The sequence below is a fragment of the Brachybacterium muris genome, from assembly GCF_016907455.1.
Lineage (GTDB): Bacteria > Actinomycetota > Actinomycetes > Actinomycetales > Dermabacteraceae > Brachybacterium > Brachybacterium muris.
Genome location: NZ_JAFBCB010000001.1, coordinates 57,672 through 115,342 on the forward strand (window position 1 = coordinate 57,672; position 57,671 = coordinate 115,342).

42 protein-coding genes and 6 pseudogenes (2 of these 48 cut by a window edge) are annotated in these 57,671 nt (G+C 70.6%); 36 read left to right on the top strand and 12 right to left on the bottom strand.

Annotation, left to right across the window (positions count from 1 at the left end; genetic code table 11):
- Positions 1 to 252 carry the 5' portion of a glycosyltransferase family 2 protein gene (locus JOD52_RS00280; RefSeq protein WP_204408413.1) on the bottom strand. The gene continues 726 nt to the left of window position 1, outside the view, so 252 of the gene's 978 nt are visible here — the first part of the coding sequence; its start codon is at positions 250 to 252; its stop codon lies off the left edge, out of view.
- Between the two features lie 353 nt (positions 253 to 605).
- Here JOD52_RS00280 and JOD52_RS00285 point away from each other — a divergent pair, with 353 nt between their 5' ends.
- The 3 genes from JOD52_RS00285 (at position 606) to JOD52_RS00295 (ending at position 3,209) form a co-directional block, all read left to right on the top strand.
- Positions 606 to 845 (top strand): hypothetical protein, encoded by a 240-nt coding sequence (locus JOD52_RS00285; RefSeq protein ID WP_204408414.1) that lies wholly within the window; start codon positions 606 to 608, stop codon positions 843 to 845.
- 265 nt (positions 846 to 1,110) lie between these two features.
- Positions 1,111 to 2,595 (top strand): sugar transferase, encoded by a 1,485-nt coding sequence (locus tag JOD52_RS00290; protein ID WP_204408415.1) that lies wholly within the window; start codon positions 1,111 to 1,113, stop codon positions 2,593 to 2,595.
- 2 nt (positions 2,596 to 2,597) lie between these two features.
- Entirely contained in the window at positions 2,598 to 3,209 is a 612-nt protein-coding gene (locus JOD52_RS00295; RefSeq protein WP_204408416.1) for a VanZ family protein, read from the top strand.
- On the opposite strand, the gene JOD52_RS00300 is transcribed toward JOD52_RS00295, so the two are convergent.
- On the bottom strand, positions 3,109 to 3,858 hold the full coding sequence (locus JOD52_RS00300) for a nucleotidyltransferase family protein (RefSeq protein ID WP_204408417.1): 750 nt from the start codon (positions 3,856 to 3,858) through the stop codon (positions 3,109 to 3,111). The genes JOD52_RS00295 and JOD52_RS00300 overlap by 101 nt on opposite strands.
- Before the next feature lie 204 nt (positions 3,859 to 4,062).
- On the opposite strand from JOD52_RS00300, the gene manA reads away from it, so the two are divergent.
- From manA to JOD52_RS00315, 3 genes are read left to right on the top strand one after another with little or no spacing between them, the layout of a single operon-like run.
- Positions 4,063 to 5,277 (top strand): mannose-6-phosphate isomerase, class I, encoded by a 1,215-nt coding sequence (gene manA, locus JOD52_RS00305; protein WP_204408418.1) that lies wholly within the window; start codon positions 4,063 to 4,065, stop codon positions 5,275 to 5,277.
- The gene (locus JOD52_RS00310; RefSeq protein ID WP_204408419.1) at positions 5,274 to 5,561 is read left to right on the top strand and encodes a PqqD family peptide modification chaperone; all 288 of its coding nucleotides are present in this window, start codon (positions 5,274 to 5,276) and stop codon (positions 5,559 to 5,561) included. The genes manA and JOD52_RS00310 overlap by 4 nt, the downstream gene beginning before the upstream one ends.
- Positions 5,558 to 6,703, top strand: coding sequence for a hypothetical protein (locus JOD52_RS00315; protein ID WP_204408420.1), 1,146 nt, complete (start codon positions 5,558 to 5,560; stop codon positions 6,701 to 6,703). Before JOD52_RS00310 ends, JOD52_RS00315 begins: the two co-directional genes overlap by 4 nt.
- Before the next feature lie 240 nt (positions 6,704 to 6,943).
- Here JOD52_RS00315 and JOD52_RS00320 read toward each other — a convergent pair whose 3' ends face one another.
- Positions 6,944 to 7,981: a MauE/DoxX family redox-associated membrane protein gene (locus JOD52_RS00320; RefSeq protein WP_204408421.1), complete on the bottom strand. Its 1,038-nt coding sequence runs from the start codon at positions 7,979 to 7,981 to the stop codon at positions 6,944 to 6,946.
- 137 nt (positions 7,982 to 8,118) lie between these two features.
- Between JOD52_RS00320 and JOD52_RS00325 the strand changes: the two genes are divergently transcribed.
- From JOD52_RS00325 to JOD52_RS00380, 11 genes and pseudogenes are all read left to right on the top strand, one after another.
- Positions 8,119 to 9,552, top strand: coding sequence for an aldehyde dehydrogenase family protein (locus tag JOD52_RS00325; RefSeq protein ID WP_204408422.1), 1,434 nt, complete (start codon positions 8,119 to 8,121; stop codon positions 9,550 to 9,552).
- Between the two features lie 683 nt (positions 9,553 to 10,235).
- Positions 10,236 to 10,736, top strand: a pseudogene (locus JOD52_RS16860) (transposase); the annotation flags it as partial.
- Between the two features lie 91 nt (positions 10,737 to 10,827).
- On the top strand, positions 10,828 to 11,247 hold the full coding sequence (locus JOD52_RS00340; protein WP_204408425.1) for a hypothetical protein: 420 nt from the start codon (positions 10,828 to 10,830) through the stop codon (positions 11,245 to 11,247).
- A gap of 263 nt (positions 11,248 to 11,510) precedes the next feature.
- Positions 11,511 to 11,888 (top strand): annotated as a pseudogene (locus tag JOD52_RS00345) (transposase); the annotation flags it as partial.
- A gap of 145 nt (positions 11,889 to 12,033) precedes the next feature.
- Positions 12,034 to 12,675, top strand: coding sequence for an ATP-grasp domain-containing protein (locus tag JOD52_RS00350; RefSeq protein ID WP_239551967.1), 642 nt, complete (start codon positions 12,034 to 12,036; stop codon positions 12,673 to 12,675).
- Between the two features lie 1,593 nt (positions 12,676 to 14,268).
- A complete protein-coding gene (locus tag JOD52_RS17660) occupies positions 14,269 to 15,327 on the top strand; it encodes a nucleoside-diphosphate sugar epimerase/dehydratase (protein WP_204408427.1) in 1,059 nt (352 codons plus the stop codon).
- A gap of 10 nt (positions 15,328 to 15,337) precedes the next feature.
- A pseudogene (locus JOD52_RS16870) lies at positions 15,338 to 16,124 on the top strand (transposase family protein); the annotation flags it as partial.
- Between the two features lie 141 nt (positions 16,125 to 16,265).
- Positions 16,266 to 16,623, top strand: a pseudogene (locus JOD52_RS00365) (helix-turn-helix domain-containing protein); the annotation flags it as partial.
- A gap of 161 nt (positions 16,624 to 16,784) precedes the next feature.
- A complete protein-coding gene (gene istA, locus JOD52_RS00370) occupies positions 16,785 to 18,347 on the top strand; it encodes an IS21 family transposase (RefSeq protein WP_204408388.1) in 1,563 nt (520 codons plus the stop codon).
- Entirely contained in the window at positions 18,344 to 19,090 is a 747-nt protein-coding gene (locus JOD52_RS00375) for an ATP-binding protein (protein WP_338124028.1), read from the top strand. Before istA ends, JOD52_RS00375 begins: the two co-directional genes overlap by 4 nt.
- 114 nt (positions 19,091 to 19,204) lie before the next feature.
- A pseudogene (locus JOD52_RS00380) lies at positions 19,205 to 19,594 on the top strand (DDE-type integrase/transposase/recombinase); the annotation flags it as partial.
- Positions 19,595 to 19,624: 30 nt separating this feature from the next.
- Here the strand turns inward: JOD52_RS00380 and JOD52_RS00385 are convergent.
- Positions 19,625 to 20,856 (bottom strand): IS3 family transposase gene (locus JOD52_RS00385; protein ID WP_376983355.1). Its coding sequence is split into 2 segments (ribosomal slippage): positions 19,625 to 20,574 and positions 20,574 to 20,856, totalling 1,233 coding nucleotides; the frame shifts between segments, so codons are not numbered across the junction.
- An 84-nt stretch (positions 20,857 to 20,940) separates the two neighbouring features.
- Between JOD52_RS00385 and JOD52_RS00390 the strand changes: the two are divergent.
- Positions 20,941 to 21,186 (top strand): annotated as a pseudogene (locus JOD52_RS00390) (integrase core domain-containing protein); the annotation flags it as partial.
- 124 nt (positions 21,187 to 21,310) lie between these two features.
- On the opposite strand, the gene JOD52_RS00395 reads toward JOD52_RS00390, so the two are convergent.
- Complete coding sequence (locus tag JOD52_RS00395) at positions 21,311 to 21,880, bottom strand: arsenate reductase/protein-tyrosine-phosphatase family protein (protein ID WP_204408429.1); 570 nt, start codon at positions 21,878 to 21,880, stop codon at positions 21,311 to 21,313.
- A 191-nt stretch (positions 21,881 to 22,071) separates the two neighbouring features.
- On the opposite strand from JOD52_RS00395, the gene JOD52_RS00400 reads away from it, so the two are divergent.
- The 3 genes from JOD52_RS00400 to JOD52_RS00410 all read left to right on the top strand — a co-directional run bounded on the left by JOD52_RS00400 (position 22,072) and on the right by JOD52_RS00410 (position 26,447).
- A complete protein-coding gene (locus JOD52_RS00400; protein ID WP_239551971.1) occupies positions 22,072 to 23,427 on the top strand; it encodes an MFS transporter in 1,356 nt (451 codons plus the stop codon).
- 461 nt (positions 23,428 to 23,888) lie between these two features.
- Positions 23,889 to 25,058 carry a hypothetical protein gene (locus tag JOD52_RS00405; protein ID WP_204408430.1) on the top strand — a complete coding sequence of 390 codons (1,170 nt, stop codon included), beginning with the start codon at positions 23,889 to 23,891 and terminating at the stop codon, positions 25,056 to 25,058.
- Positions 25,059 to 25,328: 270 nt separating this feature from the next.
- Positions 25,329 to 26,447: a transglycosylase family protein gene (locus tag JOD52_RS00410; protein ID WP_204408431.1), complete on the top strand. Its 1,119-nt coding sequence runs from the start codon at positions 25,329 to 25,331 to the stop codon at positions 26,445 to 26,447.
- Between the two features lie 129 nt (positions 26,448 to 26,576).
- Here JOD52_RS00410 and JOD52_RS00415 read toward each other — a convergent pair whose 3' ends face one another.
- Complete coding sequence (locus JOD52_RS00415) at positions 26,577 to 27,116, bottom strand: TetR/AcrR family transcriptional regulator (protein ID WP_204408432.1); 540 nt, start codon at positions 27,114 to 27,116, stop codon at positions 26,577 to 26,579.
- A gap of 221 nt (positions 27,117 to 27,337) precedes the next feature.
- On the opposite strand from JOD52_RS00415, the gene JOD52_RS00420 reads away from it, so the two are divergent.
- From JOD52_RS00420 to JOD52_RS00445, 6 genes are all read left to right on the top strand, one after another.
- Complete coding sequence (locus JOD52_RS00420; protein ID WP_204408433.1) at positions 27,338 to 28,861, top strand: MFS transporter; 1,524 nt, start codon at positions 27,338 to 27,340, stop codon at positions 28,859 to 28,861.
- A 448-nt stretch (positions 28,862 to 29,309) separates the two neighbouring features.
- Entirely contained in the window at positions 29,310 to 30,197 is an 888-nt protein-coding gene (locus tag JOD52_RS00425; RefSeq protein ID WP_204408434.1) for a hypothetical protein, read from the top strand.
- A 335-nt stretch (positions 30,198 to 30,532) separates the two neighbouring features.
- Complete coding sequence (locus tag JOD52_RS00430; protein WP_017824849.1) at positions 30,533 to 31,648, top strand: methylenetetrahydrofolate reductase; 1,116 nt, start codon at positions 30,533 to 30,535, stop codon at positions 31,646 to 31,648.
- Positions 31,645 to 34,086 (top strand): 5-methyltetrahydropteroyltriglutamate--homocysteine S-methyltransferase, encoded by a 2,442-nt coding sequence (gene metE / locus JOD52_RS00435; RefSeq protein ID WP_239551664.1) that lies wholly within the window; start codon positions 31,645 to 31,647, stop codon positions 34,084 to 34,086. Before JOD52_RS00430 ends, metE begins: the two co-directional genes overlap by 4 nt.
- A gap of 233 nt (positions 34,087 to 34,319) precedes the next feature.
- A complete protein-coding gene (locus JOD52_RS00440) occupies positions 34,320 to 35,957 on the top strand; it encodes a hypothetical protein (RefSeq protein WP_204408435.1) in 1,638 nt (545 codons plus the stop codon).
- A 198-nt stretch (positions 35,958 to 36,155) separates the two neighbouring features.
- A complete protein-coding gene (locus JOD52_RS00445) occupies positions 36,156 to 37,406 on the top strand; it encodes an ATP-binding protein (RefSeq protein WP_204408436.1) in 1,251 nt (416 codons plus the stop codon).
- Positions 37,407 to 37,432: 26 nt separating this feature from the next.
- Here the strand turns inward: JOD52_RS00445 and JOD52_RS00450 are convergent, their stop codons facing one another.
- The 4 genes from JOD52_RS00450 to JOD52_RS00465 form a co-directional block, all read right to left on the bottom strand.
- The gene (locus JOD52_RS00450) at positions 37,433 to 39,070 is read right to left on the bottom strand and encodes an MDR family MFS transporter (RefSeq protein ID WP_204408437.1); all 1,638 of its coding nucleotides are present in this window, start codon (positions 39,068 to 39,070) and stop codon (positions 37,433 to 37,435) included.
- A gap of 621 nt (positions 39,071 to 39,691) precedes the next feature.
- Positions 39,692 to 40,618 carry a hypothetical protein gene (locus tag JOD52_RS00455; RefSeq protein WP_239551666.1) on the bottom strand — a complete coding sequence of 309 codons (927 nt, stop codon included), beginning with the start codon at positions 40,616 to 40,618 and terminating at the stop codon, positions 39,692 to 39,694.
- Positions 40,600 to 41,118 (bottom strand): hypothetical protein, encoded by a 519-nt coding sequence (locus JOD52_RS00460; RefSeq protein ID WP_239551668.1) that lies wholly within the window; start codon positions 41,116 to 41,118, stop codon positions 40,600 to 40,602. The genes JOD52_RS00455 and JOD52_RS00460 overlap by 19 nt, the downstream gene beginning before the upstream one ends.
- A 183-nt stretch (positions 41,119 to 41,301) precedes the next feature.
- Complete coding sequence (locus tag JOD52_RS00465) at positions 41,302 to 42,687, bottom strand: MATE family efflux transporter (protein WP_239551670.1); 1,386 nt, start codon at positions 42,685 to 42,687, stop codon at positions 41,302 to 41,304.
- A 317-nt stretch (positions 42,688 to 43,004) separates the two neighbouring features.
- Between JOD52_RS00465 and JOD52_RS00470 the strand changes: the two genes are divergently transcribed.
- From JOD52_RS00470 to JOD52_RS00495, 6 genes are all read left to right on the top strand, one after another.
- Entirely contained in the window at positions 43,005 to 44,390 is a 1,386-nt protein-coding gene (locus JOD52_RS00470; RefSeq protein ID WP_204408439.1) for a hypothetical protein, read from the top strand.
- 211 nt (positions 44,391 to 44,601) lie between these two features.
- A complete protein-coding gene (locus tag JOD52_RS00475) occupies positions 44,602 to 48,072 on the top strand; it encodes an efflux RND transporter permease subunit (protein WP_204408440.1) in 3,471 nt (1,156 codons plus the stop codon).
- Between the two features lie 244 nt (positions 48,073 to 48,316).
- Positions 48,317 to 50,026: a sensor histidine kinase gene (locus tag JOD52_RS00480; RefSeq protein WP_204408441.1), complete on the top strand. Its 1,710-nt coding sequence runs from the start codon at positions 48,317 to 48,319 to the stop codon at positions 50,024 to 50,026.
- Positions 50,023 to 50,718, top strand: coding sequence for a response regulator transcription factor (locus tag JOD52_RS00485; protein WP_204408442.1), 696 nt, complete (start codon positions 50,023 to 50,025; stop codon positions 50,716 to 50,718). The genes JOD52_RS00480 and JOD52_RS00485 overlap by 4 nt, the downstream gene beginning before the upstream one ends.
- 185 nt (positions 50,719 to 50,903) lie before the next feature.
- A complete protein-coding gene (locus tag JOD52_RS00490; protein WP_204408443.1) occupies positions 50,904 to 51,680 on the top strand; it encodes a hypothetical protein in 777 nt (258 codons plus the stop codon).
- A gap of 191 nt (positions 51,681 to 51,871) precedes the next feature.
- On the top strand, positions 51,872 to 53,686 hold the full coding sequence (locus tag JOD52_RS00495) for a hypothetical protein (protein ID WP_259841834.1): 1,815 nt from the start codon (positions 51,872 to 51,874) through the stop codon (positions 53,684 to 53,686).
- Positions 53,687 to 53,707: 21 nt separating this feature from the next.
- Here JOD52_RS00495 and JOD52_RS00500 read toward each other — a convergent pair whose 3' ends face one another.
- On the bottom strand, positions 53,708 to 55,186 hold the full coding sequence (locus JOD52_RS00500; RefSeq protein ID WP_204408444.1) for a pyridoxal phosphate-dependent decarboxylase family protein: 1,479 nt from the start codon (positions 55,184 to 55,186) through the stop codon (positions 53,708 to 53,710).
- A 155-nt stretch (positions 55,187 to 55,341) separates the two neighbouring features.
- Here JOD52_RS00500 and JOD52_RS00505 point away from each other — a divergent pair, with 155 nt between their 5' ends.
- Both JOD52_RS00505 and JOD52_RS00510 read left to right on the top strand, forming a co-directional pair.
- Complete coding sequence (locus JOD52_RS00505; protein WP_204408445.1) at positions 55,342 to 55,746, top strand: GNAT family N-acetyltransferase; 405 nt, start codon at positions 55,342 to 55,344, stop codon at positions 55,744 to 55,746.
- Positions 55,743 to 56,252 carry a mycothiol transferase gene (locus tag JOD52_RS00510; RefSeq protein WP_204408446.1) on the top strand — a complete coding sequence of 170 codons (510 nt, stop codon included), beginning with the start codon at positions 55,743 to 55,745 and terminating at the stop codon, positions 56,250 to 56,252. The genes JOD52_RS00505 and JOD52_RS00510 overlap by 4 nt, the downstream gene beginning before the upstream one ends.
- 111 nt (positions 56,253 to 56,363) lie before the next feature.
- Here JOD52_RS00510 and JOD52_RS00515 read toward each other — a convergent pair whose 3' ends face one another.
- Positions 56,364 to 56,897, bottom strand: a complete 534-nt coding sequence (locus JOD52_RS00515) for a MarR family winged helix-turn-helix transcriptional regulator (RefSeq protein WP_017824824.1) — start codon at positions 56,895 to 56,897, stop codon at positions 56,364 to 56,366.
- Positions 56,898 to 57,080: 183 nt separating this feature from the next.
- Between JOD52_RS00515 and JOD52_RS00520 the strand changes: the two genes are divergently transcribed.
- A protein-coding gene (locus JOD52_RS00520; RefSeq protein ID WP_204408447.1) for an MMPL family transporter crosses the window boundary here: on the top strand, positions 57,081 to 57,671 show its 5' end (the start). It continues 2,148 nt past the right edge of the window; 591 of the gene's 2,739 nt are visible here — the first part of the coding sequence; its start codon is at positions 57,081 to 57,083; its stop codon lies beyond the right edge, outside the window.

Sequence of the window (57,671 nt, forward strand, 5' to 3'; positions counted from 1 at the left end):
ATGGGCGATCCCCACGTTCCGTGCATAGGAGGAGCCCTGGTGCTCGTGTGCGGGGACGATCCTCAGCTCAAACGCGGTGGAGTGCAGGAAATCCGCAGCGGCCTCACCGAGTCGTTGCGCCGGGTCGTTGTCTACGAGGATCACCTCGAACGGCGGTGCGTCGACCTGATCCGAGAGCGATGCCAGCTGGAGCGCGATGGTCGACTGCGCCTGGAAGCACGGGATGACCACGCTGACCGATGGACCGGCCATGTCCCCTCCTTGCTCCTCATCCGGGCCCGCGCTCGGTGCGCGTGCGACGAGTCGAACGATAGCGGCAAATCGCCGGCCCGGGCCTAAAGTCTCGTCGGTCCCTGTTGGCCTCTCATCCCGGGATCTTCGTCTCCGCCACGGCACGACCTGGGCGGAGTCCGACCTGAACTGGGGGACGGGGGAGGGGCGACCGCGGCCACCTGGATTGCCATCCACGCCGTCAACGGCGGGGGCAGCTCCACCCCGACTATCGGTCCGGGGAAGTCGGCGAAGACCGTTCTTACACGGGCAGCATCTCGGGGAGTTCGAAGTACAACTCGCCCCTGTCCGTGAAGGGACCCACCGCCTTCAGCATGCCGACCGTCACCAGCAACAGCAAGGGGCAGGTCGTGGTCACGATGAGCTACACATTCGCCACGAATCTCGCGATCACCGCCGGCGCCGCGAAGCCGCACGCGCAGATCATCTCTCCGCACACCTTCGGACGGTCCAAGCCCGGCCTACTGGACTTCCAGATCGCCGTCGATATCACCGGCACGCTCGCGCCGAGTATTACGGCGCAGCCGGTCCAGCTCTCTTGCGCCCTCACGTAGCGGACCTACCTTTCGCTCTCGGGTGCTTGGCCGGCCGGGTGGCCCAGCGTCTCTGATCACAATTTCCGAACAACTGTACTCATCCGTGGTCACCCGCCATTAAAGTCGCAAGCAAGCGTCGCTTCGCCCGTTTTCTCCCTTGCGCGCGTGGTGGCGGGGCGTCGGGCCGAACGGTCCGGCGAAGGGTGTGAGACGGTGGCCGTGGTCGCCGATGAGCCGTGGAAGGCTGTTGAACGCTGTTCCCGGGGACCTGGGAGTGGGGACTATGACCGAGCTGGACGCCGAGCGGACCGCTGCGGCACACCGTCGAGCCGCGACGAGGACCCAGCGCACGTCGGAGGCACGCCTGCGCCTGCTGACGCTCCCGGCCATGATCCTCGCGGACGTGCTCGCGCTCACCCTGGCAGTGGGCATCGCGTTCGCCGTCCGCCAGGTCGTCCTGCCGCCGGCCGGCGATCTTCGCGAGAACGTCGCCAGCGCCTCCCTGATCATGGCGCTGGGCTGGCTGGCCGCGATCGCGGTGCTCGGCGGGTACGACCGGCGCCAGCTCACCTCCGGCCCCCAGCTCTACCGCAACGTGCTCCACGCCTCCGGCGCTGCCTTCGGCGTCATCGGCGCGCTCGTCTACCTGCTGGATCTCGAGCTCTCCCGCGCCTTCTTCCTCGCGTTCTTCGCGGCGGGTCCGCCGCTGCTGCTGCTGAATCGGTTGCTGATGCGGCGGGGCCTGGCCACCGCCCGCGTGCGCGGCCGCTTCCGCCAGTCGGTGATCGCCGTGGGCACCCTCGACCACGTCGGCGGGATCGCCGCGACCCTGCACCGGGAACGGTGGCTCGGCTACGACATCGTGGGCGCCGTGACCCCGGGAGGCATCGCCGACTCCTCCCGGCTTGGGATCCCCGTGCTCGGCGCGGAGCGTGACCTGCTGGCGATCGCGGAGTCCGCCGCCCCGGACATGCTCCTGTTCACCGCCGGGTCCACCTCTAGCGCCGAGGAGTTCCGCCGCACCGCCTGGAAGCTCGAGCACGAGAGGATCGGCGTCATCGTGGTGCCGGCCCTCACCGAGATCTCCGCTGACCGCGTCACGATGCGCCCCGTCGCGGGCCTGCCGCTGGTGTACATGGACCTGCCGCGCGCCCGCCAGGCCCTGCGCTGGACCAAGCGCCTGTTCGACGTGATCGTCGCCGCGGTGCTGCTCGCGCTGATCTCCCCGCTGCTGGCCGTGATCGCGCTGCGCATCCGCGCCCATGACGGAGGCCCGGTGATCTTCCGTCAGCAGCGCGTGGGCCGCGACGGGAAGCACTTCGAGTTCCTGAAGTTCCGCACGATGGTCACCGACGCGGAGGCCGTGAAGGTCGAGATGGTCGAGCGCGCCGTCCAGGACCGCGGCAACACGGTCATGTTCAAGATGAGGAACGATCCGCGCATCACCGCGCCCGGCCGCTTCCTGCGCCGCTTCTCCCTCGACGAGCTGCCGCAGCTGTGGAACGTGCTGCGCGGCGACATGAGCCTCGTCGGCCCCCGCCCCGCCCTGCCCGGCGAGGTGGAGCGCTACGACGACGACGCCCGTCGGCGCCTGCACGTGCGCCCCGGCATCACGGGCCTGTGGCAGGTCTCCGGCCGCGGCGACCTCTCCTGGGAGGACACGGTGCGGCTGGACACCTACTACGTCGACAACTGGTCCTTCACCCAGGACATCCAGATCCTCGTCCGCACGGTCAAGGCCGTGCTCGCCTCCTCGGGCGCCTACTGACGATGGCCCGGCCCGCCCCGGAGGCGGGGGCCGCGCAGCGCACCGGCCCTGCCCTGCCCCGCCCCCTCCGCCTCCTCGCCGCGCTCGTGCTGCTGCTCTACCCGCTCGCGGCGGGCGCGCTGCTGCTCGCCTCGGACGGCTGGGCCGTGAACCGTCTGAACGTCCGGATCTGGTACGCCGTCACCGGCGCCGTGGGCCTGCGTGAGCAGATCACCCCGGAGATGTTCGCGGCGCTGGCGAACGTGGCGCTGTTCGTGCCGTTCTTCGCGGCGCTCGCCGTGCTGGTGCCCACCTGGTGGTGGGTGGCGGCCGGCGCGGGACTCTCGATCGCGGTGGAGATCTACCAGGGCGAGACCGGCACGCGGGAGCAGGACCTGGCCGACATCCTCGCCAACACCGCAGGCGCCGCGCTCGGCGTGGGCCTGGGGCTGCTCGTGCGACAGCTCGCCGGGAGCCGCGCACGGAACCGCCACAGGGAGCGGCCGGCCGACGCGTCGGCCCGTCGGCCGGGACTCAGCGACGCAGGAAGCGCCCCCAGCGCGCCCACCACTCCCGGCGCACCTCCCGCCGAGACGGGGCATGGCCGAGGCGGAGGCCCAGATGATCGCGATTGACCTGCAGCGCCTCGACCAGCAGACGCGCTGTCGCCAGCGGTCCGTCGGCGTCCTGCAGCCGTGCCCGCCATACCTCCCGCGGGGCGGCGCCATCGTGCACCGCCTGCCACACCCGCGCCCCGGGCAGGCCCTCCACGGTCTCCGGACGACCGGTCGCGAGCGCGAGCGGCACCTGGGCGCCGAGCTCAGCGGCGAGGCGCTCGATCCGCGCCCGCTCCGCCCCGTCCACCTCGGTCCAGGCCACGCGCACGTCGTGACGGGAGCGACCGCTCGCATCGCGGGCGGCGTGCACCAGCAGCACCAGCCGCTGCGCAGTGAGATCCGGGACCGCGCACGCAGCGCCGCCGAGGTCCACGCTCTCCCGGTGCGCCCACAGCTGCTCGAAGCTCGCCGCCGCATCCCGGTCCAGGCCCGGGAAAGCGCGGTGCAGATCGGCCGTTCCCCACACGCGGTGGTGGAACGTCGCCGCATGCGCGAACACGCTGCCGTGCTCGAAGGTGGTCACCTGCCCCCACCCGTCGGCCTCGAGCGCAGCCACCAGCGGCGCGACCTGCGCCGGGTCCACCAGCACGTCGCAGTCCGAGGAGCCGGCGCGGCCCTCGGCCAGCAGCGGATGCAGCGCCTCGCCCTTGAGATGCAGGATCCTCACACCCGCACCTCGGGCAATATGGTCGAGGCAGCCATGGGCCATGCGCAGACGCACCGGGACCGGCACCTGCACGGGGGATGTCATGGGGCAAGTGTAGGAGCCGCCGGCCCCTGTCCACGGGACCGGCAGCAACGCCCACGGGCGGAAGGAAGCTCGGCATGAGCGCAGTGGGACGCAGCAACGGGAAGGGAAGGGGGAGTGGACGTGTGGGAGCTCGATAGCCGCATCCACCACTACGACTGGGGATCGACCACCGCGATCCCCGAGTTCCTGGGCCGACCCGCCGACGGCTCCCCCTGGGCCGAGGCCTGGTACGGGGCGCACCCGCTGGCACCCTCCACCCTCACCACCGGACAGGACGCCGGCGCCGGGCTCGACGCCGCGATCGCCACAGACCCGCGCCGCATGCTCGGCGACGGCGTGGAGCGCGCCTTCGGCGCCCGCCTGCCCTATCTGCTGAAGGTCATCGCGCCGGACAAGCCGCTGTCCCTGCAGGTCCACCCCGATCGCGAGCACGCCCAGGAATCCTTCGCCGCGGAGACCGCGGCCGGGCTCCCGCTCGAGTCGCCGCTGCGCAACTACCGCGACGACAACCACAAGCCCGAGATGCTGATCGCGCTGACCCGCTTCACCGCGCTGTGCGGGTTCCGCACCCCGCGCCGCGCCGCCGCGCTCCTGGAGGGGCTGGGCACCGATCTCACCGACCGCCTCCATGCGCTCCTCACTCGCAGCCCCACCGCCCACGGCATGCGCGCCGCGTTCCGCACCCTGGTCTCCTCCGCGATGCGCCCCAGCCCCGAGGCTGTCCAGCAGGTCGTCGAGGCCTGCCGGGCTCGTGCCGACTCCGGCCACTCGCCCTCCCTGCGTATCGACCAGACCGTCGCGTTGCTCGCGGAGCACCACCCGGGCGACCCCGGCGTGGTCGCCGCGCTGTTGCTGAACCCCGTCACCCTCCGCCCGGGCGAGGCGATGTTCGTGCCCGCCGGCACTCTGCACGCCTACCTGCACGGCGTGGGCCTGGAGATCATGGCCGCCAGCGACAACGTGCTGCGCGCCGGGCTGACCCCCAAGAAGGTCGACGCCGACGAGATGCTGCAGTGCGTGAGCGTGCAGGCCGCGCCGCCGCTGCGCGTCGCGCCGGAGCGGCAGAACGCGACGTCGGTCGCCTACTACGCGCCCGTCGACGACTTCGAGCTGTCGCTGACCACGCTCACCGATCCGCCCGGCACCTTCCGCACCCGTCACCGCGTCCCCGGCGGCGGGCCCCGCACCCTCCTCGGCCTCGAGGGGGAGGTGCTGCTCCAGAGCGACCTGGGCCGCCACGTGCTCACCGCCGGCAAGGCCCTGTTCGTGCCCGCCGCCGCCGGGCAGCTCCACGCCGGCGGCTCCGGCCGCTTCGTCCAGGCGAGCGTCCCGTGACCCGCTACCGGCTGCGCCCCCTGGTCAGCGACTGGGACGGGGAGGACCTGTGGGTGGGGGCGCTGCCCCACGGCCCGATCACCCGCATCCAGGGCGTGGGCGCCCTCGTGCTCGAGCTGCTCGCCGAGACGCCGGACCGCGCGGCGAGTCCCGCCGAGCTCGCCGACCGGCTGCGGCAGGAGGTCGAGGACGTGCCCGAGGACGCCGAGCAGATCATCACCAGCTTCCTCGCCGAGCTCGATACGGGCGGGATCCTTGAGACGATCGAGGAGGATGCCGCGTGACCGCCGCGCCCACCACCATCGCCGCGATCCGGCTTGAGGTCGCCGGCCACAGCGTGCTGCTCACCTTCGGGCCCGGCCTGGAGACCGTGGCCGAGGAGATCGACACCCTGTGGTCCCACCTGCTTTCGGCCGACGACGACGGTGCGACGCCGCAGATCCGCCTCGACTACGCGCTCGCCGGCGGCGACCTCCCCGCCGGGACCGTCCCGCTGCCCGCGCGGCCCGAGGCGAGCTACACCATCTCCGGCCACCTCACCCGCGAGGTGATCCGCCGGCTGATCGGCACCCGCCTGCTGCTCCACGCCGGCGCCGTTGCCCACCCCGAGCTCGGCACCCTCGTGCTCGTCGGCGCGTCCGGGGCCGGGAAGTCCACCGCCTCCTCCATGCTGGGACGGGGCGGCGCCTACCTCACCGACGAGCTGACGATCATCACCCCCGGCAGCTTCACGCTCACCCCGTATCCCAAGCCCGTCTCCAAGCACGACCCGGAGCTCGGCGCGAAGCGGGATCTCGGCTTGCCGGACCTGGGGCTCCGCCCCGCCCATGAGGCGGCCGCCCCGGCGCCGGCGATGGTGCTGCTGCTCGAGCGGATCCGGGACGAGGACGAGCCGGAAGAGGGGTCCTCGGTGACGCGGGTGCCGCTGTCCGAGGCATTGACCCGGATCGTGCCGCAGACCTCCTCGCTGTGGGCGCTGCCCGGAGGTCTCGCCACGCTCGCCGAACTGCTGAACTCCGTGGGCGGCGCTCTGGAGGTGCGCTACCGGGAGGCCGCCGAGCTCGAGGAGCTGCTGCGCCGCCTGCCGCGGGCCGAGCACGTCGAGACGGTCGAGATCGAGCCGCGGCCCGGAGACGCGGCCGCCGGGGGGAACACGGCACCGGCGCCTGGCAGGATCGCCGTCGCACCGTTCCGCCAGGCGCTCGCCATGGAGTCCGGGCTGTTCGTGCTCGGCGAGCACGGCGCGATCCACCTGCCGGGCCTCGCAGGGCTGGTTTGGGACCTGCTCGCTGACGCGGGCCCCCTCACTTTCGACCAGCTGGAGCAGCTGGTGGTCGAGGAGATCGGAGAGCACCCCGAGAGCACGGCCCTTGTCCGAGGCACGGTCTCGGATCTCGTGGCCCACGGCTGGGCCCGCCAGGGCTGATCAGGGGGCGAGGAAGTGACCTCGCCCTCCCGTGTCCGCCCCGCCAAGGCCGGACACTCCTCCTTCACCCGCCGCGCCCCCGTGGACCGATGTCACCGCTCTGCATGTCAGTGCGGCGAACGAACTCAGTGCCCTCGACCTGTTCCTCGGGCGAGGCCCCGGCGACCATACTCGGAGCAGGGCGTGGCGTTCGGTCGCTGGAGGCTCTGAGCTTCCGGATCGCACCTTCCCTGTTCGCACTCAACCGTCGGACGACAGTTCCCCGCCTGCCTGTGCCTCCGCCAGCTGTTCCCGAATCTCCTGCACGAACTCGATCACGGCGCTGCCGCCGTTGACGGGGCCGCCGGCGAGCTGGCCGTCGGCCCCCAGCAGCACCGCGCTCGGCGCACCCGTGCCGCCGAGCGCGGTGCGGGCGGTGAACTGCAGGTCGTGCAGCGCGTGGTCGGTGATCCGGTCCGTGGTCCGCTTCCGCAGCTGCTCCAGCGGGCGGGAGAAAACGAACCGCACCTGCAGCGTCTGTTCCAGCTCGCCGATCCACTCCTCAGCGTGGTCCAGCACTCGCTCGCACGGCCCGCAGCCCTCGGTGACGAACACCAGCAGAGCCGCGCGCTGCGCGGTGAGCTGGGTGAGGGTGATCAGGCGGCCGTCGGGCTGCTGCAGCACCGCCGCCGGGATCGGGGAACGCTCGTAGTCCAGCAGCTCGTCCTCTTCTAGAACCGGCTCCGCAGAGGCGGAAGCGGCTGGGGCGTCGGCATCGGGCGCGGCGACGCGTCCCCCGATCGTGGCGGCGGTAAGCACGATCGCGATCAGCAGCGCCATCCCGAGCCCGATCAATCCCATCGGTTCCTGCACCAGGAGAGTGGTCATCGCACCGGTCGCGGCCGCGACCACCGCCAGCACGCCCAGCGCGCTGAGGATCACGTTCCGCACCAGTGTGGCGCGGGAAACGGTGGGGGAGGCGAGGGTGCCGAAGCAGGAGCACTGCACCTGCTCCTCGAAGGTCAGCGCCCGCGCGATGATCACCAGATAGGCGAACATCAGCAACGTCACGACACCCGCGATCAGCATCTGCAGCGGCGGCACCGGGATCCACAGCGCCAGCGCGAGCACGATCTCCATCACCGGAAGCACCCAGGCGACCGAAGCGTGCAACGTCGGCAGCGGGAGGCGCAGCGAGCGCATCGCATCCTGGGTCGCTTCGCGCGCACCGAGCTTCGCGAGCCCGGAGATCAGCAGGGTGATCGACAGCAGGATCGGTGCCGACAGCAGCACAGCCATTCGGGGAGCCTCCTTTCATCGGCCCGGCCTTCGGGACGGCGTCGCCTCCATTGTCCGGCATGGGCGCCCGACTGAACGGGGACGGGCCAGCGGTTCGCCCACGGCGCATCCGAGTCCGTCGGCCCTACCCTGGAGCCATGTCCACCGATGCGCACCAGGCCGCTCCCTCCGCCCTCGACGCCGTCCGACGGGGCGAGATCCTCGCCGACGTCGCCGCGCTGCGGGACTCCTTCGACGCCGGCACTACCCGGTCGGTCGAGGCGCGGATCGCGCAGCTTGACGCCCTCGCCCGCGGCCTCCGCGCCGAGCGTCCCCGCCTGCTGGAGGCCCTCGAGCTGGACCTTGGCAAGTCCCGCACCGAGTCGCTGATCACCGAGCTCGGTGTTGTCGCCCAGGAGATCGCGCATGTGCGCAAGAACCTCCGTGGGTGGCTGCGACCGGAGCGCTTCGGACCCGGCCTGCTGCTCGCGCCCTCCAGCGGACAGATCCGCCGCGAGCCTCTCGGGACCACGCTGATCATCTCCCCGTGGAACTACCCCGTGAACCTCGCGCTCGCCCCGCTGATCGGCGCGATCGCCGGCGGGAACACCGCGATCCTCAAGCCCAGCGAGGTCGCCCCCGCCACCTCCGCCGCGCTCGCGCACCTCGTCCGCGCCCACCTCGACCCGGCCTGGGTGAGGGTCGTCGAGGGCGCGGTCGAGGAGACCGCGCTCCTGATCGAGCAGCGCTTCGACCTGATCTTCTACACCGGAAACGGCGCTGTGGGGCGGATCGTCGCCCGCGCAGCGGCCGAGCACCTCACCCCCACCGTGCTTGAGCTCGGCGGGAAGTCGCCGGTGTTCGTCGACGCGGGCACCGACCTCGCGGCCACTGCTCGTCGCATCGTGTGGGGGAAGTTCACCAATGCCGGGCAGACCTGCGTCGCCCCCGACTACCTCATGGCCGAGCGCTCCACCCTCGACGCCCTCGTGCCCCATCTGAAGGACGCGGTCGCCTCGATGTACGGTCGCACTCCTCAACGCAGTCGCGACTACGGCCGGATGGTCAACCAGAAGCACTTCGACCGCGTGTTCGCCCTGATCGACGACGACAAGGCCGTGCTCGGCGGCACCGCTGGCGCCGACCGCGCCAATCGCTACCTCCCGCCAACGATCCTCGACGGCGTGGACTGGGACGATCCGGTGATGGGGGAGGAGATCTTCGGCCCCGTGCTCCCGCTGCTCGAAGTCTCCGGGCCCGACAAGGCGATCGCCCGCATCAACAGTGGCGAGAAACCGTTGACCGCCTACGTATTCAGCCCTCGCCCCGACGTCGAGGAGCGGTTCATCGCCGAGACCTCTTCCGGTTCCCTCGCTCTCAGCCACACCCTCGCCCACCTCGGCTCCCAGACCATGCCCTTCGGCGGGGTGGGGGAGTCCGGCATGGGGAAGTACCACGGCCGTGCGAGCCTCGAGGTGTTCACCCACGCCAAGCCTGTCGTGAAGAAGCCGCTGCGCCCCGACACGCTTCGGCTGGTCACCCCGCCGTACCGCGGGGCGAAGCGGGCTCTGCTCGGACAGTTGTTCCGTTGACTCACTGCGGGAACGCGCAAATCGACCTAATCCGGACGTAGCGCGCCGTGCGGTGTGACACAACGACTGAACAGGGCCGCGTGACCGTTGCGCCGGTTTAGGTTGAATCGTACCTTCGCTACCGTTTAGTACGTCCCATTTCCGAGCCGGGTGTGGGTCGAGTCCGCACGCCGTGCCCGTGAGGAGCCATCAACACCAGGAGGGCGCCAATGACCGGCTCCGATCCCATCCCATCCGTCGGCACCTGCTGCGGGGCGCGGCCTGGGTTGCCCCTGCGGCCGCTGTGGCTGTTGCAGCGCCCGCGGTCGCTGCCTCGCCAACGCCTCTCTTGGGAGGCATCCTCGCCGTGTCGTCCATCACGGGCAGTGGCCCCTCGGGTCGTACGCAGACCATCACCATCAACGGCAGCGCTGCTTACCCGACGGCGGGCATCTGGATGGAGAATGTCCCGGCCACCCCGAATCCCACCGCGGCACGCTCCACGCTCTACCTCCCCGCTGCGGCATATGCGGGCCTCAAGTGGGGGCAGGTCGGAACTGACCAGACGTGGACGATCCCGGCGTCGTACAGCACCGCGCGCCCCATCAACGGTTACACCGCATATACCACCACCTACTTGAATCGGCCCAGGTTTGATGCCGCTGCTGTTTGAGTCGGGAAGGATGGACAGGTAGCCGTGGAAGATCGATTCCCAGCTGCGCGTGAGGTGTGTGCGGCTTGTCAGGGAACACCAGCAGGAGTACCCCACTCTGACCGCCGCAGTCACTGCGGTCGCTCGGCAAGTAGGCGTCTCGCGGGAGTCAGCACGGCGCTGGCTCGCGCAGGCCGAGGTCGACGACGGAACCCGCCCCGGGATCACGAGCGAGGAGTCCGCCGAGGTCAAGCGCCTGAAGGCTGAGAACAAGCGGTTGCGCGAGGACAACGAGATTCTTCGCCGGGCTTCAATTTTCTTCGCGGGGGAGCTCGTCCCGCGCAAGCGGGGGGTGCCCCCACCCCGCAACCGCTGATCCTGGCGTTCATCGAACGAGATGAGAGCCGAGGGCTACGCAGTCGAGCCGATCCTTCGCGTCCTGAGCCAGCAGGGCCTTGCGATCGCTGCACGGACCTACCGGGCCTGGAAGCGCCCGGCCCGCATCGCTGAGCGCACCGTCGCAGACGCCCTGGTCGAGGACAAAACCCGCGAGTAGAGTCCGAAGTGCTCCACTACGAGGCCCTCACCCCAGAGCCCGAACCCGCAAAGTAGCGGCAGAGAACCCGGGCCGATTCACCATCCGCGTGGCGCTCCTGGGGGTGACTATTCAGGGAACGCTCGCCGAAGTGGTGGACGGATCTGCCGTGGCGATCGAGGTCTTCCGGCTGGGCTGGCAGCCGGTGACGCCGGCAAACGATGTCCTCTCGACTCTCGTCGGTGGAATCGTCGGCGTCGTCGAGGGTGCGGTGGACCTAGCATTCAGTCGTGACGGTGTTCTCGACACGGCTCTCGACGGGGTGAACCAGCTCCTCGACGTGCTCTTCAGTGCTTTCGGTGACGGCGGTGTACTCGCGTTGACGGTGAATGCACAGAACGAAGCCGCCGAGTCGAGCTTCGTGCCGCCAGCGGAGTACACCGCGATCGAGCGCGGTAGATTCGACATCGCCGCTCTGCACGTCGCCCTGCTGGACGGTGGTTCCCCGTCGGGTCTGCTGAATCTCTAGGTTGCTCGCGGCTCCGTCGGTAAGAACACGCCGCGTTGACTCCCCCGGCGTGACCCTCGATTTCGGGGGTTACGCGTGGGGTGGCGTTTCCCGCGCGTTTCCGGCGCCCGCCTCCGCCGGCTGCTCGCAGATCTCCTGCACGAACTCGATCACCGCTCTGCCGTCGTTGACGGGGCCGCCGGCGAGCTGGCCGTCGGCCCCCAGTAGCACCGCACTCGGCGCGCTCGTACCGCCGAGCGCGGTGCGGGCGGTGAACTGCAGGTCGTGCAGCGCGTGCCCTGATCACGGTCGTCGCGGACTGCTATCTCGCAGGTGTCTCCACGCGTCGCATGGACAAGCTCGTCAAACCCCTGGGCATCAACAGTCTCTCGAAGTCGCAGGTCAGCAGGATGGCAGCAGATCTGGACGAGCACGTCGAGCAGTTCCGCCACCGGCCGCTGGACGAGGCCGGGCCCTGCACCTTCGTCTCCGCCGACGCGCTGACCATGAAGGCCCGTGAAGGTGGCCGCGTGATCAACGCTGTCGTCCTCCTAGCCACCGGCGCCAATGGCGACGGGCACCGCGAAGTGCTCGGCATGCGGGTCGCGACCAGCGAGACCGGAGCTGCGTGGAATGGCTTCTTCGTCGACCTTGTCGAACGACTACGAGCTCATGCACCTCCATGTCGCCACCGACCTCGCCGATCGGATGCGCGAGCGCGGCATCCTCGTGCCCGGTGTCGACCGCGCCTGGCAGCTCGGCTGCGCCGACAAGCTCCGCATGGCCCAGCTGCTCGAGGGCATCGGGATGCCCACCCCGCGCACCGTCACCGGCGACGACGAGGCCGGCATCGCCGAGATCCCCGCCGCCTCCGAGAGCCTCGTGGTCAAGCACCGCCTCGGCAGCGGCTCCTCCGGGCTCGCGCTGGTCCCGGCCGACGGGGTCCGCGCCGCGATCGACGCAGCGATCGACTCCGCCCCCGCCCCGGCCGACGGCTCAGCCCCCAGCGGCCAGGATGTCGTGGTCCAGCCCTGTCTGCCCGGGCTCGAGCACGGCGTGGACATCGTGGGTGATCTGCGCGAGCCCGGCGAGCTGCGGGCCGTGCTCGCCCGCCGCAAGGTGCGCATGCGCGCCGGCGAGACCGACAAGGCCGCCTCCGTGGATCCCGCACCCTTCGTCGCCAACGCCGAGAAGATCGCCCGCGCGCAGCTCACCGGACTCATCGACACGGACATGTTCCTCGCCGAGGGCGGCGAGCCCTCCGTCATCGACATCAACCCCCGCTTCGGCGGCGGCTACCCCTTCGTGCACCTCGCCGGGGCCGACGTCCCCCGCTACTACCTCGCCCGTGCGCTCGGCCTCGAGATCGACGAGGACTGGCGGGAGTACGCCCCCGGCGTCATCTCCGCCAAGCACGAGAGCGTGCGCGTGACCTCGACGGAGGCTTGACCCTGTCACCTGCGGTCCTCTTGCGGCTGGATAGGGGCGGAGCCTGCGATCGGGGCCTCCTGGCCGGACTCGACGGCGCCTATACTTGATCAAGACCACCGAGCCCGTGAGCCTCGGAACTCGCAGCCAGAAAGGCACCAGGCATCGATGACCACACCACACCAGCCCATTTCCCGACGGAGACTGGCCCGCACGGCGGCATGGGCGGTGCCGGCCGCAGCCGTGGCAGTCTCCGCCCCCGCTGTCGCCGCCTCGCCCTTCCAATGCCCGTCGCGGACGTTCACGGCCACGAGCCCCCGCTCCGGGTCGGATCCGACCACCGGGACCTGGACGGTCCCCGCCGGGGTGACGCGGATCTGTGTGACCGTGGTCGGCGGCGGGGGTGGAGGCGCCGCCAACGGCAGTACTGGAGGCGCCGGGACCCGTATCACCGGTGACCTGGCGGTGACACCGGGCACGGTCCTGTCCTGGACGGTCGGCGCAGGAGGGGTGCGACCGACGACCACGGGCGTTCGCGTGCCCCCGAACGCAACCGGCGGTGGAGGATATGGCAAGGGCGGCGACGTGATCTTCAGTGCGGTGTCCGCCGGGGAGGCGACCAACAACAACGTGAGTGGATCAGGGGGTGGGTCCTCGGCCATCGTGATCGGCACGGAGGTGCTGGTCGTGGCAGGGGGCGGCGGTGGCGGTGGGGGCTCGGCGCTGACCTCGTCCGGGTACCCGCAGTTCAGCGGTGCCGTGGCGGTCGGCGGTTCGGCCGGAGCGAATGGCGGAGGATCGGCGACGTCGCACCCGAACGTGCCGAGCACCACGGCCACGACCAACGGGGGACGCGGCGGACCCGGCGGATCCGGCGGGCCCGCCGGCACAGGCGGACCCGCCGGGACCACGTCCGTCGGCCCTTCCCAGACGCAGCTCAGCGCCGTGCGCACGGCGGGTGCAGCCGGTACGGCGGGCGTCACGGGGAACGGTGCGAACGGTGTCCAGACGGCTTCAGCCACCACGTCGCACGTCTCCGCCGGAGGCGGAGGTGGTTACGGAGGCGGCGGGAGCGGAAGCTGCACGACCCTGCGAGTGCGGGACAACGCTTCCACAGGGACCGCATCGATCTCCTTCGGCGGCGCCGGTGGAGCAGGGGGCAGCTATCGTAGCTCCCGGTTGAACAACAGCACTGTCTCCTCGGCCGCCAACGGCGCGGCGGCGGCGGGCACCCGTAGCCCGGGCTCCATCACCATCAACTTCTGAACCGCCGGCACGGCGAACCGCCCGTCGGTCGCAGACTGCTGACGCTCCTTCCCTGAAGCGCCGTCTCCTGTCGCTGGAGACGGCGCTTCGTGCTGTCCGGGCGCTGATCGGACTGCCGGTGCGGCTTGCATGACTACGCAGGCCGCAGCGCTGCCCCCTTGCGCCCGGCTCATGGTCGCCGCTCTCCGGCCGTCGGTCAGCCGGCGGCTACTTGCCGGGAATCTGTGGACCGGCTTCACAAGGATCAGAACCTGACGGATGGTACGAAACGGCACGAGGCGGGCAAATCGGACATCGACGGTGACGTCGCAGGTCCGAGAGGTTCGCACCATCGGAAGAGGGGGAGTCGTGTCAATCATCTCTCTGCATGCCGTCCTGTGGCCCGCAGCATCCAGTCCGCGACGGATCAGCGAGGACGGGCAGCCCATCCGCGATGCCGGCCCCGACACCCTCTACGACCGGGACCTCCATCCCGCGCCGGTGCCGTTCATCCTCATCGACGCGCTGATGTGGTTCATCGGACTCTGGGCGGCCTCCGCGCTGAGACTCGAAGCCCTCGCCCTCTCCTTCGACCTGTCCCTCGACGGGGCCGGGACGCCGCTGCTCGGACTGCTGGTGCTCACCGCGATCGCCGTCGCCGTCTACACCCTGCTGGGCCGCGCGGTGCGTCTGCACCAGGGCCGTCACCTCGTGGGCAGCTTCGACGAGATGGCGCCGCTGGCCGGCGTCGTCCTCGCCACCGCCTTCGTGGTCACCGCCACCAACGCGGTGTGGCCGGAGCAGATGCTGCCGATGACCGCGCCGGTCATCGCCGCCCCGATGGTGATCCTCGCCGCCGCGACCGTGCGCTACCTGGTGCGCCTGCTCGCCGCACGCACCCTCCGCGTCCTGCGCGAGGCGCAGGCCGAGCCCTCCCGCGCACTGATCGTCGGCGCCGGCGACATCGGCCGTGCGCTCGCCGACTCGATGCTGCGCGACCCCTCCTCCGCGTGGAAGCCCGTCGGGTTCCTCGATGACGACCTGCGCAAGCGCCACCTCCGCCACGCCGGGGTGAGCGTCGCCGGGACCACCGACCAGCTGCGCCCCGCCATCGAGCGCACGGGTGCGGACGTCCTCGGCATCGCCACCACCCACATCTCCGCCGACACCATGGGCACGCTCACCGCCGTGGCCAAGGAACTCGAGCTCCCGTCGAAGATCGTCCCGCCGCTGAACGAGATGATCGACGGGGTCCACCACACCGACCTTCGCGAGATCCAGCCGGCCGGCCTCCTCGGCCGCCGCCCGGTCGACACCGACCTGAGCACCATCAACGAGCTCCTGCGCGGGAAGACGGTGCTGGTCACCGACGCCGGCGGCCCCATCGGCTCGGTGAATCGGCCCAGGTTTGATGCCGCTGCTGTTTGAGTCCGGAAGGATGGACAGGCAGCCGTGGAAGATCGATTCCCAGCTGCGCGTGAGGTGCGTGCGGCTTGTCAGGGAACACCAGCAGGAGTACCCCACTCTGACCGCCGCAGTCACCGCGGTCGCTCGGCGAGAAGGCGTCTCGCGGGCGTCAGAACGGCGCTGGCTCGCGCAGGCCGAGGTCGACGACGGAACCCGCCCCGGGATCACGAGCGAGGAGTCCGCCGAGCTCAAACGACTGAAGGCCGAGAACCGACGGCTGCGCGAGGACAACGAGATTCTTCGCCGGGCTTCAATTTTCTTCGCGGGGGAGCTCGTCCCGCGCAAGCGGGAGGTGCCCCCACCCCGCAACCGCTGATCCTGGCGTTCATCGACGAGATGAGAGCCGAGGGCTATGCAGTCGAGCCGATCCTTCGCGTCCTGAGCCAGCCCAGCAGGGCCTTGCGATCGCTGCACGGACCTACCGGGCCTGGAAGCGCCCGGCCCGCATCGCTGAGCGCACCGTCGCAGGCGCCCTGGTCGAGGACAAAATCCGCGACCTCGCCTGGACGGCCGATCAGGTCACCGGGCAGATCCAGATGACGCCGGAGGGCCTGTATGGGCGGCGGAAGTGGGGCGCCCTGCTCTGTCGCCAGGAGGGCCTGGCCGGCACTTCTCGCGGGGCGGTGGACCGTGCGATGCGGGCCCTCGGGCTCGAGGGGGTGCGGCGCGTCAAGAAGCTCCGCACGACGATTTCCGACCCGGACGGGAAACGAGCCGGCGACCTGCTGAATCGCGACTTCACCGCATCCGCTCGGGACTGATGCGCAATCAGGTGTCAGCTGGGGTTAGGTGTTGCGGGTCATGACGTTGTAGTCACCGTGCGGGGATGAAGGAACGGGTCCCTGACCGGCACGATGGGTGGTGCTGAAGCCATTCATCTGCTGGAAGAGACCCGTTCCATGGCCCACCGTAATGCCCCGCTGACCGTCCTTGGAAGTCAGCGAGCTGTCACCGAGGTGCTCGAGCGCGGACGCCCGATCGCTCACGTCGCGGCCGAGTTCCACATCGCTCGGGCCACTTTGTCGAAGTGGGTAGCCCGCTACCGTGACCGCGGCAGCGCCGGCCTCGTGGACCACTCCAGTGCCCCCCGCCGAGCGGCCGTCACGGTTGCCTGCGTGGGTGGTGGAGTTGATCGAGCACGGGTGACGGACCAATAAGTGGTCCGCGCACAGGATTACTCGTGAGCTTGCCGACGCCCGGGGTTTCCGGTGCTGCGTGCGCACGGTGACGCGCTGGCTGGACCGCCTGGGCCTGAGTGAATATTCGCCTCGCTGGGGTCCGCTGATCGAGGGTTCGGGTGCCACGTCGCTGCCGTAGCGGTGGCGTCGTTCGGGACCACCAGTGGTGTCGTTGGGGCCGCTCTGTCTACGCTCCTTCCGCCGTGTGTATAGGGCACGCGGCGGAAGGAGCAATCTGGAATGGTACGGAAGATCAGGGCGAAGCTGGTGCTCCAGCTGCGCGCAGAAGGTCTGTCGGGGCGAGCGATTTCGTCCTCGCAGGGCATGTCCCGCAAGTCCGTGAGGGCGGTGTTCGAGGCCGCTGACGCTGCAGGGATCGGGTGGGGCGATATCGCGGACGTCGCCGATGAGCAGGTGTATGCCCGGTTGTTCCCGGGCCGGGGCGAGCACGAGAGCGTGTTCGCACAGCCGGACTGGGAACAGGTCCATCGAGAGATGGCCAGGGTCGGCGTGACGCTGAAGCTGTTGCACGGCGAGTACTTCGACGCGACCACGGCGGCTGGGGATCCGGCGATGGGGTATGACCGGTTTTGCCGCACCTACCAGCACCACGTCATGGTCACCGGTGCCGCTTCGAGAGTCGGTCACAAGGCCGGCCAGAGCGTGGAGGTCGACTGGTCCGGCCCCACGATGGAGCTGGCCGATCCGGTCACCGGCGAGGTCTCGAAGGTGTTCTTGTTCGTTGCCTGCCTGCCTTTTTCTCGTTACGCGTTCTGCTTCCCGGCGCTGGATATGCGCCAGGAGTCCTGGCTGCGAGCGCACGTAGCGATGTTCGAGGCGCTGGGCGGGACGGTCCCGAGGATCGTTCCGGACAACCTCAAGACCGGTGTGGTGAAGCACCCCCGCGAGGGCGAGATCGTCCTGAACGATGCGTATCGCGAGATGGCAGCGCATTACTCGGCGGCGGTGCTCCCGGGGAGGGTGCGGAAACCGAAAGACAAGGCGAGCGTGGAGAACACCGTCGCGCACGTCGCGACCTGGGTCATCGCCGGGCTGCGGGATCAGCGATTCACGTCCCTGCCCGAACTTGCAGCCGCCATCGGGCAGCGGATGGAGGCCTATAACGCGGAGCCGTTCCAGAAGCGGCCCGGATCCCGCGCCAGCGTGTTCGACGCGGAGGAGCGGCCGCTGCTGACGCCGCTGCCGGCGGTGCCCTACGAGATCTCGACATGGCACTACGGACGACGAGTGGGCAGGAACGGGCACGTCACGTTCGCGCGGAACTTCTACTCCGCGCCGTTCGCGCACATCGGCGCGAAGGTCGATCTGCGCATCACGGCCCGGACGCTGGAGATCTATCAGGGCAGCCAGCGACTGACCAGTCACCTGCTGCTCCCGGAGACCGCGAGCAATGAGTACCGCACCAACGACGCGGACCTACCTGCGGGCGAGCGTTTCCAGGCCTGGGACGCGCAGAGGGTGCGGGCGTGGGCAGATCGGGTCGGGCCGGCCACGGTGATCGTGATCCAGCGGATCTTCGAGTCCGTGCCGATCGTGGAACAGGGCCTGGATCCCGCGTTGGCGGTGCTACGGCTCTCTCGCCGCTTCTCCGTAGATCGGGTCGAGGCGGCCTGCGCACTCGCGCTGACGGGACGGGTCCGTTCACCGCGCTATGCGCATCTGCACCCGATCTTGGCCACCGGGCAGGACAAGGTCGCCGCCCTGCGTCCACCCCGCGAGGAACCCGCGGAAGACGGCGGATACGTCCGTGGCGCCGACTACTACGCCGGAGGTGTCCGGTGAGCGTGATCGATAACGACACGAAGCGGAAGCTGCGCGAGATGGGCGCGACCGCGCTGCTGGACGCGATCGATGCCCAGGATGAGGCTCACGTGCTGGGGATGTCGTTCCAGGAACGGCTCCAGCTGATCGTGGACGAGGCGCATTCCATCTTCAATCATGGAAAGGTCGAGGGTCTGATCCGCCGGGCGGGGCTGCGTTATCCCGGAGCGGACCTGCGGCGGCTGGATCTGGTCGAGGAACGGGGACTGAACCGGAACGTGATCGCGCAACTGGCAACCTGCTCCTTCATCCAGCGGCAACAGAACGTGGTCTTCCAGGGCTTCACCGGCTCAGGGAAGTCCTACCTCGGCTGCGCGCTGGCGAAGCAGGCCTGCCAGCACCGGCTCCGAGCCCACTACATCCGAATGCCCGACCTCGAAGAGGCCTGGGCCCTGGCAAAGGACAAGCCGCAGGGCCAGACGAAGTTCCTGCGGAAGTACTCCACGTTCTCGCTGCTGGTGATCGACGAGTGGCTGCTGGACCATCCTGACGAGGGAATGCGTTCGATGCTGCTGGAACTGCTCGAGCGCCGCTATGACACCGGCTCGACCGTGTTCTGCACCCAGTACCCGAAGAAGGACTGGCACGCCCGGCTCGGTGGAGCAGTCCACGCCGATGCGATCATGGACCGCATCGTGCACAACACAATCTGGATCGACACCGGCGACAGGAACATGCGAGAACACACCGCACTGCCCCAGTGACCCGATGCCGGCGGGAGCCAGTGGTCCCCACCGCGGCGGCTACTGGCCCCCGTCGGCACGATCGGCGGTCCCCAAGAGCAAGATTCGGTGGCTCCCACGACTACGAATACTCACCTGAGCCGGATCCGGGACATCAGCCCCGACGGGGAGGACCTCCGCAAGCCCGGGAAGATCATGGCCCGCTACCCGGGTCACATGGTCCACATGGACGTGAAGAAGGTCGGGAAGATCCCCGATGGCGGCGGCTGGTGGGCCCATGGCCGCGGCAGCGAGAAGGCCCTGGCCAGCAGGCGTGCCCACAAGCAGAAGGTCGGCTACACCTACCTCCACTCCATGCAGGACGGGTTCTCCCGCCTGGCCTATACCGAGGCTCTGGAGGACGAGAAAGCCGCCACGACCATCGGGTTCTTCCACCGCGCCCGAGTGTTCTTCGCAGCTCACGGCATCACCAGCATCACTCGGCTGGTCACGGACAACGGCGCGAACTACACCGCGAAGGCGTTCTGGGCCTGCCCGCAAGTCGTTGACAGTTGATCAAGCTGCTTGAGCCTGATCTGCGTGTACTTCGGTCTCGGCCTGGTCGCGCTTGATGGCATTCTCGAACGCGACCGGGCTGGTGTAGTCGAGGCTGGAGTGCAGCCGGCGACGGTTGAAGACGATCTCGATCCAGCGAGCGACCTCGCGACGCGCTTCGGCCCGGGTCGGCCAAGAGCGCCGGTCGTAGAACTCAGTCTTCAGCGTGGCCCAGAACGACTCGGCCATCGCGTTGTCCCAGCACACCCCGGTCCGTCCCATGGACTGGCGGATCCCCAGCTCCTCGCAGGTCTCGAACAGGGTCTTTGACGTGTACTGGGTGCCGCGATCAGCATGAAACACAAGGTCATCTGGGACATCCCTGCGCAGGGTTCGTGCCATCCGCAGCGCGCGGTCGACGAGACCGGCGTCCTGACACTCGTCCATCGCCCAGCCCAGCACGCGCCGGGAGTGCCCGTCACGGACCGCGGCGAGGTAGAGCCAGCCCTCGCCGGTTCGCAGATACGTGATGTCGCTGATCCAGATGGCATCGAGGCGTCCCTGGTCCCATTGCCGCTGGGCGTGATCCGCGAAGCCTCGGGCGGCGGGATCTTGGATCGTCGTCACCGGGGTGAACATGCTCGGGCTGATGCCCTCCAGTCCCTGACGACGCATGGACGCGGCGACCGTCTTCCGGTCGACCACCACGCCCTTGGCGGCGAGCTCACGGGTGATCCGCGGGGCCCCGTAGACATCGTCGGAGGCCCGGAACTGCTCGCGCACGGCCTGATCGATCACCGTCCGCCGCTGAGCCCTCGACCCGGGGCCATGCTGGCGACGGCGCTGCCAGGCGTAGTAGCCCTGCCGAGTCACACCCAGAAGCCGCGCCATGCGGGTGATCTCGAAGTTCGCCTTCTCCGCGTCCATCAGCTCGAACCGTTCCGCCGAGGTGGCTTCGACGCGAAGAAGGCGGCTGCTTTTCCCAGGAACTCATTGTCCGTCTCCAGCTCATGGACCCGCCGCCGCAGACGCTTCAACTCTTCCCGCTCGTCGGCCGCCAACGGCACTTCCGGGCCCGGAGCCGGGCCCCGGCGCTCGCGTTCTTGCTGGACCCAGCGACCCAGCAACTGCGCACCCACGTCGATCTCCTCAGCCACATGCGCGATCGGCCGGTCCGTATCCAGCACCAGAGCTGCTGCCTCTCGGCGGTACTCCGGCGTGTACCTCTTCCGCTTGCTCATGACGACAACCATCCCGCAGGCCAGCACGACCCGCTATCTCAGGCGTCAACATCAGGAGGGTAAGCCCAGTTCAACCGTTCGACCAGCGCGTTCATCGGCCGGCACCAGCGCACCCGGGCCTACACGCCCCGGCACAACGGGAAGATCGAACGCTACCAGCGGCTGATGAGCGACGAGTGCCTCTACACCCGCCGCTACAAATCCGAGAACCAGCGCCGCGAAGCGATCAGAGTCTGGAACCACCACTACAACAACCATCGGCCCCACACCGCCTGCGGCGATCAGCCCCCGGCCTCACGCCTCCACACCGGCGTCGACAACGTCATGACCAACTACATCTAGCCGCCCTATTCGGGCATTAAGAAGGCCCTGCTCATCCGGCTGTCCCGCTGAGCCGGGCTGGTTCGATCACTGCGCCTCTGTGCTGGCCAACGCGCGTCTGGGACCCACGCTGGTGTGCTGGCCCTCAGGTGTCACCCGTGCCCAGCCACCGGCTGAGCTCTGCGACGTGCCCCGCGATCACGTCGGCCGATCGGCGCGCCACCTCGGGGGAGCGGCCGTAGGGATCCAGCACGTCGGCGGCCGAAAGCTGCGCACCCGACCGCGCCCAGGCGCGGATCCCGGCCCGATGCGCTCCTGCGCCCACGCCGGGGGGTGAGTCCGCTGACGCGCCGGAGTCAGCCAGCGCACCCGTGGAGGTGAGCATCACCGTGCGCAGCCCTACCGCGGGCCATTCCTCGATGATCCACGCCCGCTGCCGCTTGCTCATCGTCACGATCAGATCGGCACGCACCGCGGCAGCCTGATCCAGCTGCGCCCCGGCCAGCCCGTCGGGCGAGAGGCCGAACCGTGCGAACTCCGGCAGCATCTCGGCGGCCACCGGCGCTCCTACCAGCGCCATCGTCCCCCTGGAGCGCACCTCGACTCCCACCACGTCGCTCCCTGCAAGTCGGCGTCTCAGCAGTGCTTCGGCGAACGGTGACCGGCACACGTTGCCGGTGCACACCATGAGGATCGAGAAGGGCAAGGAGGCCATGCTCGAGTATGACGGCGATCGGTCCGTGCGGCGCAACCGGCGGCTCGGCCCGCTTCACCTCGCGCGCCCCCGCACACGCTTAGTCGGCGCCCGGGGCATATCCTGCACAGGTGAGTTCCGCCGCCCATCCCGCCGCTCAGCCCCCGGTGCGGCGCAAGCCCCTGCTCGCCGTCCTCCTCGCCCCGCTGTTCATGGCGCTCGTGGCCGTGAGCGTCATCAACGTGGCGCTGACCGCCATCGGCGAGAGCCTGGACGCGACCTCCGGCGGCCTGCAGTGGGTGATCTCCGGGTACGCCCTCGCCTTCGGCATGCTGCTAGTGCCGGCCGGGCGCGCGGGCGATGCCACCGGCAGGCGCCGCATGCTCGTGATCGGCATCGGGATCTTCACCCTGGGCTCCCTGCTCTCCGGCTTCGCGCCCAGTGTGGAGATCCTCAACGTCTCCCGCATTCTGCAGGGCATCGGCTCCGGCCTGCTGAATCCGCAGACGGTGGGCCTGATCCAGCAGCACTTCCGCGGCCAGGACCGCGCCCGCGCCTTCGCGCTGCTGGCCACCACCGTGGCCGTCGCCACCGCCGTGGGACCTGTGATCGGCGGCCTGCTGATCCAGATCCTCGGCCCCGACCAGGGCTGGCGCTGGATGTTCTTCATGAACGTGCCCATCGGCATCCTCGCCATCGCCGGGGCCTTCCGCTACCTGCCCGACGACCGTGCCGCCCGCACCGGCAAGCGCGCCGACCTCGACCCCGTCGGCACGATCCTGCTGTCCATCGCGATCCTGCTGATCATGCTGCCGTTCCTGGAACGCGGCGTGAGCACCCTGGTGTGGCTCGCATTCCCCCTGGGCCTGGTGCTGGTGGGTGCCTGGTGGGCCTGGGAGCAGCGCTACAAGCACAAGGGCCGACCCCCGATGGTGGACCCCGCCATCTTCTCCAACAAGGCCTTCCGCAACGGCATCCTCATCGTCTCGGTGTACTTCGTGGGCTCCACCAGCATCTGGATCATCGTGCCGCTGTACCTGCAGATGCACCTCGACCACACCGCCTTCGAGGCATCCCTGCTGGGCCTGCCCTCCGCTCTCGCCGCCGCCGTCTCCTCCCAGATCGCCGGCCGCTACGTGCTCACCCTGGGCCGCCGCATGGTGATCATCGGCTTCGCCGTCGCCTTCGTGGGCCTGCTGGGCACCGCCCTGCTGGCCGGACCCGTCGAATCCGGTGCCGTCAGCTTCTGGATGCTCGCTCTGCCGCTGACCCTGATGGGCCTCAGCAACGGCATGACCATCTCCCCGAACCAGACCCTCACCCTGAACTCCGTGGACCCCCGCTACGGCGGCGTCGCCGGCGGCATCCTGCAGCTGGGCCAGCGCGTTGGCGCGGCACTGGGCACCGCGATGATCCCCGGCATCATCTTCTCCCTCACCGAGTCCGGCACCGAATGGCTCGAGGCCTTCACCATCGCCCTGGTGTTCATCATGGTGCTCACCCTGGCCGCGATGGGTGTGAGCGTCCTTGACCGAGCGCGGGAGAAGTCCCAGCCCGGAGCGACATGAGGAGGCGTCGGCCGCAGCACCAGGCGCGCGTCATCCCCACCGGCTGGGACGACGAGAACGCCCCCGCGACCGACGACACCGCCCTCGACACCGCCCTCGACCCTCCTCGCCCTACCGCCCGTCGCCCTGCACCCGACGCGACCCATCCCGACCCTCGCGCGCCCCAACCCGACCTCCGCGCGACCCATCCCGACCCCCGCGCGAGCCATCCCGACCCCCGCGCGACCCATCCCGACCCCCGCGCGACCCATCCCGACCCCCGCGCGACCCATCCCTCACCAGTGGAGCGAAATGGTCGCTTCAACGGCCAGAAGAAACCTTTTCGCTCCACTCATGTCGGTCCAGGGAGCGCTTCCGGCTCCGGCGGTACCCCGGGACAATCGGAGCGCCCCGGCAGCCCCGCCGGCCCCGAGGGGCGGTGGCCGCGCAGCAGAAGCCCGCGCCGGCGCACCCTCGCGATCGTGGGCACCCTGGCGCTGATCATCGGTGCCGTGCTGGTGCTGCCGTCGTTCGTGTTCGTCGACTCCCCGGAGAGGGCCGCCCGCGAGTACCTCGATGCGCTGGTGGAGGGCGACGTCGAGGTGCTCACCGCCCACTCGGAGAGCCTCCGGGGTGCCACCGGCGCCACGCTCGCCGGCCCGATCTACCAGGCCGCCCAGGATCGCGTGACCAGCTACCGGATCAACGCGGTGGAAGCATCGGACACCGCGGCCACAGTGCAGGTCACCCTGGACGCCGGCCCCGAGCAGAAGCAGACCGAGCTCGCCCTCACCGCGCACTCCGCCGGCCCCTTCGCGCCCGTGGACTGGCGTGTGGATCCCGTTCCCCTGACCAGCGCACTGGTGACGTATCCGCTGGGCACCCTCGAGATCCTGGTCAACGGGTTCGCGCTCCCCATCGCGGATCTGACCCCGCAGATCGATGACATGGGGCAGCCGACGGTGTCGATCGCCCTGCTCCCTGGCACGTACGAGATCGCGATGCCGGACGCCGGCGAGTACCTGGACCCGATCGCGGCCACCGTCACCGCACCGGCGCAGCTGACCATCCGGGGACCCCGGCTCGGGGAGACCGGCTATGGCCTGAGCGAGCTGGGGCACCAGTACGTGATCGACGAGATCGTCCGCCAGCTGGAGGAGTGCCTGTCCACCCATGCGGACCCGTTGGGCGGATGCGAGGTCCAGTACCCCGTCGAGGAGTTGCCGCTCGACGAGGGCACGGCAGTGCTGGAGAACGACGGGGACACCGACGCGCTGGAATCGGACGAGGTCCCCGAGATCCCACGAGGCCTCGCGGATGATCTGCTGCCACCCGGCGCCGAGGTAGAGGCGCGAGTGGCGACCGTGCCGCAGCTCGTGGTGTTCCCCGCCCCGTACGGGACGTACGAGGCGTACGGCTTCGACGGGGAGCTCGAGGTCATCACGGAGCCTGGCCTGTCGGGGGAGGCGCCGGAGGTCACGAAAGTCCCCTTCGGCGTGATCGCGTCGGTGGTGCCGCACACCCCGGGGGAGCCGCCGCAAGTGATGCTGGCGGATCCGAGCACGGGCCTGGTGTACGACGTGTGCATCGAGGCAGAGACCGGCCGCGCCTCCGCCGCCGTGCGGGAGCCTGGCACCGATGAGGCGTGCTGAGCGATGGCGAGTGCTGAGAAACGGCGACTGCTGCACCACGAGGGGTCTCGCCCGCGGTGCGGTGAATGACAATGATGTCATTCCGAATTACTCCCGTGAGGCGTAAAGAATCCGCAAAACAATGCGCTGAACAGCCGTCTCGGTCTTCCGGAAACTCTTGCTTCAGGGCACGGTGAGCACGGCCCACCCGTCGGCGACGCAGCTGCGCGGGAAGGCCACCGTCGTTCTGTGTGCCCCGCTTGTCCCTGCCCTCCCCCCAGGAGCATCCCCATGACCGAGCCCCGTCGTACCCCCACCCACCGCGCCGACGGCAGCGCCCAGTACTTCAAGGGCGCGCGCGTGGCCCCCAAGGTCGCGGCCGCCACCGGCTGTGCCGTGATCGCTGCGGGTCTGAGCCTCGGTGGTGCGGGCCTGGCCACCGCGGACGACTCCGTGTGGGACAAGGTCGCCCAGTGCGAGTCCGGCGGGAACTGGTCGATCAACACCGGCAACGGCTACTACGGTGGCCTGCAGTTCTCCCGTTCCACCTGGAAGGCCTTCGGCGGCGCCGAGTACGCCTCCACCGCCAACGGGGCCACCAAGGGTGAGCAGATCGCGGTCGCCAAGCGCACCCTGCATCAGCAGGGCCCCGGCGCCTGGCCCACCTGCAGCAAGAAGGCCGGCCTGACCCGCACCAACGGTGGTGCGGACCCTCACGCCCAGCCCGGTGGTGGCGCGGGGGCCTCCCGCTCCGAGGGGCGTACCCCGGCACCGAAGCCCGCCCCGGCCCCGTCCGCGGGCGCGCTGGTGGTGGATGGGAAGTTCGGCCCGGCCAGCACTCGCGCCCTGGAGCGCTGGATCGGAGTGAACGCCGACGGCTACCTCTCCAGCGGCGACGTGAAGACCCTGCAGTCGCGCATCGGCGCCAAGGCCGACGGCAAGATCGGACCGGAGACCACTCGCCAGTTGCGTGCCGCTATCGGCCTGGGCAGCAATGGTGCCCGCGACTTCCGGTACGACCGCGGCACCGTGCGCGCCCTGCAGCAGTTCCTGAACAGTGGTGCCCCCGCCGCGAAGGCGGCCGCCCCGGCGCCGGCACCGAAGCCCGCCCCGGCTCCGTCGCGCGGTGGTTCGTCCTCTGCCGGAGCCCTGGTGGTGGACGGCAAGTTCGGTCCCAAGACCACGCGTGCGGTGGAGGAGTGGATCGGGGTCCAGCAGGACGGCCGCCTCTCCACCAGTGACGTGAAGGTGCTGCAGTCGAAGATCGGCGCCGAGGCCGACGGCAAGATCGGTGCGGAGACCACCCGCAAGCTGCGCGCCGCCATCGGCCACAGCAACAACGGTGTGTGGGACTTCCGCACCAACTACGCCACCGTGAAGGCGCTGCAGGAGTACCTCAACGCCAACTGACGCCCGCCTGCACGGATCGGTGAGTGGACGCTGGTGGCTGTTTCCTCGCTCTTCTGCAGCCACTGAGGTCCACTCACCAGAGCGTCAGCCCCGGGCCTAGACCAGTTTCTTTGCCCGTTCACCGGAGCGTCAGCCCCGGCCCAGCTCCAGCAGGTGGTCCACCACCGGCAGCAGCTCCTCCACGGCCACCTGTGCCACCTCGGTGGACAGCGATCCGCCGGTGAGCGCCGCATCGAAGTAGAGGCCGTCACCGATCAGCAAGATCGCGTGGGCGATCGCGGGGGAGTCCACCTCCTCGCGGATCAGCGCCAGCCACGCATCACGGGCACGCGCCATCGTTGCCCGGGCCTCGGGATGGGACTCCTGGGCGAGCTGCGAGACCGCCACCAGGGCCCGGTCCAGCGCGGAATCGGTCCACACCGAGGTGCGCACGTAGTAGCGGGAGGGCCCGTCGTCGGCCGAGCGCATCGCCTCGAGGTCCTCGGCCATCAGGGCCTCGAGCCGCTCGATCAGGCCCTCGGCCAGGGCTTCCTTGGACTTGAAGTGGTACAGCAGCCCGCCCTTGGACACCCCCGCGCGGGCTGCGACCGCCTCCAGCGTGGTGGCGCGCTGGCCCTCCTCCAGGAGCATCGCCTGGTAGGCATCGAGCACGGCATCGCGAGCGGTCATGGGATCCACCGTACTGGCATGGCCGCGAGCCGTCGGAGCATCTGCCACGCCCATCACAGGCGGTCCGGCGGGGATTGACTGTACCGTCTGGACGGTTTAGCTTCGGTGGGGTCGGTCCCTCACCACGAGCTACCGCCCCCTGCCTGTCGATCAGCTGGTCCGGCGCCCCACGCCGTCGACCGCCCCGCCCCGCCCCTGCACGTCCCACCCCGGAGGTCCCTGTGCTGCCCGCCCCCGCCCGCACCGCCACCACGCGCCACGACAGGCCGGGCGCGCGCTGGTGGGCGCTCGCGGTGCTGATGCTGCCGGTGCTGCTGGTGGCCGTGGACAACACCGTGCTCGCCTTCGCCCTGCCCGCCATCTCCGAGGCCCTCGCCCCCACCGGCCAGCAGCTGCTGTGGATCGTGGACGTGTACCCGCTGGTCCTCGCAGGGCTCCTGGTCCCGATGGGCAGCTTCGGTGACCGCATCGGCCGCCGGCGCATGCTGCTGATCGGTGGCACCGGCTTCACCGTGATCTCCGCGCTCGCCGCGTTCTCACCGGACGCCACCACCCTCATCGCCGCCCGCGCCCTGATGGGCTTCTTCGGCGCGATGCTGATGCCCGCCACCCTCTCCCTGATCCGCAACATCTTCACCGACGCCACCGAGCGCCGCACCGCTATCGCCATCTGGGCGGCCGGGTTCTCCGGCGGCGCGGCCCTGGGCCCCATCGTGGGCGGATTCCTGCTGGAGCACTTCGCCTGGGGCTCCGTGTTCCTGCTGGCCGTACCGGTGATGCTGCCGCTGCTGATCCTGGGCCCGATCCTGATCCCCGAGTCCAAGGACCCCGCCCCCGGCCCCGTGGACCCGGTCAGTGTGCTGTTGGCCCTTTCCACCATGACCCCGCTGGTGTATGCGATCAAGACCTTCGCCACTTCCGGCGCCACCCCCATGGCGATCACCGCCGCGACCGTGTCTGTCCTGTCAGGCATCGCCTTCGTTCGCCGACAGCTGCGCCGCCCCGAGCCGATGCTGGACGTCACCCTGTTCACCCGGCCCGTGTTCACCGGCGCCGTCTCCGCGAACCTGCTCAGCGTGTTCTCCCTGGTGGGCTTCCTGTACTTCATCTCCCAGCACCTGCAGCTGGTCTCGGGGCGCAGCCCCATGGAGGCCGGCCTGGTGCTGCTGCCCGGACTGCTGGTCACGATCATCGCCGGCCTCGCGGTGGTGCGCCTGGTGCGGCACGTCTCCCCGGCCACCATCGTCACCGGGGGCCTGCTGCTGAACGCGGTGGCCTTCACCATCGCCGCCGTCACCGGCTCCTGGGGCTCGGACCTGATGCTGCTGATCGCCTTCGCCCTGCTGGGCGCCGGCGTGGGCGGAGCCGAGACCATCAGCAACGACCTGATCCTCTCCGCGGTACCCGCCGAGAAGGCCGGCGCCGCCTCGGCCATCTCCGAGACCGCCTACGAGACCGGTGCCGTGCTGGGCACCGCCGTGCTGGGCAGTCTGCTGAACGCCGCCTACCGCAGCCGCGTACAGCTGCCCACCGGCCTCTCGCCTGCGCAGGAGGCCGCCGCCTCGGAGACCCTGGGCGGCGCGACGGCCGTGGCCGCGGGCCTGCCCGAGCAGATCGCCGGGCCGATGCTGGACAGCGCCCGCCACGCCTTCGACTCCGGCGTGGTGATCACCAGCGGCATTGGCGCAGCACTCATGGTGCTCGCCGCGATCATCGCCCGCCGTACCCTGCGCGGGGCGGCCTGAGCCGGTCGCCGGGGACCCCCCGGGGCGGGGATGAGGGCGCCTAGAAGCCGAGTAGTGACGTCCGTGGTGGGTCTGTCGCTGTTCGACGGACAAGCAGCACCGGTGAGTGGACGCTGGTGGCTGCTTCTGGGGCGTTTATCAGCCACTGCGGTCCACTCAACGGCAGATCGGCGGGGCGGGAGGCGGCGGGGTGGGAGACCGCGAGGCGGGGGACGGCGAGGTGGGCGTCGGCGGGGTGCGGGACGGAGGGGCGCGCTTCGGGGCGGTGGGAGCGAGGCACACAGCGTCGACCCGCTACGGGCCCGAAGCAGCTGAGTTCCTCTGAGTTCCTCCCCATCGCCACATCGTCCACAGAACGCAGTGAAGGCGAGGCGCGGAGAGAAAGCGCCTCGACACTCGACCTATGACAGCTGCGCATCAGCTCAACCCGCTGAGCCTCCCCGGTCCCGTGTTCACCTTCAGCGAGGCTCTCGAGGTGGGGATGACCCGTGGCAAGCTGCGAGGACCAGGATTCACCAAGCTCCGCCATGGCCTCTTCGCGACAGCTGACGCCGAGTACACCGATGTGGATATCGTCCGTGCGCTGTGCCGGCAGGACCCGCACGCTGTGGTGGTCGGGCCGACGGCTGCCCGGATGCTCGCGATCCCAGTACCCCGATCCTTGCAGGTGAGGCCGCTGCACCTGGCGACATCTCCGCAGCGTCGGCCCCGGCCTGATGCTCTGCTGCGATGGTCCCGACGCAGCTTCGCCCCCGCGGACATCATGCAGATCGACGGGGTGAGACTCACGACGAGGGTGCGCACGTGGGCAGACCTCGGGGAGCACCTCTCGGTATGGGGCCTCGTAGTTGCCGCCGATCACTTGGTGCGCATTCCACGACCGCGTATCGAGAGGCGCACAAAGGCGTACGCCACGGTCGAGATGCTCGCAAAGGCGGCAGACTCCTCGCTTCGCGCGGCCACGCGACTGCGCGAGGCTCTGCCTCTGGTCAGAGTCGGATCGGACTCCCCGATGGAGACGAGGTTGCGTCTGCACTGTCATGCTGCTGGGCTCCCGGAACCCGAGCTGAACCCGTCGCTCCTGGTGCCCGGCACTCACGTGCGGCATGAGCCCGACCTGCTGTGGAGGGATCACGGCGTGAGTGTCCAGTACGACAGCGCCGTCCACCGCACACCGGAGCAGCAGGTGAAGGACATCCGCCGCGCTGAGCGTGCGCGGCAGCTGGGCCTTCACGAAGTGATCATCACCCAGGCAGACATGCACGACGATGGACAGAGCGCGGTGGACCGCATCGGCGAAGCACTCCACGAGAGCACCCGGAAGCAGACGGGGTAGATCCAGTACGGGCCAGGCGCTCAGTCGAGATCCTCGACGCTGCTGGGCGCCGGTGCTCGACGGGCCAGCAGCACCGGTGAGTGGACCCTGGTGGCTGCGGAACGGGTCCAGAATAGCCACTGGCGTCCACTCACCAGGGTGTGTGAGTGGCATCTGGGGAGAGGCTGAGGGTGTGAGGAGCTAAGGGGCTAAGGGGCTAAGGCGCTGAGGCGCTGGGGCCCGAGTAGTGGCGCCCGCGTGAACCCGCGTGAATCCCCGAGGCGCCGCTGACGCGGGGGTTCACAGGCGCTCATCTTTCTTCCACCCGCCGCAGGTGCCGCCCTAGTTTCGCGGGCATGCCACCGATCAGCCTCGTCTCACCGCCCGCTACCGCCCCGCCGACCGGGCGCGCCGCCACCGCTCCGTCTGCGACCGGTACTCGCCCGGTCCGGCCCTCCCGTGATCCCGTCGGGCAGCGCTCGCCGTCGGCCGCCACACTCCCGGACCCCACGGAGCACCTGCCCGCCCCGTCCCCGCGCCGCCGCCCGGCGCTCAGCTACGAACTGTTCCCCGCCCGCACGGGCTCCTCCTTCGAGCGTCTCCAGCAGACCGTCGCGCAGTTGGAGCACACCGCCCCCGACTACGTCTCGGTCACCTCCCGCACCGGCTACCAGAACTTCGCCCGGGTGCTCGAGCTCACCGACCACGTGCTCGAGCACACCCGCCTGCGCCCCCTGGTGCACCTGACCAGCGTCGGGGCCCGCCGGGAGCACCTGGTCGCCGCCATCGAGGCCCTGCTGGACCGCGGCGTGCGCGGCATCCTCGCCCTACGCGGCGACGTGCCGGAGGGCCACGTGCCCGAGGACGACGAGTTCCCCTTCGCCCGCTACCTGGTGGAGCTGATCCGCGAGGTGGAGCGCGACCGCAGCGCCCTGCTGGCCGGCGGACGCCTCGCGATCGGCGTGGCCGCCTACCCGGTGCGCCACCCCGAATCACCCACCCGGCAGCACGACGTGGAGGTGCTGGTTTCCAAGGCCCGCTCCGGTGCCGACTTCGCGATCACCCAGGTGTTCTTCGACCCGGCCGACTACTGCGATCTCGTGACCCGGGCCCGCCGCGCGGGTGTGGAGATCCCGCTGGTGCCCGGGTTCATCCCCGCCACCGACCCCAAGCGCCTGCACCGCCTGGCCGAGCTGTCCGGTGTGCACGCACCCCGCGAGCTGCTGCACGCCCTGGAGTGTGCGGCCGACGACGCCGAACGCCGACGCATCGGCACCCGCTTCACCGTGGACCTGATCCGCGGGGTGCTCGACGCCGGAGCGCCCGGCCTGCACCTGTACACCTTCAACCGCCACGCCGAGGCCCTCGACGTGCTCGACGCCCTGGACCTGGACCGCTGGTCCACCGCCGGCACCCCCGATCCTGGCACCCCCGATCCCGCCGCCACCCCGCACCAAGGAGACCCCCGATGACCACCGCTCAGCCGAACGCACCCCAGCCCCCGACCACCGCCCTCGCTGCCCCGGGGCCGGACGACCACCGCACCCCGCTGCCTGCCGCCACCATCGTGGGCTACCCCCGCATCGGCCCCGAGCGCGAGCTGAAGAAGGCCGAGGAGGCCTACTGGGCAGGCCGCATCGACCGCGCCGAACTGGACCGCCGCACCACCGCCCTGCGCGCCGCGACCCGCGACCGCCTGGTGGGGCTGGGCCTGGACCAGCCCGCCGCGATCCCGGAGACCTTCTCCCTGTACGACCAGGTGCTCGACGCCGCCGTGACCGTGGGCGCGATCCCTTCCCGCTTCGCCGACGTGCTGGCCGAGACCGGCATCGTCGATGCCGACGGCTACTTCACCTTGGCCCGCGGTGACGCCGAGCGTCCGCCGCTGGAGATGACGAAGTGGTTCGACACCAACTACCACTACCTGGTGCCCGAGATCGGCCCAGGCACCGACCTCCATCTCGCCTCCACCCAGGTGATCGACCTGTTCACCGAGGCGCGCGAGGCCGGGGTGACCACCCGGCCGGTGCTCGTCGGCCCACTCACCCTGTTACTGCTGGCCAAGGCCGAGGACGACGCCCCCGAGGGCTTCACCCCCCTGGACCGCCTGGACGACGTGGTCACGGTGTACGCCGAGGTACTGCAGCGCCTCGCCGCAGCTGGCGCCCCGTGGGTGCAGCTGGACGAGCCGATCCTCGCCACCGACCTTGGCCTGACGGCCGACGAGCTGGCAGAGGCACTGCGCCGCTCCATCGGCCGCCTCGCCTCTGGCCCGGCCACCCAAAGCGGCCCCGCCGAGCCCGCCGCATCAGCCCTCGGCACCCCCGGTGCCCGCCCGCAGATCCTGGTGACCACCCCCTACGGCGGCATCGGCGACGCCCTGCCCGCGCTGCTGGCCACCGGTGTGGACGCTGTGCACCTGGATCTCACCCGCGGCGACCTGCCCACCACCGAGCAGCTCGCCGGCATTGGCCGCACCGCCCTGGTGGCGGGCCTGGTGGAGGGCCGCACCGTGTGGCGCACCGAGCTGCCCACCGCCGCCGCGCGACTCGATGCGCTGCGCGATCGGGTCCGCTCGGCCGGAGGTGACCCTGCGGCGGTCACCGCCGCCACCAGCGTGTCCCTGCAGCACGTGCCCCACAGCCTGGACCGCGAGACGGACCTGGACCCCGCCCTGCGCGCCACCCTCGCCTTCGCCGACGAGAAGGTGGCCGAGGTGGTGAGCCTCGCGGGCGGCGACGTGGCCCCCGGCGACGTGGATGGACCCCGGTCCGTGGTGCGCGACTTCCCCGGGGTGCGCGATCGGGCCGTGCGTGACCGCGTCGCGGCACTCGGCGCCGACGCCGGCCGGCGCGCCCCGTTCGCCGAGCGTCAGGCCGCGCAGGATGAGGCGCTGCACCTGCCGCTGCTGCCCACCACCACCATCGGCTCCTTCCCGCAGACCGCCGAGGTGCGCCGTGCCCGCGCCGATCACCGCGCCGGGCGCCTGGACGAGGCCGGGTACCGCGAGGCGATGCGCGCCGAGATCGACCGCGTGATCGCCCTGCAGGAGGAACTGGGCCTGGACGTACTGGTGCACGGCGAGGCCGAGCGCAACGACATGGTGCAGTACTTCGCCGAGCACCTCGACGGGTTCGTGGTCACCGAGCACGGCTGGGTGCAGTCCTACGGCTCCCGCTGCACCCGACCCTCGATCCTGTTCGGTGACGTGTCCCGCCCCGAGGCGATCACGGTGGCCTGGTCCCAGTACGCCCAGTCCCTCACCGACAAGCCCGTCAAGGGCATGCTCACCGGGCCCGTCACCATCCTGGCCTGGTCCTTCGTGCGCGATGACCAGCCGCTGGCCGACACCGCCACCCAGGTGGCCCTGGCCCTGCGCGACGAGATCGCCGACCTCGAGGCGGCGGGCATCGGCATCGTCCAGGTGGATGAACCGGCCCTGCGCGAGCTGCTGCCCCTGCGCCGCGCCGCGCAGGACGCCTACCTGCGCTGGTCGGTGGAATCGTTCCGCGTGGCCACCGCCGGTGCCACCGCCGCCACCCAGATCCACACCCATCTGTGCTACAGCGAGTTCAACGAGGTGATCGACGCGATCGACGGCCTGGACGCGGACGTGACCAGCATCGAGTCGGCCCGCTCCCGCGGTGAGGTGGTGGACGCGATCGACCCTGCGCGCTTCGAGCGGGGTATCGGCCCAGGCGTGTGGGACATCCACTCCCCGCGCGTTCCCGGCACCGAGGAGATCGTGGAGCTGCTGCGTCGCGCCGAGCAGCGCATCGGCGCGCGGCGCCTGTGGGCCAACCCCGACTGCGGCCTGAAGACCCGCGGCTACCAGGAGACCGAGGCCAGCCTGCGCCACCTGGTCGATGCCACCCGTCAGGTGCGCGAGGAGGTCGCCGCCCTGGTGTGACCGGGTAGCGGGGCACCCGGGTAAGGCCGGGTATCGGGCTGGCCCGGCGCTGCAGGGGTCGCCCCCGCCTGCCCGGCCCCGAAGCTGCGTGCGGATTCCTGGCATGTACCCGGCTGCATACCAGGAATCCGCACCGAGGTGTCGTGCTTCGGCCTGGTCGCGGATAGGCTCGTGACCAGGGAGTGCACGGGACGCGCCCCGCAGGTCGAGGCACGCGAGAGGTGCGCACACACATGTCTGACACGAACAGGCCGCACGACGGCAGCGGATATCCCGGCAACGGGTACCCCGGGTACGGCTCTGAGCAGGGGCATGACGGCGGGCCCGCCCCCTACGGCTCGCCCGCGCCCGCACCTGCGCCGTCGGCACCCTCGGCCGGACCTGCCCCCTACGGCTCGCCCGCGCCCGCACCTGCGCCGGCGCCGTCGGCCCCTTCGGCCGGGCCTGCCCCGTGGGCCTCGTCCGCAGGCCCCGGTCCTACCAGCCCCGGCCCGAGCACCCCCGGGGAGTCAGGCGCATCGGCCACACGGGAAGTCGGCACCGGGGCGGCACAGCTCGCACCCACCCTGCGCCGGCTCGGGATCGGCAACCCGCTGCCCACCTTCGCCGCCGGCGCCCTCGCGTACCTCGCGGCCCTCGGCGCCGCCATCGTGGTGATCATCTCGTTGGTGCTCGCGGTCGTCACCGCTGGACTCCCGGACGTGGGCGGCGGGGTGACGGATCCCCTTGGTGGACCTTCGACGCCCAGTGGAACGGGTGGCCCTGGCTTCCGAGGGATCCTGGGTGTGCTGGGCATCCCCTTCCAGCTGGTGGCGCTGGCCAGCTTCGGCTCGTACGACATCGACCTCGCCCTGGGCTTCCTCGGCAACATCTCGGCGAGCTGGCGCGGCATGCCCCTGCTGATCACCGTGGTGATGGCCGGCACCGCCTTCCTCGCCTCGCTCCTGGTGCAGCGCCGCTGGGGCAGCGGGAAATGGGGCAGCAATGGCCCGCTCGGCGCGTTCCTGTGGTCCGGGATCTCCGGCCTCGCGGTCGCGGTCTTCGCGGTGATCGTCACCCGCATCACCGCCTTCGGGGGTGGCGACGACGAACTGGGGGTGTCGGTGTCCATGCACACCGCCGGGTTCGACATGTTCCTGGGCACCTGGGCCCTGATCGGGATCCCCATCTTCCTGGGGCACCTGGCCGGGATGGAGAAGCCGCACTGGTGGCATCGGGTGGCCGACCTCGCCGCCGCACCGCGCCTCGCGCTCACCCACGCCCTCACCTTCGCGGTCCCCGTGGCCGTGGTGGCAGCGGTCGTTGTCGCGATCCAGCTGCTCGCCGACGGGGACGGCCGCCTCATCCTGCCCATGTTCCTGCTGCTGCCCGCCTGGGGCCTGAACGCTCTCGCGGTGCTGCCCGGGCTGGGCATGCTCGTGGTGCCGCTGAACGTCACCATGCGCGGTGACCTCCCCGACGTGGGCGTCGAGCGCATGAACGAGATGCAGTGGCTGTTCAACTACCCCTGGTACGCGTGGATCCCGACGGCGCTGTTCGCGCTGGCGGTGCTGGTGCTGATCCCGCTGCTGTGGAACCGCGGCCGCCACATCGAGAAGGGCGACGTGCTGGCCCAGATCGTCTCCTGGCTGGCACTGCCGTGCACCTACTTCGTGGGCTCGCTGGTGCTGATGGCCCTGGTGTGGACCCGGGTCAACGTAGAGATGGGCGGATGGGGCAGCACCACCATGGCCGTGGGCTACGGCCTGGCAGCCTGGATGCCGCTGGTGGCGTTCATCATCGGGGCGATCGTGGAGGTGCTGGCCCGCTTCGGCGCCCCGTTCGTGGACCGCTTCGTCCCCGGGGTGCTGGTGAACTGGTTCCGCCGCTAGGAGCGCAAGCGCCGCGAGGCGGGAGCGGACCCTGCTCTCGGAAGCGGCGCGACGGCTCCCGGCGGGGCCTCGTCGACTGCCGGTGGCGCGACGGCCCCCAGCGACGGCGCGCAGGCGACCGCCTGACCGCACCGTGCCGATCCGGAAGAATAACAATCCATAACAGGGCGTAGCGCGGCCGATGGGTAGGCTGGCGGAATGGACCGCAACCCATTCACGCCCGGCTTCGGCCTGACCCCTCCTGTGCTGGCCATGCAGGGCACCCCGGTGGAGGACTTCGCCGAGGCGCTGGAGGGCACCCGCCCCGCCGGGCACCGCTCCGTGCTGATCTCCGGCGCCCGCGGGGTGGGGAAGACGGTGCTGCTGTCCCAGTTCCACGACGTGGCCGAGGAGGTGGGCTGGGAGGTCATCGCCCTGCACACCTCCTCCGATTCACTGGCCGATGAGCTGCGCGGACGGGCCGTGCACGCCCTGCGCGACCTCGATCCCGAGGCGCGCGACTCCCGGGTCACCTCCGGCTCCATCTCCGCGCTGGGCGCCGGCGCGAGCCTGGGCCGCGAGATCAGCGACCGCTACGAGGGGGAGGACGTGCCGCTGGCGGTGCTGCTGGACCGCCTGGCGGCCCTGGCGTCCCTGCGCGGCGGAGGACTGCTGGTGCTGCTGGACGAGGTCCAGTCGGCCGATCCCGATCAGGTGCACGTGATCACCCAGCACATGCAGGACCTCGCCCAGCGCGGCCATGCCGCCGGTTTCGTGGCAGCCGGGGTACGCGCCGGGGTGGACGAGCTGCTGGCGAACCCCAAGACCACCTTCCTGCGCCGCGCCCACCAGGTGGAGATCGGCAGCGTGGACGTGGGCACCGCCGCGCAGGTCATCATGACCACCGTCGCCGACACCGACAAGCACATCACCCCCGAGGCTGCCGTCCGGGCCGGCGAGATCTCCCAGGGGTACCCGTACCTGATCCAGGTGGTGGGGGCTGAGGCCTGGCAGCGCAGCGGCACGAGCGGGACCATCGAGATCGAGGACGTGGAGGGGGCGCGCGAGTTCGCGATCGACGCGATGGTGCACAACGTGCACGGCCCGGCCCTGCGTGACATCAACGGCCGCAAGGACGAGTACCTGCTGGCGATGCTCGAGGACGACGGCCCCTCTGCCGTGATGGACGTGGCCCGACGCATGGGCATCGACCAGAACAACCAGAACGTGTACCGCTCCCGCTTGATCGCCGACGAGATGATCCGCCCCGCCGGCCGAGGTCATGTGGAGCTGGCGATGCCGTACCTGCGCGAGGCCCTGATCCGCCGGCGCGACGGTGGCCGTTCGGCCCTCGCGCACGGCCCTGCCCGGGTGGCCCGCCCCGTCAGGGCCAGCCGCCCCGTGCAGGGCGACCGCCCAGCATCGGGCAGCCGTCCCGGCAGGCGGAGCGAGCGGGGCTCAGGCCGCTGAGTCCGGCTCGGGCGGCTGAGTCCGGCTCAGGCGGCTGAGTCCGGGTTCCGACGGATGAACACGCTGATCACGATGGTGATCACGCCCAGTCCCGCGGAGGCCAGGAACGCCAGCGAGGTTCCCTGGGCAATGCCCTCGAGCTCCGTGCCGCCGTCGGCCGCGACACCCGCAGCGACCCGGCTCATCAGCGCGACCATCACCGCGGCGCCGGTGGCACCGGCCACCTGCTGAACGGTGCCCACGATCGCCGAGCCGTGCCCGTACAGCGGCTTGGGCAGGGAGCCGAGCGCCGTGGTGAACAGCGGCGTGAACACCAGCGCCAGACCCACCGACATCGTCAGGTGACCGGCCACGATCAGCGCGGGCGTGGAGTCCAGACCCACGCGGGAGAGCACGAACACGCCGGCCACCACCAGCACCAGGCCCGGGGTGAGCAGGGGGCGCGGGCCGACACGGTCGAAGAGTCGGCCCACGAAGGGGGCCGCCAGGCCCATCACCAGGCCACCCGGCAGCATCATCAGGCCCACGGTGAGGGTGGACAGTTCCAGCACCCTCTGCAGGAAGATCGGCAGCAGCACCACGGTGCCGAACATCGCGGCCATCATCACCATCATCAGCACCACCGCGACGGTGAAGTTGCGGTGGGCGAAGGTGCGCAGGTCCAGCAGGGCGCGGTCGCGCTTCTGCAGGGACAGCTGGCGAAGAACGAAGGCGGTCAGCGCCAGCACCCCGATCGCCAGGCACACCACGGAGGTCACCGGCAGACCGAGCAGGGTGGCGTCGGCTGCGGGGTCGACGGCCTGGCCCGCACCGCCGGCGTCGGTCGCGCCGTGCCCGCCGCCGCCGATGCCGGTGAGGCCGTACACCAGGGTGCCGAAGCCGATCGCGGAGAGCATCACCGAGAGCGGGTCGGCGGGGGAGTCGGTGGTCTCGTTGACGTTCTCGATGCGGCGCAGGCCCAGGATCAGCGCACCCACGGCGATCGGGGCCACCAGCACGAACAGCATCCGCCAGGGGGCGAAGGCGAGGATCAGCCCGGAGATGGTGGGGCCCAGTGCGGGCGCCACGGAGATGACGATGGAGATGTTGCCCATCACCCGGCCGCGCCGGTTCGCGGGCACCAGGTTCATCACCGTGGTCATCAGCAGCGGCATCATGATCGCGGTGCCGGTGGCCTGCACGATGCGGCCGGCCAGCAGCGGCACGAAGCTGGGCGCGAGTGCACAGATCACGGTGCCCACGGTGAACGCGGTCATCGCGGCGGTGAACACCTGGCGGGTGGAGAAGCGGCCCATCAGGTAGCCGGTGATCGGGATGACCACGGCCATGGTGAGCATGAACCCGGTGGTCAGCCACTGCGCGGTGGTCTCCACGATGCCCAGGTCGTCCATGATCGGCGGAAGCGCCACCGACAGGATCGTCTCGTTGAGGATCACCACGAACGCCGAGACCAGCAGCAGCATGATCACCGAACGGTCGCGGGCCGACATCGCCTCCGGGGCCGCGTGCTGCGGGTGCGCGCCCTCGGCCGACGACCGGGACTCACCGGTCGCGGAGGCGTCGCTGGTCACGGCGGGGGAGGCGTCGCTGGTCACGGCGGGGGAGGCGGCGGCGTGGGCAGAGTTGGAGGCCGGCTCCGGGCCGGTGGAAGAGGAGGTGCGCACCGGGGAAGTCTAGGGACCTATGGCCCCGGTGAGCCAGGGAGATTGAGGGAGGAGTGCGTCACCGCACCCGGGTGCTGTCCCGGGTCCTCCGCAGCGCCCCCTCCGCGGTCATTCCCCCTACCTGTTCGCGGTCACGTTCGCGGTCACGCTCCCTTCCCGGCGGGTGAGTGGACGCTGGTGGTTGAAGAACGCCTGTTTCGCAGCCACCAGTGTCCACTCATCGAGGCAGGGATGACGCGATGCGGCGTGCCATGGCAGAACTCGCGCTGACGTGGTGGGCCGCCCGAAGCCGACGGCCCGGTGGGGCTGTGGCGAAGACTGAGAGCGAGACGCATCTGAGAACCTAGAGGTGGTTCTGAAATGCGCGCCGTACTGCCCTATTGGGAAGCAGTCCCATGTCACCAGCGCGAGACGCACGAGGGAACCATTCGTGGTTCTGAGGTGCGTCCGGCCGTGAGTCCCGGGGAGACGTCCCGAAGGTGGGGGAGACGTTCGAAGGGAAGGGTAAAGGACCCCGGAGGGAACGGCCCCGGAGGGAAGGGAGAGGAGCCGTGGGGGAAGGGCGAAGAGCCGTAGGGGAAGGGCCCGGAGGGAAGGGGAGGTGCGGGGGGCGCGGCAGTGCTATGCGCGGCGCAGCCGGGCGGGCAGCTCACGCAGGCGCTCGATCGGCAGGAACGCCGCCCAGCAGATCACGGTGGGCAGGAAGTGGATGCCCAGCGCGATGAACGTGGTCAGGTGGAACAGCACGAACACCGCCACCGCTAGGTACAGCGCCTTGCCCTTCAGGAAAAGCACCACCGGCGAGAGGGTCTCCATCGCCAGCGCTGCCCACTGTGCCGGGACGAAGATCCACGGCACCTCGAGCGTCCACTGCACGAACGGGGATCCGCGTCGGATCACCGCCCACGCCAGGATCGCGCTGTTCGCCCAGGCGATGGGGGAGCCGGAGTAGATCCACTTGGTCAGCACGGACAGGAAGTAGGTCGCGACCACCGCCAGTTGGATGCAGCGCAGCGCCCAGCCTGCGGCCTCGCTCGGTGTGTCGTCGTGCCAGCCCCGGGAGGGGACGGTGGGCAGCACCCACACGGCGATCATCAGGGCCAGGTGGTCATGGGAGACGTACCCGTAGCCCTGGCTGTACAGCATCCAGATCGTGAACACCACGGCCACCACCGTGCCGGAGATGCGCGGGAAGCGGCCCGACACTCCCACCAGGCACGACACGACGATCACGGCCAGCAGCCCATAGGCGATCGGGGTGGTCACGGCGGGCAGGTGCAGGATCCGGGCCAGCAGCAGCGGCTCGTAGAAAACGGCGTTCGTGGCGTGGGAGGGCACGTCGTTGGCGATCAGAAACACGTCCACGATCACGAAGGCGTAGATGATCGTGCGCAGTGCCGTGATGCGGGAGGCGGGAAGTGCCGGGATCAGCAGGCTGAGTGCACGTTCCCCCATGGTGCGTTCCCCCATGGTGCGTTCCCCCATGGTGCGTTCCCCCATGGTGCGTTCCCCCACGGTGCGCTCGCCCGTCATGCGTCGGCCTCCCATCGCACGACCTCCACGAACTCGGGGTCGCCGTGCGGGGCGCCGTCCTTGAGGTGCGTGATCCGCTGGCACAGGACCACTGCGGTGAGAGCCGGCTCATCGGCATGGCGCCGGTCGTACTCCGCAGCCAGTGGTGCCAGGCGCTCCGGGTCCTCGCGGATCGTGCGCAGATGGTTCTCCACGTCGGCCCGCTGGATGCCCACCGAGTGATTCCCGAAGGGGATGTCGAACGGCTCGCCGTCGTCGCGCACGCCCTGCAGGCAGGTGTTGGTCACGTGGCCGTCAGGGTCGGTGCCCCGGGAGTACTGGTCCAGCGAGCCCAGGGGGAACAGGTCGTTGCTGCGCAGGAACTGTCCGGCCAGCAGCACGCCGATCGCGGCGAGGACCAGCAGGATCCGCCAGGCGCGTGATGCGGCGGGGAGGGTGCGCGGTGCGGCGCGGACGGTGCGAGGTGCTGCGGGAAGAGAGCGGTGGGCGCGGGGAGGGGTGCTGCGCTCACTCATTTCGCGAGCATAGCGCGAGGTGGTGGGCACGGGGTGGCGTGCTGCGCTGCCCTCTGTCGGTCTCCTGCGGTGCCTCTTGCTGGTCTCCTGCGTTGCCGCCTGCCGCCTGCCGCCTGCCGCCTGCCGCCTGCCGCCTGCCGCCTGCCGCCTGCCGCGTGCCGCGGGTGCCTCAGCCCTGCACGCTCACGCCCCGAGCCGCATCCAGGCGTCGCCCCGCACTCGTAGCCCCAGCGTGATGGCACGGGCGATCATGAACACCAGCGTGCAGGAGATCCACACCCCGGCCAGGGCCCAGATGTCCGGGAGGTCCGAGAACGCCACCCACGCGGCGCCCGGCATGGTGGCGAGCATCGTGATCACGCCCACCTTGGCCAGGTAGGGGGCATCACCCGCGCCCATCAGCACCCCGTCCAGCACGAACACGTACCCGGCGATCGGCTGAGCGATGATCAGCACCCACAGGGCAGCGCGCAGGTTCTCCTGCACCGCCGCATCCGGGGTGAACACGGCCGGGGCCAGGTAGGAGACGGCCAACAGCAGCGCTGCCGTGACCAGGCCCCCGCCCACGCCCCAGCTCACCAGGCGCGAGGTCACCGCCCGCACCGTGCGGGTGTCCGAGGCGCCCAAGTACTTGCCCACCAGTGCCTGACCGGCGATCGCCAGGGCGTCCAGAGCCAGTGCGAACAGGTTGAACAGGGTCAGCGCCAACTGGTGGGCCGCCAGCTGCACGGCCCCCAGGTCGGTGGCCACGAACGTGGAGACCAGAAGCACCACCCGCAGCGTCAGGGTGCGCACGAACATCGGCACCGAGTCGCGGCCGGCGGAGGCCACCTGCTTCAGCTGAGGTCGCAGGCTCACGCCGTTGCGCCGCGCACAGCGGGCCACCACGGTGAGCAGCGCGATCGCCATGCCCCATTCGGCGATGATGGTGCCGATCGCCGAGCCCGCGATCCCCAGGTCCAGCCCGAAGATCAGGAACCAGTTCAGCGGCACGTTCACTGCCGCACCGATACCGGCCACCACCAGCGGGATCATCGCCTTCTGCAGTCCGCGCACCAGCCCTGTGGCGGCCTGGACGGCCAGCATGGCGGGCAGGCCGAAGGTGCTGATGTGCAGGTAGGTGCGGGCCTCGGCGAGCACCTCGGCCGAGGGACCGAACAGGTCCAGCAGCGGGTCTCCGGCCCCCAGCAGCAGCAGGCAGCTGAGGGTTCCGATGCCGAGCGCCAGCCAGCAGGCGTCGACCCCGCGGGCGATCGCCTCGGCACGCCGGCCCGCACCGAAGGCCCGCGAGACGGCGGCGGTGGTGGAGTAGGCCAGGAACACCGACAGTGCCACCACCGTGGTCAGCACTACGGAGGCCAGGCCCAGGCCCGCGAGGGACACCGTGCCCACGCGGGCAACGAAAGCTGAGTCCACCAGTACGAACAGCGGCTGTGCGATCAGCGCTCCGAGGCTGGGGATCGCCAGGCGCAGGATGTCGCGGTCCACCCGGGCGCGGGCCTCGCGGGGGGTCTGCGGTGTCTGCCTCTCGTCCCCGGGTTCGGGGGTGGGGGAGGAGGGGCCAGGCATGGATGCGAGTTTCTCACGGGGGCAGGGCGGAGGTCCTGTTCGTGCGGCCAGTGCCATAGCGGAGGGTGGTTGGCACACCGGAGCGGAACGTTACGGGACCGATACCGCAGAATTCCCTGTCGGCGCGACAGCGCACACGTACGTTTAGAGCAGTACGACCGGAAGGACCATTCGGGGGACGATGCCGGCAGAGTGCGAGGGTTCGGTGGCAGACCTGGCGACGAGTGCTGTGGCCGGGCCCGCAACGGGTGTGCCATGCGCGGCGCCAGGACCCAGGTAGGTGCGCTCCCCCGCACCACGGAAGCGAGGAGTTCCAGATGACGAGTCCCACTGGCCCGCAGCGCGACAGCAACCAGACCCCCGAGGCACCACTGCCCGCACCGCGGGAAGGGCAGGCGGAACCCGGCGGACGAGATGTCGACGGGGCGAGCCGCACAGGGCTGCTGGTCATGCTCGCCGGGATCGGAGTGCTGGCACTGGTCCTCGCTGCTGCCGGGTTCTTCCTGCTTCGCCCGGGCCAGGACGGTGATGAGGGCGGCCCGGCCGCGCAGCGGCCGGAGGGCGCCACCGCATCGGCCTCCGACGACGGCGGACCCACTGCCCCGGGCCAGGAGGGCACCGGCTCGAGTCCGGAGGCCTCGGCCACCGAGCAGACCCAGCCGCCACCACCGGCTCCGTCGCTCGACGAGCTCCGCAACGCGGCACTGCTGATACCACCGGGGTGCGCCGACTACATGTACTTCGACGGCGAGTACGGCGGAGCCGATCACGGGACCACCCCGGTGCAGTTCACCGACGGCGAGGCCCCGGGCAACGCCCCCTCCAGCTCGTACCTGCTGGGGGACGAGACCGCGGTGCTGGAGGCGGACGGAAGGGCTCTCACGATCGTGGCGGTCCACTGCTTCGGAGGGGGCTCCTACACCTACCCCGCGCTCGCGGCCTACGACGGTGACCTCGAGCTGGCAGGCTGGATGGACACCCTGGACGAGAACTACCCCCAGCCCGGCACCTCACCGAAGCCCTACCTGGAGGACCTCGCGGTCACCGGCAGCACGCTCACGTACACGCATGGCGGCATCGAACTGTTCGGCGACCAGGCATGCAGCGCCTGCGAGAAGTCCGGAACAGCAACCATGAGCTGGCAGTGGACCGGTGAAGGATTCATCTCCACCGATGTAGTGGTGCACACCCCGACCGGGGACGTGCGGCAGCCGTCGGTCGAGGACGCCCAGGCAGTGGCCGATCTGCTGATCGCCGGTGATGACGCCGCCGCCGACTACTTCATCGAGGGCACGGTCAACCCGCCGCTGGTGGACGGGCAGACGGACTTCTCCACCCTCGGTGAGGACGGAACCCTCGATTTCGGCCGGGCCGACGTCGTGCCTCCCGGGACTCGCGTGGATTCCTGCGAGGTGATCGGTGGAGGGACCCTCAGCGAGGACTTCGGCTATGGCTCCTTCTACGGGCCCTACTTCATGCGGGATGGCTCGGAGATCACCTCTTCGTCGATGGCGCGGGGCACCGGGGACGCTGCCTACGAGACCCATCCCGGCGACGTGGTGTGCCTGCTGCAGAACGACCAGGACCCACCCCTGGGCGAGTTCTACGATCAGTCGGGGTTCCACCTGATCCTGCAGGGCACTGACGACGGGTCGGTCGTTGTCCGCGTGATCGGTCTCGGCCTGTACGGCGCAGAGATCTGACCCGCCAGGTCTGCCCGGCCGGTACGGGGTGACCAATCACCTACCTTCGTCGGATCCGCCTCGGAGGTTGCCGTGCAATAGTGCGCGTGGGACAGTGCGCCCCGGTCCGCGACGGGCTCGGCGGCGCATCTTCTGATCCGGTGCCTGCTCCGCGAGCCCGCTTCGTGATCGGCGCGTCCCCGCATCCCGTCTGCGCGTCCCAGGAGCACCCATGCACCGCCTCGCCACCCTCAGCCTCAACAACCGGGCGTTCATCGCTCTGGTGTGCGTGGTCGTCGCCATCGTCGGCGCCATGAGCATGACGATGCTGCGCCAGGAGCTGATCCCGTCGGTGTCCCTGCCGCAGATCCAGGTGGTCACCACCTCCCCGGGCGCCTCCAGCGAGCAGGTCAAGGACCGCATCAGCGACCCCATCGAGAACGGCGTGCGCGGCCTGGAGAACGTGGAGGGCACCAGCTCCACCTCGCAGTCCAGCCTTTCCATGGTCACCGTGGAGCTCACCTACGGCACCGACATGGCCCGCTCTTCCAACCAGGTCGAGGCCGCGATCTCCCGCATCGAGGACCAGCTGCCCGAGGGAGCAGAACCGCAGGTCATCGCCGGTGGCACCGGGGACATCCCCGCCGCGGTGCTCTCCATCTCCTCGGACCTGGACCCCTCCACCCTCGCCGACCGCCTGAACTCCTCCGTGGTCCCCGAGCTGGAGCGCATCGAGGGGGTCTCCGGCGTGATCGTCGTCGGCGCCCCGCCGCAGATCGTGAAGATCACCCCTGACGAGCAGGCCCTCGCCGAGCGCGGCCTGTCCACCGGCTCGATCACCGAGGCGCTGGACGCCAACGGCCTGTCCATCCCCGGCGGCACCGTCGTGGACGGCGACCAGTCCCTCGACGTCACCATCGGCGTGCCCCTGGAGTCCCTCGAGGCCCTCGAGACCATGGTGCTGATGCCCCCCGAGGGCGCCGATGTGGACCCGACGCAGGCGCCCACCACCCTCGCCGATGTCGCCACCGTGGAGCAGACCCAGCAGGAGGCCACCAGCATCTCCCGCACCAACGGCCGCGAGTCGCTGGTGATGGTCATCAACACCACCGTCGACGGCAACGTCGTGGACGTCTCCGAGAACGTCACCGCCGAGCTGGACTCGCTGCTGCCCTCGGTGGGCGGCGCCGCCGAGAGCCAGGTCGTCTTCGACCAGGCCCCCTTCATCCAGGAGTCGATCCTGGCGCTCGCCGAGGAAGGCTTGCTGGGCCTGCTGTTCGCGATCGCCGTGATCCTGGTGTTCCTGCGGGCCGTCCGACCCACCGTGGTCACCGCCATCTCCATCCCCATGTCGCTGCTGATGGCTTTCGTGGGCATGCTGCTGAGCGACTACACGCTGAACATGCTCACCCTCGCGGCGCTGACCATCTCCATCGGCCGCGTGGTGGACGACTCCATCGTGGTGATCGAGAACATCACCCGCCACCTCACCTACGGCAAGACCAGGCGGCGGGCGATCATCGACGGCGTGCGGGAGGTGGCCGGCGCCATCACCGCCTCCACCCTCGCCACGGTGGTCGTGTTCCTGCCGGTCGCGGTGGTCTCCGGCTGGGCCGGGGAGCTGCTGCGCCCCTTCTCCCTCACCGTCGCGATCGCCATGCTGTCCTCGCTGGTGGTGGCGCTGACGATCGTCCCGGTGCTGGCCTACTGGTTCCTGCGGCCCCCGAAGGCCGCCCAGGACCTGGACCCCGACGACGAGCACGCCGTGGCCGAGGTGCGCGACGCCGCTGAGGCCAAGGAGGAGCGCGGCTGGCTGCACCGGATGTACAGCCCCACCCTCGCCTGGTCGCTGCGCCACCGCTTCCTGGCCCTGCTCGCCGCCGTGGCCATCCTGGGCGGCACCGTGGCGCTGTACCCGCTGCTGAAGATCAACATCCTCGGCGACACCGGGCAGAACATCGCCTCGTACACCCAGACCCTCCCCGCCGGCACCACCCTGGAGGAGTCCAGCGCCAAGGCCATGGACGCCGAGGAGGCCCTGGGCGCGCTGGACGGCGTGGACGTCGTCCAGACCACCATCGGCGGCTCCCAGTTCGGCTTCGGCGGCGCCAGCAACGAGATCACCTACCAGGTCACCACCGACTCCGAGGCCGACCAGGAGGCCCTGCGCGAGCAGATGCTCACCACCTTGCAGGACATGCCGGAGGCCGGAGAGATCGAGGACTCCTTCGACGCCGGCGCCATCGGCTCCTCCACCGTGGACATCCTGGTCACCGGCCCCACCCCCGAGGACCGCGAACAGGCCGTGGACCTGATCATCGCCGAGCTGGACCCGCTGCCGGACAGCGTCGAAGAGGTATCCACCGACCTCGAGGGCGAGCAGCCCACCGCGGTGATCACCGTGAACCGCCAGGCCGCAGCCCAGCGCGGGCTCACCGAAGAGGCCGTGGTGGGCCTGGTGGCCCAGCAGCTGTTCCCAGCCGCCATCGGTCAGGTCACCATCGGTGATGCGGAGCTGGACATCTTCGTGGAGCAGGGCGAGGGCATCGAGACCCTCCAGGAGCTGCAGGACATGCAGATCGCAGGGTTCCCGGTCACCGACGTCGCCACCATCGAGGAGACCCTGGAGCGGCCCATGATCCGCTCCCAGAACTCGCTGGAGACGGTTACCGTGTCCCTCACCCCCGCCGCGTCCGACGACGTGGGCGCCACCGCGGATGCGGCCCGTCAGGCGATCAGCGCGGTGGACCTGCCGGAGGGCGTGCAGGCCAGCACCGGCGGTGCTGCGGAGGACATCGAGACCATCTTCGGGCAGCTGGTGCTGGCTCTGGTGGTGGCGATCCTGCTCACCTACGTGCTGCTGGTGTGGATCTTCAAGTCCCTGATCCAGCCGCTGATCCTGCTGGTCTCCATCCCCTTCGCCGCGACCGGTTCGCTGGGCCTGCTGGTGCTCACCGGGGTGCCGCTGGGCCTGCCCTCCATGATCGGCATGCTGATGCTGGTGGGCATCGTGGTCACCAACGCGATCGTGCTGATCGACCTGGTCAACCAGTACCGCCGTGACGGGATGACCCTGGACGAGGGCCTGATGACCGGTGCCCAGAAGCGTCTGCGCCCGATCCTGATGACCTCGGCCGCGACGATCTTCGCGTTGATCCCGATGGCGCTGGGCATCACCGGCAGCGCCGGGTTCATCGCGCAGCCGCTGGCGGTGGTGGTGATCGGTGGCCTGGTCTCCTCCACGCTGCTCACCCTGATCATCGTGCCGGTGCTGTACCGCATCGCCGAGGGCCCGGGGGAGAAGCGCCGTATCCGCGACGAGGCGCGTGACGAGGAGCGCCGCATCGAGCGTGAGCGCCGCGCCGACGAGCGGGCCGGGCGTGATGGGGCTCGCGAGAGCGGGGGCGACGGCTATGCGGCCGGCACCCGGTCCACCGCGCCGTCCACCTCGACCGCTCCTGCGTCGTCGGCTGCGTCATCGGCTGTGCCCTCAGATGCCGTCGCACCTGCTGACGCTCACGTGGACCGAGACCTCGGCACCGCCCCCTCCCGGTCGGTCACCCCGGTCACCCCCGGTACCTCCCCCTCCCGGTCGGTCACCCCCGGCACCGTGGAGCGCGGCCACACGGCCACGCGGCGGCGCTCCCTGAAGGAGCGCGGCGGCATCGTGGGCATCGTGAAGCGGCGCCTCGGCCGGAACTGAGTGGACGCTGGTGGCTGTTCTCGGGCCTGAAAACAGCCACCAGCGTCCACTCACGAGTTTCGCCACGGCCCGGAGACCGCTTGCACTGCCCGGACCCGGCCCGTCTCCCCGAGGCCCGGACCCCGCCCGTCCGGTCTGAGTTCACGCCCGCCGGGAGTGAGCCCGTGCCCGCCAGGAGTGAGCCCCGTCTGCCCGGCGCGGGTCTCACCTGCACCGGGGCCCGTCGGCCGCATACGATGCCCCCATGCCCTCGACGCGTCCCCGCCGCGGCCTGCTGCGCACCGGCGCCGGCGGGTGGACGGTGCGCACGCGCGTGCTGTCGGCGCTGCTGGCGTTCATGGTGGGCGGGCTGGCGATCACGGGGCTGCTCACCTACGTCGCGCAGTTCCGGGTGCTGGAGGAGCGCATCACCAGTGAGCTGCTGCAGGAGAAGCGCGAGCTCGAGGTGATCGCCCAGTCCGAGGACGAGGACGGCACGCTCGTCTACGAGACGGTCGACGACCTGCTGGCGACGGCGACCCTCTCGCTCGTTCCCTCGGACAACGAGTCCGTGCTGGCCCTCATCGACGGCACCCCCAAGTACAAGCCGAACGTGCAGGACTTCGAGCTGATGGACTCGCCGCAGGCGCTGGATCGGATCCGGGAGGCGCACCAGCCCGGCAGTTCCTCATGGCTGGACCTGGACATCAACGGCACCGCGGTGCGGGCACTGGTGGTGTCGGTGCAGGTGCCGGGCGATCCCAGCGAGGGCATCTTCGTTGTGGCCAGCGACATCGGGGTGCAGAAGCGGGCCCTGTGGCGTTCGGTCACCACTTACATCGCGCTGGCCACCCTCACCGTGATCACCGCCGGGTGGGCCGGCTACCTGGTGATCGGGAAGCTGCTGAAGCCCCTGGAGGCGCTGCGGGAGGCCACCGAGGAGATCACCGTCGAGGACCTCGAGCACCGCGTCCCCGTGCCCGAGGGGCGCGACGACATCGCCGCGCTGGCCACGAACTTCAACCGCATGCTGGAGCGCATCCAGTCCGGCTTCGCCGAGCAGCGCCGGTTCATGAGCGATGTGGGCCATGAGCTGCGCACCCCGCTCACCATCGTGCGCGGCACCCTGGAGATGACCGACCCGGACGACGCGGCCGATGTGCGCGAGTCCCACGAGATCGCCCTGGACGAGCTGGACCGGATGGGCCGCGTGGTGGGGGACCTGTCCGAGCTGGCCGCCTCGGCCCGTCCCGATTACGTCAAGCCCCGCCCCACGGACATGGCCGAGTTCGCCCGCTCCGCCTTCGCCCGCATCGAGAGGATCGCCGAGGGCGACTGGGTGCTGGAGCAGGTGGCCGACGTGGTCGCCGAGGCCGACGAGCAGCGCCTCACCCAGGCCGTGGTGCAGCTGGCCGCCAATGCCGTGCGGTACAGCGAGGAGGGCACCCGGGTGGTGTTCTCGGTGGCGCGGGTGCTGGGGGCCCAGGGCTACGAGATGCATGTGAGCATGCGCGACCAGGGGGTCGGCATCGCCCCCGAGGATCAGCTGCGCATCTTCGAGCGCTTCGCCCGGGTGGACCATTCCCGTGAGAACGGCTCGGGCCTCGGCCTGCCGATCGTGCTGGCGATCGCCGAGGGCCATGGCGGCACGGTGCGGCTGGCCTCGAAGCCCGGGTACGGATCGACCTTTTCTATCGTCTTCCCCCAGTTCGTCGACGGCGGTGACGGCTTCGGCGACGACGGCAGCGACGGCGAGGGCGTCAGGAGCGAAGGCGCCGGGGGCGAGGACGTCGGGGGTGATGGAGTCAGGGGTGATGGCGACGCGAGCCACGGGGCCGGCGACGTCCGCTCCGGGGCCGATGACGCCCGTTCCGGCACCGGCCGGCGTCAGGACGAAGCTCCCGATTCCCCACGAACCATCCCCGACACTGCCGACCACGAATCCCCCCGCCCCGAACGGAGCAGCACAGCATGAGGATCCTGATCGCGGAGGACGAGCCCCGCATCGCCCGCTTCGTGGAGAAGGGGCTGAAGGCCAACGGGTACGCCTGCACCGTGGTGGAGGACGGCATCAGTGCCCTGGACCTGGGCTCCAGCGGCGACTTCGACCTGATGATCCTGGACGTGGGCCTGCCCCGCATGGACGGGTTCCAGGTGCTCAAGGCGCTGCGCGGCATGGACGTGGACATCCCGATCCTGATGGTCACCGCCCGCTCGGGCGTGGAGGACACCGTGCAGGGTCTGGAGGACGGCGCCAACGACTACATCGCCAAGCCCTTCCGCTTCGAGGAACTGCTGGCCCGGGTGAAGCTGCGGGCCCGCGAGGCCACGGCCGGGGCCGGTTCCGCCGGCAGCGACGTGCTGACCCTGGGGGACCTGCAGCTGGACCTGCGCACCCGCCTGGCCACCTTCCAGGACGCCGAGCAGCAGCGGGAGCGCAGCGTGGAGCTGTCCTCGCGGGAGTTCACGATGGCACGGGTGTTCCCGGAGAATCCCGGCCAGGTGCTCACCCGCGACCTGCTGCTGTCCAAGGTGTGGGGATACGACTACGAGGGCGCCTCCAACGTGGTGGACGTGTACGTGGGGTACCTTCGCGGCAAGCTGGGGGCGGCGCGCTTCGTCACCGTGCGCGGTGCGGGGTACAAGATCGTCGACCCGGCGGCCTGATCGCCACGGGCTCCGTTCCGACCCCGCCGGGTGCACCTTTGGTTCCCGACCCCGCTGGGTGTTCCCCTGCTCCGCGACCCCGCCGGGCGTTCCCTCGGTCCGCGACATCGCCGACGACGGCTTTATGAGAGGTCTCTCATGAAGTGCTCACGGGCATCTCATCGCCGCCGGTCACGATCGTGGCCATGAAGACTCTCCGGACAGCTGCCGCGCTGGTGGTGGTGGGCGTCGGCGCGGTGGGCCTCGCCGTGCTCCCCGCCGTGGACGACGTCCCGGCCGACATGCCGGGCATCGTGGTGGGCCAGGAGCCCGCCCTCGGCGGTGCCGTGCCCGACTCCGGTGATCTCGAGGCCGCCAGGAACGGCGGCGGGGTCGAGGCGGGCGCCGAAGCATCCTCCGTTGCCGAAGCCTCCTCCGATGCCGATGCCGATGCCGATGCCGATGCCGATGCCGATGCAGGCGCCGCGGGCCAGGTGCTCCCTGGGGATGTCCCGGAGAGCGACGGTTCCGTGGTCGCACTGCCCAAGCCACGGGCCACCCAGCAGCCCGTGCGCGGTGTCCACTCCGATACCGGGGTGGGTCCCATGAAGTCCTCACCGTCGCCGGAACCGGCGCCTGCCCCAGCCCCGGCCCCCGCGCCGCGCAAGGCGGAGAGCGGTGCGTCGAACTCGGGATCGAGCAGTTCCGGCGCCCGGAGCTCTGGATCGAGCAGTTCCGGCGCCCGGAGCTCTGGATCGAGCAGTTCCGGCGCCAGGAGCTCCGGATCGAGCAGTTCCGGCGCCCGGAGCTCTGGCTCCAGCAGCTCGAGCGGTTCCTCCACATCCAGCAAGCCGAAGAGCTCAGGCTCCAAGAGCTCCGGCCCCTCCCGCCCCCCGCGCCCCTCGGGGCTGTGCGAATGGGACGACGACGAGTGGGAGTGCGACGACGACGACGATGATGATGATGACGACGATGACGACTGAGCCCCGGCGCGGCTGAGTCCCGTCCCCTCTGAGGCTGAGTTCCGCCCCGGCCGAGTGAGCTCTGACGGTCGTGCGCACCTTGCCTGAATCGCGGCCCCGGTCGAGTCCGTCTCGACCGGATCCTGCTCGGCTGTGTGAGAATCCGTGGCCACCCATGGGCCCGGGGGGGAGGGGCTTGGTAAGTTCGGGGCGTGAGCGCTCTGGGACCCGACAGCATCCCCGTTCCGGGGCGTGCCGACGGTGAGCTCTCACCGCCTCAGCTGGACGACCTCCGCATCGCACTGCGGCCACCTGAACTGCCGGCCCCTGCTCCTCACGACGCCCTCTCCGCGGCCCATCGGGTGATGGACCTGCTGCACGCTGAGAGGTACCGCGATGCGATGGCGATTGCCGAGCACTTCGCAGAACGCACCCGCACCCAGTCGGGCCCGACCACGGCACGGGACCGCATGGAGCTGCTGCGGGCGCGACTGCTGGCCTCCGTCCTGGTGGGCAGTGGGGAGCCGTGCGAGCAGGCCGCCGCCGAACTGGTCACCCACCTGCGTCGGAGCGGACATCGGGCGCAGGCAGCGGCCACCGCGACGGTGCTGCTGGAGAGCGGCCCCAGCTGGAGGCGCGAGGCCCGCACCGCCGCTCTGGGCACCGCGGCTCAGGCCCCGAAACCGTCAGGACGCCGCCGCGGAGAGCGCACCCAGGTCACAGCCGAACTGCTCGCCGTGGTGCGCGGGATGCAGTCACCCGCCCTGCGAGGGCACACCGACCGCGCCGGGGGCGAGTCCGACCCCTCCCTGCGCTGGGGTCAGGCCGATCCGCGCAGCGAGGTGCGCCTCCTGCGCGCCGCGCTGGAAGCACTGCCGACCGTGAAGGACCAGTTGCTGGGAGACCCGGAGCCGTTGCTCATGGTGCGCCTGGCGCAGGCACTCGAAGCCGTAGGAGACCCCGCCGCAGCGACGACCCTGGCGCTGGACGTCCTGGAGAGGATGGACGAGGGCCCGGAGGCGGCCGCTGATCCGCAGCGCGCCCGCACCTCCGCCAACGCCCTGCTGGCCCGCACCCTCGGCGAGGCGCACCCCGTCCTGGCCTCCCACCACGCGGTGGATGCCCTGCTGAGCCTGCGCACCGTGGACGACCCTCCGCTGCGCATCGGCCTGATCACCGACCTGCTGCACGCGCTGATGCGGGCCGAGCTGCCCGCCCACGCGAACTTCACGGCCGGGCGCCTGCTGTCCCTGCAGCGCACCCTGCGACGGGACGCCCACCGCACCGCCCCCCTGCTCGCGGTGGCCGCCCAGCGCATCAGCGCCGAGAGGTACGACGCCGCCTGGGTACCGCTGGAGCAGGCCCGACTGATCGCACGCCAGGAACGGGACCGCAGGGCCGGCATGGAGGCGGCCCGCCTCGGTGCCAGCATCCACGAGCGCACCGGTGATGCGCGGGCGCAGCTGGTGGAGCTGAGGCAGGTGGCCGCCAGTGCCCACTGGCTGGCCGACGACCTCGCGACCTCCGGCCCCGAACGCTCCCGCATGGTGCTCACCGAGCTGCAGGCCCAGTCCCTGGTGATGCGACGGGCGATGGACCTGGAGGAGACGACGCTGGCACTGTCCGCCGCCGCGCAGGTGGAGCGCCGCACCCGGCCCGACGGCGGACGCCCCGTACTGCCCGCCGAACTGCTGTGGGACCACCGGGTGGACGCCCTGGTGGGGCGCTTCATCACTCTCGGCGCCGCAGCGGGGCGCGGCGAGGAGGACGTGGATCCGGACGACGTGGAACAGTGCCGCCGCGAGGCCCTGCAGGCGATCGACGCCATGCCCCCGGGGCACGACGCCCGCGCCCGCTACTGGGCCGCGTACCTGGACGAGCGCCACGCCGCACTGCTCGCCGAACGGGGGGAGCGCGAACAGGCCCAGAAGGCCGCGCGGAGGGCGCATCGGGGCTGGCTGGCCATCGATGCCGAGGAGGATGCCCAGCGGGTGGCGCAGCTGGTCGATCGGCTCGCTGGGGACTGAGGGGCCGAGCGTCTGACCCCTTCAGCTCCCGTCGGCCTCGCCCATGGTCGTCGTGAGCACCTCGATCACCGCGTCGGCCTCCACCGAGGGGTTCACGAAGGCGAGCCGAAGCGCTGGCTCCCCCTGGTAGGCGGTGGGGACGCACAGTATCACGCCGTCCTTCGCGAGACGTCGTGACCAGGTGCGATAGGCGTCCTGGTCCCAGCCGCGGCGACGGAACACCACCACCGACAGCTCCGGCTCCAGCAGCAGCTCCAGGTGCTCGCTGTCCTTGATCGCCTCGGCGACGGTGCGGGCGGTGGCCAGGCAGCGCTCCACCGCGGCGGTGTACGCGTCGGTACCGTGGGTGGCCAGCGAGTACCACAGCGGCAGTCCACGGGTGCGGCGCGAGAGATGCGCGGCGAGGTCGGCCGGGTTGGACTCGCCGCGGTCGATCGAGTCCAGGTACGCGGCGTGCTGGGCATGCGCCGCCGCGGCCGGGCGCGGGTCGCGGTACAGCAGGGCGCAGCAGTCGTAGGGCGCGAACAGCCACTTGTGGGGGTCCACGATGAAGCTGTTGGCCTCCTCGATCCCGTCGAAGCGGTGCCGGGTACTGGGGGCGGTCAGTGCCGCGCCCCCGTAGGCGCCGTCCACGTGCACCCAGGCGCCGTGCCGGTGCGCCACCTCCACCACCGAGGCCAGGTCATCCACGATCCCGGCATTGGTGGTGCCCCCGGAGGCCACCACGGCGCAGATCCGCTCGTCGGCGGCCAGCAGCGGCTCCAGGGCCTCGCCGGTGAGGTGCCCATTGGCATCCACCGGCACCATCACCACCTCCATGTCCAGCAGCCTGGCGGCGGAGGAGACGGAGGAGTGGGCGGTGGAGGCGCAGGCCAGGGCCCAGCCCCCGGCAGGCTTGCCGCCACGGGTGCGGCGGGCGTGCTCACGTGCGGTGGCCAGGGCCGAGAGGTTGCCGTTGGTGCCTCCGGAGACGAACACCCCGGCTGCATCGGCCGGCCAGCCCAGCAGGTCCGCCAGCCAGCGCAGCACCTGGTTCTCGGCGAAGATCGCACCGGCGCCGCCCTCCCACAGCCCGCCGAACACGTTCGCGGCGGAGACCACGGTGTCGAAGGCGACCGCTGCCCGGGTGGGGGCGGCGGGGATGTAGGCGAGGTTCATCGGGTCGTCGGAGGCACGCGTGGCCGGCAGCAGCACCTCGTCGAACAGCTCCATCGCCCGCTCGGCGCCGATGCCACCGGCGGTGATGGTCTCGCCCACCTCGGCGTGCAGGTCATGGGCGCTGCGGGCGGTGGCCTTCGGGTCCGAGGCCAGGGCCGTGTGCGTTGCCGCCCACTCCAGGGCGATGCTCACCGCGTCGCGCTCGTCGCCCCACACCGGGGAGGGCGGACGATGCCGCTGCAGTGCGTCGGAGGCCTGTGCGAAAGCAGTGCGGTGCTCCGGCTCCGGGTGCGGATCATCGGCGGGGGAGGGGTGCTGGGAATGCGTCGTCACGCCCTGCATCGTCGCACGGCCGCACCTGCCTGCGCTGGGTTCCGGTCCGATCTCCTGCCGGGACGGGCCGTACCCGGTGGGCCTGCCCCTGAGGCGTACCGTAGGGGGCGACGCCACCGATCGTCCGCCCCGGAGGCGGGCCACTCCCTGAGGAGCGCAGCGTGATGACCGACGACGCCGACCAGCCCCACATCGAGCAGGACTACGAGGACCGTGCCGCCCCGCTCACGCGTGATCGGCGCGGCGTCGATGCCCCGGACGGATCCGGTGAGCAGCACGGCCAGGTGCAGGTCCGTGACCGCGCCTCGGCCTCCCGCTACGAGGCCGTGATCGACGGGGAGACCGTGGGGATCCTGCAGTACGAGCGCCTCCGCGACAGCATCGAACTGATCCACACCGCGACCGACCCCGCGCACCGCGGCCATGGCGCCGCCTCGGCCCTCGTGCACGCGGCGTTCGCGCAGGCCCGCCGCGACGGGCTCACGGTGAACCCCATCTGCCCCTTCGTGGAGAGCTGGGTGAACCGGCATCCCGAGGGGGCCGACATCGTGGCAGGTGACGGACGATGAACGCCCTGGAGATCCTGCGCGACGCCGCCACCCGCCCGCGAGATGCCGCCCACCAGCTGGTGGACCGGCTGGATCCCTCGGTGCTCGGCGCCCATCCCGGCGGGCACGACAACTCGGTGGCCTGGCTGCTGTGGCACACCGCCCGCGAGATCGACGCGCAGGTCGCCCACCTCTGGGACCAGGAGCCGGTGTGGACCTCCCAGGGATTCCAGGAGCGGTTCGGCCTGGGGGAGGCCGCCGATGACATCGGCTACGGGCACACCCCGGAGCAGGCACGGTCCATCGTCTGCGACGATGCGGAGCTGCTGCTGGACCACCTGGATGCCGCGACCGACGCGCTGCTGGGCTACCTCGGCACGCTGGAGGAAACTGATCTGGACCAGGTGATCGACTACTCCTACGACCCGCCGGTGACGTGCGGTGCGCGGCTGGTGAGCATCATCGATGACGCCGCCCAGCACGTGGGCCAGGCCGCGTACATCGCGGGGATGCCCCGCCGGGACTGAATAGTGGGGATGCCCCGCCGGGACTGAGGTGCCGGGACCCGGGCGGCCGAGGGGTGGGGATCGGGGCGACCGTGGAGCCTGGACCCGGGCGCCGACCCCAGGGGTCGATCGTCAGCTCTCGTCGTCCAGTGACGCGGCGAGGTCCTCGGCCGTGCGGCGCAGGAAGCGGATCACCACATCGCGCTCGTCGGCCGTGAGATCGAGGGCTGCGCGCATCCGGCTGGACTGCGTGCGCCCCATCGTGTCCATCGCCGCCGTCCGCGTGGCAGTGGTGGCGGTGAGGGTCTGGGCACGACGGTCCGAGGGATGACGGTGGCGCACCACGTGCCCGTCGGTCTCGAGCTTGGCGACCATCTTCGCCACCGCGGCCGTGGAGATCCCCAGGTGCTCGGCCAGGCCGGTGGGGGTGATCAGCGAGCCCTCGTTCTCGGCGACGATCAGGGCATGGATGGCGCGCATGGCGGTGGCGTTGAGCTTCATGTACTCCTGCGAGGCATCACCGATGCGCCGCTCCACCGCGCGCAGTGCGCCCATGGCGCCGAAGAGCTCGCCGATCTGGGCGAGCTCCGCCGCAGACACGGCGTTGCGGTCGAACAGGACCCCATGGGGGTCGTTCGACATCGGGGAGTAGATGTTCTGGTTCACGTCGCTTTCGTCCGAGTTACCTCACAGGAATGCCCCACACGGTAGACCCCGCCCAGGCGACATGGTCTACGATGCGGAAGCCGCTAACTAACTACGTTAACAATCGTGTCGATGGTACCGCACGGGCAGTCGTCCGTGCCGCCACCCCCGCGATCCGGCCTCCAGCCGTGGAAGGTGACCCTCATGCCCGGAACCCACCGAGCTGATCGCTCCCCTGAGAGCTCCGCGAACGACGCCCCCGTTGCAGGGGGCTCCACCGCGACCGCGACGGATGCCCCGGTGACCGGCAAGAACGGTTCCGGCAAGGGCGACTCCGGCAAGAGTGGTTCCGGCAAGAACGGCTCCGGCGGGAACGGCTCCCAGGGCTCCGACAAGGGCAGTTCCAAGCCCCGCGGTAAGGCGCGTCTGGCCCGCATCTTGATCCCAGCGATCCTGACCCTGGTGTGGCTGGCCCTGGCCGGCATCGGCGGCCCCTTCTTCGGCCGCATAGGCGAGGTCTCCTCCAACGACCCCACCACCTACCTGCCCTCCAGCGCGGAGTCCACGGCCGTGCAGGAGGCGCAGTCCGGCTTCTTCGAGAGCGACGAGATCCCCGCGATCGTGGTCGCCGAGAGCTCAGGCGGTGAGGAGCTCACCGAGGAGCAGATCGCCGAGGTGGCCGACGCCGTTGAGTCCACCACCGCCGACGATGCCGCCGTGGGCGAGGCCTCCCCGCCTATCCCCTCCGAGGATGGCCAGGCCCTGCAGGTGTTCGTGCCGATCGACGCCGACGCC

Bases quoted from the DNA above. Each gene is read 5' to 3' on its own strand.
- JOD52_RS00480 (WP_204408441.1), top strand. From the start codon at position 48,317: ATGCCCTCGACGCGTCCCCGCCGCGGCCTGCTGCGCACCGGCGCCGGC.
- JOD52_RS00510 (WP_204408446.1), top strand. From the start codon at position 55,743: ATGAACGCCCTGGAGATCCTGCGCGACGCCGCCACCCGCCCGCGAGAT.
- metE (WP_239551664.1), top strand. From the start codon at position 31,645: ATGACCACCGCTCAGCCGAACGCACCCCAGCCCCCGACCACCGCCCTC.
- JOD52_RS00460 (WP_239551668.1), bottom strand. From the start codon at position 41,118: ATGAGTGAGCGCAGCACCCCTCCCCGCGCCCACCGCTCTCTTCCCGCA.
- JOD52_RS00350 (WP_239551967.1), top strand. From the start codon at position 12,034: ATGCCCACCCCGCGCACCGTCACCGGCGACGACGAGGCCGGCATCGCC.
- JOD52_RS00505 (WP_204408445.1), top strand. From the start codon at position 55,342: ATGACCGACGACGCCGACCAGCCCCACATCGAGCAGGACTACGAGGAC.
- JOD52_RS00440 (WP_204408435.1), top strand. From the start codon at position 34,320: ATGTCTGACACGAACAGGCCGCACGACGGCAGCGGATATCCCGGCAAC.
- JOD52_RS00320 (WP_204408421.1), bottom strand. From the start codon at position 7,981: ATGGCTGTGCTGCTGTCGGCACCGATCCTGCTGTCGATCACCCTGCTG.
- JOD52_RS00490 (WP_204408443.1), top strand. From the start codon at position 50,904: ATGAAGACTCTCCGGACAGCTGCCGCGCTGGTGGTGGTGGGCGTCGGC.
- JOD52_RS00395 (WP_204408429.1), bottom strand. From the start codon at position 21,880: ATGGCCTCCTTGCCCTTCTCGATCCTCATGGTGTGCACCGGCAACGTG.
- JOD52_RS00455 (WP_239551666.1), bottom strand. From the start codon at position 40,618: ATGGGAGGCCGACGCATGACGGGCGAGCGCACCGTGGGGGAACGCACC.
- JOD52_RS00430 (WP_017824849.1), top strand. From the start codon at position 30,533: ATGCCACCGATCAGCCTCGTCTCACCGCCCGCTACCGCCCCGCCGACC.
- JOD52_RS00465 (WP_239551670.1), bottom strand. From the start codon at position 42,687: ATGCCTGGCCCCTCCTCCCCCACCCCCGAACCCGGGGACGAGAGGCAG.
- JOD52_RS00325 (WP_204408422.1), top strand. From the start codon at position 8,119: ATGTCCACCGATGCGCACCAGGCCGCTCCCTCCGCCCTCGACGCCGTC.
- JOD52_RS00475 (WP_204408440.1), top strand. From the start codon at position 44,602: ATGCACCGCCTCGCCACCCTCAGCCTCAACAACCGGGCGTTCATCGCT.
- JOD52_RS00410 (WP_204408431.1), top strand. From the start codon at position 25,329: ATGACCGAGCCCCGTCGTACCCCCACCCACCGCGCCGACGGCAGCGCC.
- JOD52_RS00295 (WP_204408416.1), top strand. From the start codon at position 2,598: ATGGCCCGGCCCGCCCCGGAGGCGGGGGCCGCGCAGCGCACCGGCCCT.
- JOD52_RS00485 (WP_204408442.1), top strand. From the start codon at position 50,023: ATGAGGATCCTGATCGCGGAGGACGAGCCCCGCATCGCCCGCTTCGTG.
- JOD52_RS00470 (WP_204408439.1), top strand. From the start codon at position 43,005: ATGACGAGTCCCACTGGCCCGCAGCGCGACAGCAACCAGACCCCCGAG.
- JOD52_RS00415 (WP_204408432.1), bottom strand. From the start codon at position 27,116: ATGACCGCTCGCGATGCCGTGCTCGATGCCTACCAGGCGATGCTCCTG.
- JOD52_RS00445 (WP_204408436.1), top strand. From the start codon at position 36,156: ATGGACCGCAACCCATTCACGCCCGGCTTCGGCCTGACCCCTCCTGTG.
- JOD52_RS00400 (WP_239551971.1), top strand. From the start codon at position 22,072: ATGGCGCTCGTGGCCGTGAGCGTCATCAACGTGGCGCTGACCGCCATC.
- JOD52_RS00290 (WP_204408415.1), top strand. From the start codon at position 1,111: ATGACCGAGCTGGACGCCGAGCGGACCGCTGCGGCACACCGTCGAGCC.
- JOD52_RS00285 (WP_204408414.1), top strand. From the start codon at position 606: ATGCCGACCGTCACCAGCAACAGCAAGGGGCAGGTCGTGGTCACGATG.
- istA (WP_204408388.1), top strand. From the start codon at position 16,785: ATGGTACGGAAGATCAGGGCGAAGCTGGTGCTCCAGCTGCGCGCAGAA.
- JOD52_RS00500 (WP_204408444.1), bottom strand. From the start codon at position 55,186: ATGCAGGGCGTGACGACGCATTCCCAGCACCCCTCCCCCGCCGATGAT.